This is a genomic window from Nitratireductor sp. J20-h4 (genome assembly GCF_056780505.1).
Map to the genome: position 1 here is coordinate 3,432,027 of NZ_CM165557.1, position 54,327 is coordinate 3,486,353.

Annotated in this window: 53 protein-coding genes and 4 pseudogenes (2 of these 57 running past the window's edge); 20 read left to right on the forward strand and 37 right to left on the reverse strand. The window is 66.2% G+C overall.

Going from position 1 to position 54,327, the window contains the following annotated elements; all coding sequences use genetic code 11:
• The 8 genes and pseudogenes from ACT2B0_RS16430 to ACT2B0_RS16465 all read left to right on the forward strand — a co-directional run.
• Positions 1–242, forward strand: the end of a protein-coding gene (locus tag ACT2B0_RS16430) for an alpha-hydroxy acid oxidase (protein WP_348393598.1). It extends 928 nt beyond the left edge of the window; 242 of the gene's 1,170 nt are visible here — the last part of the coding sequence; the start codon falls outside the window, past its left edge; its stop codon occupies positions 240–242.
• 43 nt (positions 243–285) lie between these two features.
• Positions 286–716: pseudogene (locus ACT2B0_RS16435) on the forward strand (transposase); the annotation flags it as partial.
• Between the two features lie 170 nt (positions 717–886).
• The gene (locus tag ACT2B0_RS16440) at positions 887–1,759 is read left to right on the forward strand and encodes an alpha/beta hydrolase (protein WP_348393597.1); all 873 of its coding nucleotides are present in this window, start codon (positions 887–889) and stop codon (positions 1,757–1,759) included.
• 72 nt (positions 1,760–1,831) lie between these two features.
• A complete protein-coding gene (locus ACT2B0_RS16445; protein ID WP_348393596.1) occupies positions 1,832–2,866 on the forward strand; it encodes a TRAP transporter substrate-binding protein in 1,035 nt (344 codons plus the stop codon).
• Positions 2,867–2,896: 30 nt separating this feature from the next.
• Positions 2,897–3,409, forward strand: a complete 513-nt coding sequence (locus tag ACT2B0_RS16450) for a TRAP transporter small permease (protein WP_473459290.1) — start codon at positions 2,897–2,899, stop codon at positions 3,407–3,409.
• Positions 3,402–4,688 (forward strand): TRAP transporter large permease, encoded by a 1,287-nt coding sequence (locus ACT2B0_RS16455; protein ID WP_348393594.1) that lies wholly within the window; start codon positions 3,402–3,404, stop codon positions 4,686–4,688. The genes ACT2B0_RS16450 and ACT2B0_RS16455 overlap by 8 nt, the downstream gene beginning before the upstream one ends.
• Positions 4,689–4,717: 29 nt before the next feature.
• Positions 4,718–6,433, forward strand: a complete 1,716-nt coding sequence (locus ACT2B0_RS16460; RefSeq protein ID WP_348452508.1) for a thiamine pyrophosphate-requiring protein — start codon at positions 4,718–4,720, stop codon at positions 6,431–6,433.
• Positions 6,434–6,452: 19 nt separating this feature from the next.
• On the forward strand, positions 6,453–7,895 hold the full coding sequence (locus ACT2B0_RS16465) for an aldehyde dehydrogenase family protein (RefSeq protein ID WP_473459293.1): 1,443 nt from the start codon (positions 6,453–6,455) through the stop codon (positions 7,893–7,895).
• A 34-nt stretch (positions 7,896–7,929) separates the two neighbouring features.
• Here the strand turns inward: ACT2B0_RS16465 and ACT2B0_RS16470 are convergent, their stop codons facing one another.
• The 4 genes and pseudogenes from ACT2B0_RS16470 to ACT2B0_RS16485 form a co-directional block, all read right to left on the reverse strand.
• Positions 7,930–8,610 (reverse strand): helix-turn-helix domain-containing protein, encoded by a 681-nt coding sequence (locus ACT2B0_RS16470; RefSeq protein ID WP_348394023.1) that lies wholly within the window; start codon positions 8,608–8,610, stop codon positions 7,930–7,932.
• 137 nt (positions 8,611–8,747) lie between these two features.
• Positions 8,748–8,896 (reverse strand): annotated as a pseudogene (locus ACT2B0_RS16475) (IS3 family transposase); the annotation flags it as partial.
• 13 nt (positions 8,897–8,909) lie between these two features.
• Positions 8,910–9,101 (reverse strand): annotated as a pseudogene (locus ACT2B0_RS16480) (transposase); the annotation flags it as partial.
• Between the two features lie 472 nt (positions 9,102–9,573).
• A complete protein-coding gene (locus ACT2B0_RS16485) occupies positions 9,574–11,013 on the reverse strand; it encodes a DUF6880 family protein (protein ID WP_481658415.1) in 1,440 nt (479 codons plus the stop codon).
• Positions 11,014–11,232: 219 nt separating this feature from the next.
• On the opposite strand from ACT2B0_RS16485, the gene ACT2B0_RS16490 reads away from it, so the two are divergent.
• From ACT2B0_RS16490 to ACT2B0_RS16520, 7 genes are all read left to right on the forward strand, one after another.
• Entirely contained in the window at positions 11,233–12,387 is a 1,155-nt protein-coding gene (locus ACT2B0_RS16490) for a tyrosine-type recombinase/integrase (protein WP_473459295.1), read from the forward strand.
• Positions 12,388–12,487: 100 nt separating this feature from the next.
• Positions 12,488–12,685, forward strand: coding sequence for a helix-turn-helix domain-containing protein (locus ACT2B0_RS16495; RefSeq protein ID WP_473459297.1), 198 nt, complete (start codon positions 12,488–12,490; stop codon positions 12,683–12,685).
• The gene (locus ACT2B0_RS16500) at positions 12,682–14,856 is read left to right on the forward strand and encodes a type I restriction-modification system subunit M (RefSeq protein WP_473459299.1); all 2,175 of its coding nucleotides are present in this window, start codon (positions 12,682–12,684) and stop codon (positions 14,854–14,856) included. Before ACT2B0_RS16495 ends, ACT2B0_RS16500 begins: the two co-directional genes overlap by 4 nt.
• The gene (locus tag ACT2B0_RS16505; protein WP_473459301.1) at positions 14,853–15,569 is read left to right on the forward strand and encodes a restriction endonuclease subunit S; all 717 of its coding nucleotides are present in this window, start codon (positions 14,853–14,855) and stop codon (positions 15,567–15,569) included. Before ACT2B0_RS16500 ends, ACT2B0_RS16505 begins: the two co-directional genes overlap by 4 nt.
• Position 15,570: 1 nt before the next feature.
• A complete protein-coding gene (locus ACT2B0_RS16510; protein ID WP_473459303.1) occupies positions 15,571–16,182 on the forward strand; it encodes a hypothetical protein in 612 nt (203 codons plus the stop codon).
• A 17-nt stretch (positions 16,183–16,199) separates the two neighbouring features.
• Positions 16,200–19,304, forward strand: coding sequence for a type I restriction endonuclease subunit R (locus tag ACT2B0_RS16515; RefSeq protein ID WP_473459305.1), 3,105 nt, complete (start codon positions 16,200–16,202; stop codon positions 19,302–19,304).
• Positions 19,305–19,308: 4 nt separating this feature from the next.
• Positions 19,309–20,256, forward strand: a complete 948-nt coding sequence (locus ACT2B0_RS16520; RefSeq protein WP_473459307.1) for a COG2958 family protein — start codon at positions 19,309–19,311, stop codon at positions 20,254–20,256.
• Here ACT2B0_RS16520 and ACT2B0_RS16525 read toward each other — a convergent pair.
• From ACT2B0_RS16525 to ACT2B0_RS16600, 16 genes are all read right to left on the reverse strand, one after another.
• Positions 20,248–20,517 carry a hypothetical protein gene (locus ACT2B0_RS16525; RefSeq protein ID WP_473459310.1) on the reverse strand — a complete coding sequence of 90 codons (270 nt, stop codon included), beginning with the start codon at positions 20,515–20,517 and terminating at the stop codon, positions 20,248–20,250. The genes ACT2B0_RS16520 and ACT2B0_RS16525 overlap by 9 nt on opposite strands.
• 120 nt (positions 20,518–20,637) lie before the next feature.
• A complete protein-coding gene (locus ACT2B0_RS16530) occupies positions 20,638–21,714 on the reverse strand; it encodes a DUF2793 domain-containing protein (protein ID WP_473459312.1) in 1,077 nt (358 codons plus the stop codon).
• Positions 21,715–21,723: 9 nt separating this feature from the next.
• A complete protein-coding gene (locus ACT2B0_RS16535; RefSeq protein ID WP_473459314.1) occupies positions 21,724–25,689 on the reverse strand; it encodes a baseplate multidomain protein megatron in 3,966 nt (1,321 codons plus the stop codon).
• Between the two features lie 9 nt (positions 25,690–25,698).
• A complete protein-coding gene (locus tag ACT2B0_RS16540; protein WP_473459316.1) occupies positions 25,699–26,133 on the reverse strand; it encodes an NlpC/P60 family protein in 435 nt (144 codons plus the stop codon).
• A complete protein-coding gene (locus ACT2B0_RS16545; protein WP_473459318.1) occupies positions 26,130–27,014 on the reverse strand; it encodes a DUF2163 domain-containing protein in 885 nt (294 codons plus the stop codon). Before ACT2B0_RS16545 ends, ACT2B0_RS16540 begins: the two co-directional genes overlap by 4 nt.
• A 126-nt stretch (positions 27,015–27,140) precedes the next feature.
• A complete protein-coding gene (locus ACT2B0_RS16550; protein WP_473459320.1) occupies positions 27,141–27,371 on the reverse strand; it encodes a hypothetical protein in 231 nt (76 codons plus the stop codon).
• Positions 27,372–27,457: 86 nt separating this feature from the next.
• The gene (locus ACT2B0_RS16555) at positions 27,458–27,637 is read right to left on the reverse strand and encodes a hypothetical protein (protein WP_473459322.1); all 180 of its coding nucleotides are present in this window, start codon (positions 27,635–27,637) and stop codon (positions 27,458–27,460) included.
• Positions 27,638–27,691: 54 nt separating this feature from the next.
• A complete protein-coding gene (locus tag ACT2B0_RS16560; RefSeq protein WP_473459324.1) occupies positions 27,692–28,351 on the reverse strand; it encodes a lysozyme in 660 nt (219 codons plus the stop codon).
• 4 nt (positions 28,352–28,355) lie between these two features.
• Entirely contained in the window at positions 28,356–28,487 is a 132-nt protein-coding gene (locus ACT2B0_RS16565; protein ID WP_473459326.1) for a hypothetical protein, read from the reverse strand.
• Positions 28,480–28,830, reverse strand: coding sequence for a hypothetical protein (locus ACT2B0_RS16570; protein WP_473459328.1), 351 nt, complete (start codon positions 28,828–28,830; stop codon positions 28,480–28,482). The genes ACT2B0_RS16565 and ACT2B0_RS16570 overlap by 8 nt, the downstream gene beginning before the upstream one ends.
• Positions 28,827–29,453 (reverse strand): phage distal tail protein, Rcc01695 family, encoded by a 627-nt coding sequence (locus tag ACT2B0_RS16575; protein WP_473459330.1) that lies wholly within the window; start codon positions 29,451–29,453, stop codon positions 28,827–28,829. The genes ACT2B0_RS16570 and ACT2B0_RS16575 overlap by 4 nt, the downstream gene beginning before the upstream one ends.
• On the reverse strand, positions 29,453–31,870 hold the full coding sequence (locus tag ACT2B0_RS16580; protein WP_473459332.1) for a phage tail tape measure C-terminal domain-containing protein: 2,418 nt from the start codon (positions 31,868–31,870) through the stop codon (positions 29,453–29,455). Before ACT2B0_RS16580 ends, ACT2B0_RS16575 begins: the two co-directional genes overlap by 1 nt.
• Positions 31,863–32,021 carry a DUF7697 family protein gene (locus ACT2B0_RS16585; protein WP_473459334.1) on the reverse strand — a complete coding sequence of 53 codons (159 nt, stop codon included), beginning with the start codon at positions 32,019–32,021 and terminating at the stop codon, positions 31,863–31,865. Before ACT2B0_RS16585 ends, ACT2B0_RS16580 begins: the two co-directional genes overlap by 8 nt.
• 68 nt (positions 32,022–32,089) lie before the next feature.
• Positions 32,090–32,527 carry a hypothetical protein gene (locus ACT2B0_RS16590; RefSeq protein WP_473459336.1) on the reverse strand — a complete coding sequence of 146 codons (438 nt, stop codon included), beginning with the start codon at positions 32,525–32,527 and terminating at the stop codon, positions 32,090–32,092.
• Between the two features lie 2 nt (positions 32,528–32,529).
• A complete protein-coding gene (locus ACT2B0_RS16595) occupies positions 32,530–33,471 on the reverse strand; it encodes a phage tail tube protein (RefSeq protein WP_473459338.1) in 942 nt (313 codons plus the stop codon).
• A gap of 24 nt (positions 33,472–33,495) precedes the next feature.
• Positions 33,496–33,915: a hypothetical protein gene (locus ACT2B0_RS16600; protein ID WP_473459340.1), complete on the reverse strand. Its 420-nt coding sequence runs from the start codon at positions 33,913–33,915 to the stop codon at positions 33,496–33,498.
• Positions 33,916–33,985: 70 nt separating this feature from the next.
• Here ACT2B0_RS16600 and ACT2B0_RS16605 point away from each other — a divergent pair, with 70 nt between their 5' ends.
• Positions 33,986–34,912, forward strand: coding sequence for a hypothetical protein (locus tag ACT2B0_RS16605; protein ID WP_473459342.1), 927 nt, complete (start codon positions 33,986–33,988; stop codon positions 34,910–34,912).
• Between the two features lie 26 nt (positions 34,913–34,938).
• Here ACT2B0_RS16605 and ACT2B0_RS16610 read toward each other — a convergent pair whose 3' ends face one another.
• The 7 genes from ACT2B0_RS16610 to ACT2B0_RS16640 all read right to left on the reverse strand — a co-directional run bounded on the left by ACT2B0_RS16610 (position 34,939) and on the right by ACT2B0_RS16640 (position 42,654).
• The gene (locus ACT2B0_RS16610) at positions 34,939–35,880 is read right to left on the reverse strand and encodes a head-tail joining protein (protein WP_481658416.1); all 942 of its coding nucleotides are present in this window, start codon (positions 35,878–35,880) and stop codon (positions 34,939–34,941) included.
• Complete coding sequence (locus ACT2B0_RS16615) at positions 35,880–36,215, reverse strand: DUF2190 family protein (RefSeq protein ID WP_473459348.1); 336 nt, start codon at positions 36,213–36,215, stop codon at positions 35,880–35,882. Before ACT2B0_RS16615 ends, ACT2B0_RS16610 begins: the two co-directional genes overlap by 1 nt.
• A gap of 81 nt (positions 36,216–36,296) precedes the next feature.
• Positions 36,297–38,360: a prohead protease/major capsid protein fusion protein gene (locus ACT2B0_RS16620; protein WP_473459350.1), complete on the reverse strand. Its 2,064-nt coding sequence runs from the start codon at positions 38,358–38,360 to the stop codon at positions 36,297–36,299.
• A gap of 5 nt (positions 38,361–38,365) precedes the next feature.
• Positions 38,366–39,895, reverse strand: a complete 1,530-nt coding sequence (locus ACT2B0_RS16625; protein WP_473459352.1) for a phage portal protein — start codon at positions 39,893–39,895, stop codon at positions 38,366–38,368.
• Positions 39,895–40,104, reverse strand: a complete 210-nt coding sequence (locus tag ACT2B0_RS16630) for a phage head-tail joining protein (RefSeq protein ID WP_028030714.1) — start codon at positions 40,102–40,104, stop codon at positions 39,895–39,897. Before ACT2B0_RS16630 ends, ACT2B0_RS16625 begins: the two co-directional genes overlap by 1 nt.
• Entirely contained in the window at positions 40,104–42,110 is a 2,007-nt protein-coding gene (locus ACT2B0_RS16635; protein ID WP_473459355.1) for a phage terminase large subunit family protein, read from the reverse strand. Before ACT2B0_RS16635 ends, ACT2B0_RS16630 begins: the two co-directional genes overlap by 1 nt.
• Positions 42,058–42,654 (reverse strand): hypothetical protein, encoded by a 597-nt coding sequence (locus tag ACT2B0_RS16640; protein WP_473459357.1) that lies wholly within the window; start codon positions 42,652–42,654, stop codon positions 42,058–42,060. The genes ACT2B0_RS16635 and ACT2B0_RS16640 overlap by 53 nt, the downstream gene beginning before the upstream one ends.
• 111 nt (positions 42,655–42,765) lie before the next feature.
• On the opposite strand from ACT2B0_RS16640, the gene ACT2B0_RS16645 reads away from it, so the two are divergent.
• The 3 genes from ACT2B0_RS16645 (at position 42,766) to ACT2B0_RS16655 (ending at position 44,539) form a co-directional block, all read left to right on the forward strand.
• Positions 42,766–43,038 carry a hypothetical protein gene (locus tag ACT2B0_RS16645; protein ID WP_473459359.1) on the forward strand — a complete coding sequence of 91 codons (273 nt, stop codon included), beginning with the start codon at positions 42,766–42,768 and terminating at the stop codon, positions 43,036–43,038.
• A 92-nt stretch (positions 43,039–43,130) separates the two neighbouring features.
• Positions 43,131–43,643, forward strand: coding sequence for a DUF3489 domain-containing protein (locus tag ACT2B0_RS16650; RefSeq protein WP_473459361.1), 513 nt, complete (start codon positions 43,131–43,133; stop codon positions 43,641–43,643).
• A 50-nt stretch (positions 43,644–43,693) separates the two neighbouring features.
• Positions 43,694–44,539, forward strand: coding sequence for a DUF429 domain-containing protein (locus ACT2B0_RS16655; RefSeq protein WP_473459363.1), 846 nt, complete (start codon positions 43,694–43,696; stop codon positions 44,537–44,539).
• On the opposite strand, the gene ACT2B0_RS16660 is transcribed toward ACT2B0_RS16655, so the two are convergent.
• From ACT2B0_RS16660 to ACT2B0_RS16675, 4 genes and pseudogenes are all read right to left on the reverse strand, one after another.
• The gene (locus ACT2B0_RS16660; RefSeq protein ID WP_473459365.1) at positions 44,536–44,754 is read right to left on the reverse strand and encodes a DUF7220 family protein; all 219 of its coding nucleotides are present in this window, start codon (positions 44,752–44,754) and stop codon (positions 44,536–44,538) included. The genes ACT2B0_RS16655 and ACT2B0_RS16660 overlap by 4 nt on opposite strands.
• On the reverse strand, positions 44,751–45,233 hold the full coding sequence (locus ACT2B0_RS16665; RefSeq protein ID WP_473466224.1) for a hypothetical protein: 483 nt from the start codon (positions 45,231–45,233) through the stop codon (positions 44,751–44,753). Before ACT2B0_RS16665 ends, ACT2B0_RS16660 begins: the two co-directional genes overlap by 4 nt.
• 202 nt (positions 45,234–45,435) lie before the next feature.
• A pseudogene (locus ACT2B0_RS16670) lies at positions 45,436–46,023 on the reverse strand (DNA cytosine methyltransferase); the annotation flags it as partial.
• Entirely contained in the window at positions 45,947–47,323 is a 1,377-nt protein-coding gene (locus ACT2B0_RS16675; RefSeq protein ID WP_473459367.1) for a site-specific DNA-methyltransferase, read from the reverse strand. The pseudogene ACT2B0_RS16670 and the gene ACT2B0_RS16675, both read right to left, overlap by 77 nt.
• 334 nt (positions 47,324–47,657) lie before the next feature.
• On the opposite strand from ACT2B0_RS16675, the gene ACT2B0_RS16680 reads away from it, so the two are divergent.
• Complete coding sequence (locus ACT2B0_RS16680) at positions 47,658–48,791, forward strand: IS110 family RNA-guided transposase (protein ID WP_473459369.1); 1,134 nt, start codon at positions 47,658–47,660, stop codon at positions 48,789–48,791.
• Positions 48,792–49,325: 534 nt separating this feature from the next.
• On the opposite strand, the gene ACT2B0_RS16685 is transcribed toward ACT2B0_RS16680, so the two are convergent.
• The 6 genes from ACT2B0_RS16685 to ACT2B0_RS16710 form a co-directional block, all read right to left on the reverse strand.
• Entirely contained in the window at positions 49,326–49,754 is a 429-nt protein-coding gene (locus ACT2B0_RS16685; RefSeq protein WP_036717942.1) for a DUF6362 family protein, read from the reverse strand.
• Positions 49,747–49,947, reverse strand: coding sequence for a hypothetical protein (locus ACT2B0_RS16690; RefSeq protein ID WP_473459371.1), 201 nt, complete (start codon positions 49,945–49,947; stop codon positions 49,747–49,749). Before ACT2B0_RS16690 ends, ACT2B0_RS16685 begins: the two co-directional genes overlap by 8 nt.
• Positions 49,944–50,465, reverse strand: a complete 522-nt coding sequence (locus tag ACT2B0_RS16695; RefSeq protein WP_473466054.1) for a crossover junction endodeoxyribonuclease RuvC — start codon at positions 50,463–50,465, stop codon at positions 49,944–49,946. The genes ACT2B0_RS16690 and ACT2B0_RS16695 overlap by 4 nt, the downstream gene beginning before the upstream one ends.
• Before the next feature lie 392 nt (positions 50,466–50,857).
• Positions 50,858–53,143 carry a PriCT-2 domain-containing protein gene (locus ACT2B0_RS16700; RefSeq protein WP_473459373.1) on the reverse strand — a complete coding sequence of 762 codons (2,286 nt, stop codon included), beginning with the start codon at positions 53,141–53,143 and terminating at the stop codon, positions 50,858–50,860.
• Positions 53,143–53,367, reverse strand: coding sequence for a DUF6511 domain-containing protein (locus ACT2B0_RS16705; RefSeq protein WP_473459375.1), 225 nt, complete (start codon positions 53,365–53,367; stop codon positions 53,143–53,145). Before ACT2B0_RS16705 ends, ACT2B0_RS16700 begins: the two co-directional genes overlap by 1 nt.
• Positions 53,364–54,327, reverse strand: partial view of a DEAD/DEAH box helicase gene (locus ACT2B0_RS16710; protein WP_473459377.1) — the 3' portion only. 776 nt of this gene lie beyond the right edge of the window; only the last 964 of its 1,740 coding nucleotides appear in the window; the start codon falls outside the window, past its right edge — the gene reads right to left on this strand; its stop codon occupies positions 53,364–53,366. The genes ACT2B0_RS16705 and ACT2B0_RS16710 overlap by 4 nt, the downstream gene beginning before the upstream one ends.

Consider the following 54,327-nt stretch of genomic DNA (forward strand, 5'->3'; position numbering starts at 1 on the left):
TCGATAGCGGATTCCGGCGCGGCAGCGACGTTGTCAAAGCGCTGGCCCTGGGTGCTGATTTCGTCCTGCTGGGTCGCCCCTTTGCTTGGGCCGTTGCTGCCGCGGGCGAACAGGGCGTCTCGCATATGTTTGCGCTCTTGGCAAAAGAGATCGAAATCACCCTGAACCTCGCTGGTCTGTCTTCGCTCGACGAGATGCGGGATGCAAACGGCGAGATGCCGCAGATAGTCACAATGATTTAGTCAGCCAGCCGCGCGGTGCATATTGCTCAGCATCGCGGCGAAGGCGGATGTGACCTCCATCCCGATGCGGCGCGGCTTTCTCTATCTTGTCGCCATCATGGACGGGTTCAGCCGCAAGGTGCTGGCCTGGCGGCTGTCGAACACGATGGAGGCCGATTTCGGCGTCGCTGCTCTGGAAGAGGCGATCGCCCGGCACCGCAGGCCGGACAACGTCAACACCGACCGGGGAAGCCGGTTCACCTGCTTCGCCTTCACGGCGACGCTGAAGGCGGCCGGCATCCGCATCTCCATGGACGGCCGCGGCCGCTGGATGGACAATGTATTCATCGAGCGGCTGTGGCGCAGCCTCAAACATGAGTGCGTCTTCCTCAACGCCTTCGAGACCGGAAGCGACGCCCGCACTCGACCTTTGGCGGCAGGACGCCCGACGAGGTCTATGCCGCGGCGGAAATGACGGAGCAATTGGCGGCATAGAAACGAACCCGATCCCCCTTAGCCAAGCCGCCAAACTGTCTCACCAGGCGCGACCACCTCTATTTGCGGGCAGAGCACCGACCTGAAAGCCCACCTGATCCCCAGGGATGATTTACCCCCCGGCTGGCGGCGCGCATAACCTGCCATAACCGTAGCAGCTGGAGAAAATAGTGGCTGAAGCAGGGATCGCACGTGGCGGGGAACACGTCTATTCGGGCACCGAGGAGGCGATGGCCTATGATCGTGCCGCGCGTGCTTTGTCCGATAGATCGAAGCTAAAGCCGGTGGCGGTGCTCGGCTATGGCAAAGACCCTGCGCAGAAAACCGAGATCTATCGCCCACATGCTGTCGAACCTACGGAACCGCTACCTGTTCTAGTCTTCCTTCATGGCGGCGCATGGATCGCCGGCGGCTTCCAATGGCTACGTTTCATGGCTGAGGCCGTGGTCGCGCAGCCCGCCATATTCGCGGCCGTTACCTATCGTCTGGCCCCCAATCACAAATGGCCCAGCCAGCTGGAAGACGGTATCGGCGCATTGCGGTTGATCCAGGCGCGGATCTCCGACTATGGCGGCGATCCTGATCGCATCGTGCTGGGGGGGCATTCGGCGGGCGGCCAGATCGCTGCCATGACCGTTCTGTCCCGGCAGGCGGCGCCGGTCCACGCGTGCATGCCGGTCAGCGCTCCGATGGACCTGCGCTACGGCGGGGTCGCGTCCGACACCGGCAAGGGGCGGGTGTACCGCTTTCTGTTCCGCGCGGCGCAAGACGATGCCGGCGCGAGCCCGATATGCGCGCTCGCCGGCAACCGGACGCCGTTCCACCTCATGTGGGGCGCGTGCGATTTCGACCATATCCGCGATTCAAGCGCGCGGATGTGCGACGCCCTGCGCGATGCCGGCCAGCCCGTCACCAGCACCATCGAGCCGGGCGCCGGCCACTTCGACACGCATTTGCGGCTGAACAGCCCCAATGACGACTGGTACCGGGCATTTCGGGGTCTTGCCGGTCGGCCCGGCAGGTCCGTCGGCGCGTGCGCATAGAGACGAAACAACGCAAGGGCAAACCGCGGATCACGGTTGCCTTGCGCGATCCAATCATAAAGGAGGAAGACCATGAAATCTTTGTTTGAGAGCATTTCGGTTGCCGCAGCGACCGCTTTCCTGACGGTCTGCGTCTCCGGTTCGGCCGCCGCCCAGACGGTGCTGACCGTGTCGGGCTGGACGCCGCCCAAGCATCACTTCACGCAGCTCTTGCAGAACGACTGGGCCGAGATGGTCGAGCGCGAATCCGGCGGCCTGCTGAAGATCCGTTATCTGCCCAAGGCGCCCATGGGCGCCGCCCAGACGTTCGACGGCGTGCGCGACGGCCTGGTCGACATCAGCTTCATCTCCCACGGCAACAATGCCGGCCGTTTCCGCCTGACCAAGATCGCCGAGTTCCCGCTTCTCGCGAACGATGCCGAGACGCTTTCGGTGGCCTATCAGCGTGTCTTCGAGCGCAGCCTGGCTGACGCCAACGAACATGACGGTGTCGTGCCGCTTGCGATGTTCACGCCGGGGCCGGGCCACCTGATGTCGCCGAAGAACGCCTATCTGGAGAAGGCCTCGCTGCAGGGCCAGAAGCTGCGCGCTCCCGGCGGCATGGCGTTCGAGCTCGCCACCGTCCTCGGCGCGGCTCCGGTGTCCCGTCCGGCCTCGGAACTCTACGAGCTGCTGAACGGCGGGATCGTCGATGGTGCCTTCATGCCCGCCGACGTCTTCGGCGGCTGGCGGCTGGAGGACCTGATCCAGCACGTCGTTTCGGCTCCCGGCGGCTTCTACAACGCCAGCTTCGCCCTGGTCATGAACGAGGACAAGTACAACTCCCTCACCGACGGGGAACGGGCGGCCCTGGCCAAGGTGACCGGCGAGACCTTCTCGCGGATCGCCGGCCGTGCATCCGACGAGGCCGATGCCCGTGGCTGGAAGATCTACCAGGAGAAGGGCGGTGAGGTGCATCAGGCCCCGGACGCGTTCGTGGAGGAAATCCGGGCCTCGATCAGCCCGCTCGAGTCGGATTGGGCAAACTCAGTCGAAGATACCAAGATCGACGCCGCCGCCGCCCTGGCCGACCTCCGCGCCGAGATCGAGAAGATGAGCGCCGAATAGGGGCTCATCGCGATGGCAGGGCGACCCAGCATGGCTTCAACGAAGCAATCCGGCCGGATGCGGCTGGTATGGCGACGTGCCGTGCAGGCACTCGAATATGCGGCGGCGCTCATCCTCGCTGGGATCATGCTGCTGACCGTCGTCGATGTCGGGGCACGGTACGCCTTCCAGCGGCCGATCGCCGCCGGCTTCGAGGTCACCGAGATGGCCATGCAGGTGATGATCTATCTCTGCATAGCGGTCGCCGTTGCCAGCAACGATCACATAAGGGTCACCCTTATCGACCCGGTCCTGAAGCAGGTGTCGTGGCTCAAGCGAACGATCGACGGTGTGTCGGGCGTGGCGATCGCGATGGCACTCGCTGGGATGGGGATCGCCATGATCGGGCTGGCCGCCGGCAAATCCGGTGAGGTCACGCTCGTGCTGGGACTACCGGTCGCGGCCGTGGCCTGGACGATCGCCCTGACCCTGATCCTTTCGGCGGCCCTGGCGGCCTATGCTGTCGTGGCCGGCCCTACCGACGACGAGGCCGAGGATGACTGAGTTCGTCATCGGCCTCGTTGCCCTTGTCGCCTTCATCCTGATCCGGATCCCTGTCGCGCTGGCGATGGGGATCATCGGGTTTGTCGGCTACGCCTACTACATGGGCTTCTCCGTCTCGAGCAAGATGGTGGCGGGTTCGGCTTTCGAGCTCGGCAGCTACATGCTGACCGTCATTCCGCTCTTCGTGCTGATGGGCAATTTCGTTGCCTCCAGCGGGCTCGGCCGCGACCTGTTCCGTGCGGCCTATGCCTTCATCGGCAGAATGCCCGGCGGGCTGGCGATCTCGGCCATTCTCGCCTCGGGTGGATTTGCGGCGATTTCCGGGTCCAGCGTGGCGTCCGCCGCCACGATGGCGAAGGTATCCTATCCGCCGATGCGCTCGTTCGGCTATTCGGATTCCTTCTCGCTGGCCACCATCGCCGCCGGCGGCACCCTGGGAATCCTCATTCCCCCGAGCGTCGTGCTCATCATCTACGGGATCCTGGCGGAGCAGAATATCGCCAAGCTCTTCCTGGCCGGCATCGTGCCCGGTCTGCTGGGCGTGGTCCTCTACACCTTGGCGGTGAGCTTCGTCGTCGCGCGCGACCGGGATGCGGGGCCGCGCGGCGAGTACGTTCCCTGGTCCGAGAAGTGGCGTGCCCTGCGCGAAGTCTGGGGCGTGATCGCCCTGTTCGTGCTGGTCATGGGCGGGCTCTACGGCGGCGTTTTCACGGCCACGGAAGGCGCGGGCATCGGGGCGTCCGGAGCACTGCTTCTCACATGGATCCGGGGGGCGATGACCCTGGCGGTGTTGCGGGATGCGTTCCTCGGCGCCGTGCGCACGACCGGCGCCCTGTTCCCCATCCTGCTCGGTTCGACGATCCTGGGGAATTTCATCGCCATGACCGGCGCGCCCGAAACGCTCGCCGACTGGATCGGCGACATCGACCCGCATCCGGCGATGCTGCTGTTCATTGTCGTGCTGCTCTACCTTTTCCTCGGTTTCTTCTTCGAGAGCTTCTCGACGCTGTTCATCACCATGCCGATCATTCTGCCGCTGATCGATGCGGCGGGTTTCGATCTGATCTGGTTCGGCATCATCGTCGTGGTGACCATCGAGATCGGTCTGCTGACCCCGCCCTTCGGTATGAACGTCTTCGTATTGACGTCGGTGTTCCGGAACATCGCCCCCGGACCCGTCTTCAGGGCGCTGATCCCTTTCATCATCGCCGACTTCATTCGAGTCGCGCTGCTGGCGCTGTTTCCGGCGCTCGTCCTTTTCCTGCCGTCCCAGATGTGACGCTCACGAACCGCGTCCAGGAGTTTTCCATGTCCGAAGTCATCCGTTCCGTCGAAACCGTGGGCGAGGCCATCCTCGATCTGCTGCAACTTCGCGGTGTGGACACCGTGATCGGCGGCGCGCCGACCTCGATGATCGAGGCGTTCGCGAAGTACGGGTCGCAGGGAAAGCCGGCGCCGCGGGCCATTCTCACGCCGCATGAACAGACCGCCGTGGCCATGGCGCACGGCTATTTCGCGGCGACCGGTCGCCCCCAGGCGGTCTATCTCTATTCCACGGTCGGCACCGCAAACGGCGTCGGCGGCATCATAAACGCGGCGCGGGCGCGCGTTCCCATGGTCATTCTGGCGGCCCGGTCACCGATCGCCGAGCAGAGGGACGTCGCCGGCGCGCGCGACATCCACGTGCAGTGGTCGCAGGAAAGCTACGACCAGGCCGCGATGGTGCGCGAGTACGTGAAGTGGGATTACGAGATCCGCCGGCCGGACCAGGTCGCCGACGTGATCGATCGCGCGTTCGAGGTCGCGATGGCCGAGCCCCAGGGGCCCGTCTACATCTCGATCCCGCGCGACGTGCAGGCGGCGGCCTTGGACGAGATCCGCGCGAGCGCGGCATCGCGGCGGATCACCGATGCGCGGCTGATGCCCGACCCGGCCCGTCTCGACGAGGCGGCGGACCTGCTCGCGTCGGCCGAAAATCCCGTCATCGTGACGTCCGAGCTCGGCAAGAGCGCCGCCGGCCGTGCGGCGCTGGCGCGTCTCTGCGATGTCGGCGGGTTCGGTGTCCTGGAGGCCAGCCCGGTCTACAGCAATCTCGATCCCGAGCATCCCTGCCACCTGGGCTATATCTTCGCGTCCCAGGTCAGCCCCGACCTCGAAAAGGCGGATGTCATCTTCGTCATCGAGTCCGATGTGCCGTGGTTCACCGCCCGCGTCACCGTTCCCGACAGCGCGAAGGTCATCCAGCTCGGCATCGATCCGTTCTACCAGCGCCTGCCGATGCGCGGGTTTCCGTGCGACGTGCCCCTGATCGGACATGCGGAGCCCGCGCTGGAAGGGCTGATCGAGAGGCTGGAAAGCCGCATTCCGGCCGACCTGCGAGGCCGCCGGATCGCCGCCCACCGCAGCCGCCGCCAGGACCAGCAGGCGCAGCTACGGGACGCGATCGCGCGCGAGGCGCAACTGTCCGAAATCACGCCGCTTTGGGCCAACCATTGCATCTCGCGGCTTCTCGACGACGACACCATCGTCGTGAACGAATATCCGATCGACCTGCGCGTCGTGCAGCCTGGCGCAGCCGGCAGCTATTTCGGTCCCTCCCATGCCGGCGGGCTGGGCTGGGGCTTCGGTGCGGCGCTCGGCGTCAAGGCCGCGCGGCCGGACAAGACGGTCATCTGCACGCTGGGCGACGGGTCGTATTATTACTGCGTGCCCGCCTCTTGCCATCAGATCGCGGCGGCGGAAGACCTGCCGATGCTGATCGTCGTCTTCAACAATGGCGGCTGGAACGAGGTCCGCAAGAGCGTCGTCAGCACCCACCCGCAGGGATGGGCGTCAAAGGCGAACGAGGTTCCCCTGACGCGGTTCGCAGTCCGGGCCGGTTTCGAGAACATCGCCGAGGCCTTCGGCGGTTATGGCGCTATGGTCGAGGATCCGGCCGAGCTTCTTCCCACACTCGAGGCGGCGTTGCGCGCGGTCAAGGACGAAGGGCGGCACGCCCTCGTCAACATCATCGTCAGCGTCTGACGCCGTGAAGGGACATAAGATGAGCGCCATCATCGAAGACATTCTGGCCGAGCAGCGCGCGGCTTTCCGGGCAGAGGGTTTTGCCCCGGTCGGGACGCGGCGGGACCGGCTGGTCCGCCTTGCAAGGGTGGTGCTGTCCCACGAGCGGGCGTTCGTGGAGGGGCTTCAGGAGGATTTCGGCAACCGCTCGCCTTTTGCCACGCGGGCCGGCGACATTCTGGGCAGCGTTGCGGCGATCGAATACCACCTTGCCCATTTCGAGAGCTGGATGCAGCCCGAGCGGGTGGCGCTGCCTCCTGAGGTGGAGGCGCACGGCACCTTTGCCGAAGTGCACTACCAGCCGCTCGGTGTGCTGGGAGCGATCGTTCCGTGGAACGGACCTGTGCTGATGGCCTGTCTCGCGGCCATGGGCGGTCTGGCGGCAGGCAACCGTGTGATGCTGAAAATGTCGGAGCTGGCGCCGGCGACAGGCGCCGCCTTCGAGGCCGCGATTGCCTTGTATTTCGACCGCAGCGAGCTTGCTGTCGTGAATGGCGATGCAAGCGTGGCCGCGACCTTCGCCAGCCTCCCGTTCGACCATCTGCTGTTCACTGGCTCAACCGCGACAGGCCGCAAAGTGGCACTTGCCGCCGCGGCAAATCTCGTTCCCGTGACGCTCGAGCTTGGCGGCAAGAGCCCGGTCATCGTCGGGGATACCGCCGACCTGAAGACCGTTGCCAACAGGCTGGTGGCCGGCAAGCTGGCTTCCGCCGGTCAGGTCTGCGTTTCGCCGGACTATGTGCTCGCGCCCGAAAGCAAGGTCGATGCGCTGGTTGAGCAGTGCCGGCACGCCGCTGCCGACATCTTTCCGCAGATGATGCGGGATATCGATTATACGAGCCTCATCGACCACCGCGCTAATGAGCGCATGAAGGCCCTGCTTGCCGACGCTTCGGGAAAGGGCGCGCGTGTCGACTTCGTTCCCGGCGACACCACCCTTGAAAACCTGCCTGCCAGCGGGCGTTTTCCCTTTGCGATCATCACCAATGTAACGGATGACATGGAAGTGATGCAGGAGGAAATCTTCGGTCCTCTGCTGCCCATCATTGGCGTTTCCGGCGTCAGCGAGGCGCTGGACAGGGTGTCGGATGGTGAGCATCCGCTGTCGGCTTACTATTTCGGCGACGATGAGCAGGAGGCCGCGCGTGTCGCGCGCGCGTTCCAAACCGGAAGCGTTGTCATCAACGACGTCAGGTGCCAGCTCACCTACGAGGCGCTGCCCTTCGGCGGCGTCGGCAAGAGCGGCATGGGCCGCTATCGTGGTCGGGCCGGGTTCGTGACCTTCAGCAACCGCAAGACGGTCCTGCACCAGAAGACGCCAGAGGCGGTGCTGGCGCGCGGCCGGCCGCCCTATTCTCAACAGGCCCATGATCTGATCGCGCAGGCGATTGCACTCAAGAAGACGCAATACCAGGTGGATTGAGACGGAGCCGATGTCGCGGCGCGGCTGAAGGATTTCAGTGCGGCGCGCGCAGTACATGCCCTGCGCGATAGAGCGCTGCCAGAAGCTCTGCTCGGTTGGCATAGCCGGTCTTGGCGAGGATCGCCTTGACGTGGTTCTTGACGGTGGGCAGGGCAATGGAGAGCAAACGTGAAATATCCTGATTGGGATAGCCGGACAGAAGAAGATCGAAGACCTCTCGTTCGCGTTCGGTCAGGCCCGAGAATATCTGTGCTTCCATGTTGTGGACGAGCGCCGTGCACCATAGATTTGCAAACAGCGGCTGCATTCTCGACAGCTTGATCATTTCCTCAGTAGTGAATTCACGCTCACCTTCGAGCCGCGCATAGCGCAGGCCGGCGCGTATGCCGCCTTCGGCATCGCGCAGGAACATCTCGGCCTTGTGCCTGATGCCGAGAACCTTGCGGAAGCCCTCCACATAATCCGCGTTCTCAAGGTCGGGGCCGTAGCCGGGAGCGGTGCCGAACACGTTCCGGTTCATCTTCGCAAAGCAACGGGGATGGTAAGGGTCCAGCGTGACGAATTTCCGGTAAAGCCCGCCCCAGTTTTCATTCGTGCTGCTGATGTGACCGTAAGGCTGAAACCTGCCATCGACCTCGTAGAACAGCACTCTGGTGGCCGGCACAATCAGGCGGGCTGTATCAAGAATGTAGTTCCTTGCGGCAAGGATATTCATTGGTCAAAGTTGTTCCCTGCCATGCGCGAGAGCATCATTCCAAAATTTGTAATGCCAGTTTCGCGCTGTGCCGTCTGCCTGTCAATCTACAACCAACCCGAACCGCCCGGGGCTTGCCGGAGGCCGTTTTGATTGAGTCACGCCGCCATGTCTGGCTGCTCCAGCATGGCGTAGTAGCGTTCCTCGGCTTCGGCCGGCGGGATATTGCCGATGGCTCCAGCTGCCGGCGATTGTTGAACCAGTCGACCCAGGTCAGCGTGGCGAATTCGACCGCCTCGAAGCTTCGCATGGTCCGCGGCGCCGGCTCTCTTGCCGGCATCGACCTCGGCCTTCTTCGCCCACGCGTTCAGCGTCTGGCCCGGGCAGCCGATCTTGGCTGAGATCGACATGATCGCTGCCCAGCGAGAGGAATGTTCATGCTCGTGATCCAAAACCAGCCGCACTGCACGCTGGCGCACTTCCGGAGAGAATTTGTTCGTTGTCTTGCTCATGATGGCTCCACCTTCCCAGGAGTTGGAGCCTCCGGCAAACCCGGGGCGGTTCAGATTCGAAGGCCAGCCATTCGACCGGAGCCAACCCCATCGGACCGCTTTCAGGACGAACATGGCCGACAGGTGTTGAAGGTTATTGAGAAGGGTTGGGAGACACTGCCCCTAAACTGCCCCCAGAACGCAAAATCGCCCCGGAGGAGATCCGGGGCGATTTTATAAGAAGCTGATCTATTTGGTATTTTTGGTTGCGGGGGCAGGATTTGAACCTGCGACCTTCAGGTTATGAGTCGTGTCGAACGAACCATGAACAATCACTCGGAACCGCGAGTTCTTGCGCAATTTCCGCCACTTGGCGATCCCGGAGACGCGGACCGGCTTCGCGCGATCTGTCAGGATTGCGCAGCGTTTTTCGGCCGCGTGCTTCCATAATGCTTCCAACGGGCCGAGACCTGATTTTCCGGTAGCACGACCATCAGGCGGCGGTGAGCGACCAGAACCCGAACTTCCTGCCATGTGCCTCCTTCAGCCGAGCGACGTAGGCGTCGTGCGTCTCGAACGCGCCGAAGTCCGGGATGTCCCGCGCGAGCCGGGCGCAGGAGACCAGGTGCTCGGCGGCATAGCGATACCGCTTCGCCCGGGATCTGGTGAGCGTGAAGTCGATCATCGCGCGGAGCACCAGCGTCGCGGCCAGCGGATGACGCTCTGACAGGGCCTCCGCCGCGGGGGCGAGATACTCGTAGTGATCCCCGTCGATCTCATCGTGCCGGGCCTCCAGGAGGTCTGCGGCGCGATCCAGCGCCGGCCAGTCGAGGAAGAACTGCAGGGCGTGGAGAAGACTTGGATAAGCTAAGGCGTGCGCCATCGCCCGCTCTTCGGCCTCGATGTCGTCGAAGTCGGGAAGCCGCTTGAGATACACCCGCAGGTAACTGTCGGAGAGCATGCACTCGAAGCAGTCCCATCGGAACGCCTGCGCCTCCTCACCGCGACCCAGCGCCTCCAGCGTCTGCAGGCGAATGTCCTGCCAGGCCAGCGGAACCCGCAAGCCGTCGCCGAGCTCCGCGCGCTCGAGGAACCCCAGCGCCTCGCCCGCCCTGTCGGCCGCGAGCAGGCGCTGCGCGATTTCGGCCGCGACCTGCGGCACCTTGCGCGTCTTCGCATCGTACTGGGCGATGAAACCGTCGACGTCGCCCTGCGCGTCGGCGATGGCCTTGAGCGCCATGGTGACCGTGCTCGCGCGCTCACGCGCCCGCATCTCGTGCTCGTAGCTCGTGCCGCCCGGGCCCCAGCCCACCGCCTTCCATTGGTCCTTCGGCGGAACCGGCAGAGGCGAGCGACCGAGTTCTTCGGCCATCGATTTCAGGGCCGCCAACCCCTCGTCGCCGAGCGCCGGCGCCATGATGCCGATCAGGCCGTCATACTGGCCATAGCCGTTGTCCTGCAGCGCATCGAGGACAGTGCCGGCGAGCGCCTGCGGATCCGGCCGGACCTTCTCGGCGAGCTGACCCAGATCGGCGCAGGCCTGGTGGAAGATGCCGATGACGGTCCCGCTGGAGTCGTCGCAGCGCTCGAAGACGGGCGTGGCGAGCGCCATGAACCGCCACATCAGCGCCAGCGCCTCGTCCGGATCGGCCGGCGCGATCTGCTCGACGATGGCGCGCCGCTGGGTTTCGAGATCGGTGACCAGCGCCTTGCGGTTCTTCCAGGTGATGAAGCTGCGGGCGCGGGCGATGCTTGTCAGCCGCTTGGTGATCTCCCGCGCGGCCTCTCTCGGGCTCTGAGCCCCCGCCAGCGCGAGACGCAGCTTGCGCTTGGCGGCCGCATTGCCGGTGCTGACCTCGATCAGCAATTGCGCCAGGCGCTCTGCGCCCAGCGCTTCGAGGTTCTTCGCATTGAGGGTGGTCTTCGACGCCATCGGATCGCCAGTTTCTTTTCTCCGAGCCTAACAGCAGCCCGCGGGCACCGGAACCTGCGTTCTGATTCGCTGGGCTCGTCGATTTCCCGCGCCAGTGCGCCAAAACGCCCTGCGCAGAAATGCGAGCCACTTCCTTTTTCTTCGCGATTTCAATGTGTTCGTTGACTGTCGCCCGCGCTTCAGCACTGTGGAACGGCAAAAGAACCACCGAAGAGCGCCATGCCCAGGATCACCAAACGCCTCGTCGACGCCGCAGAAGCCCGCTCCGCCGAATACTTCGTCTGGGACAGTGAGATCCCCGGCTTCGGGCTGCGGGTGCTGCCGAGCGGGCGCAAGGGCTACGTGGTCCAGTACCGCGCCGGACGCCGGTCCCGGCGGATCAGCCTCGGGCCCAGCACGGTGCTGACCTGCGAGCAGGCGCGCAACCGCGCCATCTCCATCGTCGCCGCCGCGCGCAACGGCGCGGACCCCGCCGCCGAGCGGGACGCGGGGCGCAAGGCGATCACGGTGAAGGAGCTGGCCGAGCGGTTCGACAGGGAACACATCGCGATCCGCGTGAAGGCCAGCACAGCCAAGGAATATCGCCGGAACCTCGAACGCTTCATCCTGCCCGCGCTCGGGCAGCTGACGGTCACGGGCATCACCCGGGCGGACGTGGCGAAGTTCCACCACGACCTCCGCCACATCCCCTATCAGGCGAACCGCTGCCTCGAAGTGGTCTCGAAGATGTTCAGCCTCGCCGAGATGTGGGGCCTGCGTCCGGACGGCACCAACCCGCGAAAGCACATCCGGAAATACCCCGAGGAGAAGCGCGAGCGCTTTCTCAGCGCGACTGAACTCCGCCGGATCGGCGAGGTCCTGCGCGAGATGGAGGTGGAGGGGATCGAACTGCCCTCGGCCATCCTCGCCGCGCGCTTGCTGATCCTGACTGGGTGTCGGCTGAACGAGATCATGACGCTGAAATGGGAATATGTCGATCTGGCCGAGCGCGTCCTGCGCCTGCCGGATTCCAAGTCCGGCGCCAAGGTCGTCCATCTCGGCCAGCCCGTCGTCGATCTGCTCCGCGACGCTCAGCGCATCGACGAGAACCCGTGGGTCATCACCGGCACCCTGCCGGGCAAGCGCCTGAGCGATCTCCAGCCCTTCTGGCAGCGCCTTCGCGCCCGCTCCGGGGTGAAGGACGTCCGCATACACGACCTGCGCCACACCTTCGCGTCGACCGCAGTCGCCTCGGGTCAGGGCCTACCGATGATCGGCAAGCTTCTCGGCCACACGCAGGTACAGACCACGGCGCGCTACGCCCACCTCGCCGCCGAGCCCGTGAAACTTGCCGCAAACGACGTGTCCGGAACCCTCTCAGCTTACCTGAACTGATCCGGCAGCTCGCCCCTGGCCAATCCGCGAGAAGAACGCTTGTTGCTTCCGCAATTTTCCACTATTTTCTCAGCATCGCTCCCGAGGGGCCGTGCCGCCAATGAGCATCGAAATTCTAACGATCCGAGAGGTCGCCGAGTATCTCAAGATCAATGAGAAGACGGCCTATCGCCTCGCGGCAGAGGGCAAACTTCCCGGCTTCAAGGTCGGTGGCGCATGGCGCTTTCGGAAGGACGAAATAGAGAAGCTGACCAAGAGCAGCACAACTCAGAACCAAGACGGGAAAGACACCGAATGAAAGCCACCCAGCAAGATCTCATCAACTTCATATTTGGGATCGCAAACAAGCTGCGTGGACCTTACCGGCCGCCGCAGTATCGACGCGTCATGTTGCCGATGACCGTACTGCGGCGCCTCGACTGCGTTCTTGAGACCACCAAGGACGCCGTGCTCAAAGAGTATGAGAAGCTGAAGGCGCAGGGCCTGCCGGACCGTGCCATCCACGGCAAGCTGGCGAAGATCGCCGCGAAAGACCGGAGCCAACCACTCTATAACGTCAGCCCCTTCACCTTCGCCAAGCTGCTCGGGGACCCCGACAACATCGGGCGCAACCTCGTCGCCTACATCAAGAGCTTTTCGCCCAAGGCGCAGGAGATCTTCGACAAGTTCGAGTTCGAGAAAGAAATCGAAAAGCTCGATAACGCGAACCGCCTGTTCCTGATTGTCAGGGAGTTCGCCGGGGTCGATCTGCACCCCAAGCGCGTCGATAACATGCAGATGGGCTACGTCTTCGAAGAGCTCGTCCGGAAGTTCAACGAACAAGCCAACGAGGAGGCCGGGGACCACTTCACCCCGCGCGAGGTCATCCGTCTCATGGCACATCTCCTCTACACAGAGGACGAGGACGTCTACACGCCGAACATCGTGCGTACGATCTACGACCCGACCTGCGGCACCGGCGGCATGCTTTCGGTATCGGAAGAGTACATCACTCGGGACGGGCACAACCCCGATGCTCACCTCGAGCTCTTCGGCCAGGAGTACAACGAGGAGTCATGGGCGATCTGCTGTTCGGACATGCTGATCAAGGACGAGCCCGTCGACAACATTGCCTTTGGCGACACGCTGGGCGACGGCAAGACCTTCGACGGCCATCCGGACAAGAAGTTCCACTACATGCTGGCGAACCCGCCCTTCGGCGTGGAATGGAAGCCGGAGAAGGATGAGGTCGAGGAGGAGTACAATAGCCTCGGCTTCAAGGGCCGCTTCGGCCCCGGGCTGCCCCGCATCAGCGATGGCGCGCTGCTGTTCCTCCTGCACATGATTTCGAAGATGCACCCGTCTCCCGAAAAGGGCGGCGAGGGGTCGAAGATCGCGATCGTGTTCAATGGTTCGCCCCTCTTCGCGGGGGAACCGGGCCCGAGCGAAAGCAACATCCGTCGCTGGATCATCGAGAATGACTGGCTCGACGCCATCGTCGCCTTGCCAGATCAGCTGTTCTACAACACCGGCATCTTTACCTACATCTGGCTGGTCTCGAACCGGAAGCCGGCGGCGCGCAAGGGGAAGGTCCATCTCATCGATGCGACCAGGCACTTCCGCAAGATGACCAAGAGCCTCGGCAACAAGCGCAACGAACTCAGCGACGACCACATCTCCGAGATCACGCGCCTCTACGCCAACTTCGTGAATGGCGAGACGTCGAAGGTCCAGGTCAACGGCGCGGCGGAAGAGCGCGTCTGCAGCAAGGTCTTCGACAACCGCGAGTTCGGTTTCCTCAAGCTCACCGTCGAACGCCCGCTGCGGCTGAACTTCCAGGCATCGCCCGACCGCATCGAGCGCCTAAAGGGCGAGACCGCGTTCAGGCAGCTGGCCGAGAGCAAGAAGCGCAAGGACGAAAAGGCGCGCGCAGCCGAGATCGCCGCGGGTGAAGCCGTGCAGGCGGCGATACTCGAGGTCCTCGGCAAGCTGGATCCGGAGCCGCTCTACAAGGACCGGGAGGAGTTCACCGAGGTCGTCAATGACGCCTTCAAGAAGCCCGGCGTCAAGATCACGGCGCCGATCCGCAAGGCCATCCTCACCGCCCTGTCCGAGCGCGACCCGACCGCCAATCCCTGCCTCAACGCCAGCGGCGATCCGGAGCCCGATCCGCAGTTGAGGGACACGGAAATTGTGCCGCTGCCGGCGGACGCGCCTATGCCGCTGCCCATCGGCTACGACAAGGACGCGGACAACCGAGAGCTCGTGGCGCTCTTCCGTGACCACTGCGAAGACTACCTGGCGCGGGAGGTGCTGCCGCACTGGGACGACGCCTGGATCGACTATTCGAAGACGAAGGTCGGTTACGAGATCCCGATCAACAGGAACTTCTACACCTACGAGCCACCAGAGCCACTCGAGAAGATCGAAGATGCAATCAAGACCATGGAAGCAGACATTTTCTCGAAGCTGAAGGAGGCCGTAGCGTGAGCGTGTCGCCGTATAAAGAGTACAAGCCTGCAGGCACTCAATGGATCAATTCTGTTCCGTCGCACTGGCGGGTCGAGAGGCTAAAATTTGTCGCATCAAATAATTCAAGCAATGTAGACAAGCACTCATTCGAGGACGAAATACCCGTACGCCTCTGCAATTACACTGATGTTTATTATAATGAATTCATAACCGACGACCTCGACTTCATGGAGGCGACGGCAACAGAACAGGAAATAGAACGCTTCAGGCTGGTTCCTGGCGATGTCATAATTACGAAAGATTCTGAGTCTTGGGATGATATTGCCATCCCAGCGCTCGTTAGCGAGCCGCTAAATAATGTTTTGTGCGGCTACCATCTTTCGCACATTAGGCCCAATGAGGAACATATTGTTGGTCGTTATCTTTACTGGCTGCTTTGCTCTGAAACGATCAACCGGCAATTTCAAGTGTCAGCAAATGGCGTCACTCGATTTGGCCTCCCCAAATACCATATCGATAACGCAATCCTTTTAGTTCCACCCATCGAAGAACAACATGCAATTGCGGATTTTCTGGAAGAAAAGACAAAAGACTTTGATTCTACCGTGATGCGAATTGGAGGTGCGAAAGCGCTGGACGTTGCGAGTGAAGATAGTTGGATCGGGTTGATCCGAAAGTACAAGAGCGCCTTGGTGACAGCCGCAACGACGGGTCAGATTAGAGTGGCCTAGTATGACCATTAATGCCCGCGGCTACCTCGACCACCTGAAGGTCTACCTGAACACGGCTTGTTACGGTAAGACCTGCCTTGCCAATGAGGCCCGCGGGATTGGGGGAAACCAGCTCGTACTATCCGAGAAAGTCGAAGGGACCCGCCGACGCCGCAAGGTGACGCTCGAGTTCGACGACGACGCCTTTGCCATCAAGCTGGATCAGGGCAACGATCCGCTGTTTCACTTCCTGACGAACGGCGATGGCCACCTCTGGTCCCGCCGCTGCGACTTCGTCGTCTTTGAGCGTCGGGGCGAGCGGCTGCACGCCCACTGCATCGAGTTCAAGGAAGCCTCCACCCGGATCCCGGTCGACAACATCTTCCTGCAGCTCAGGGCCGCAGAGGCCTGGTGCCGCAGCCTGCACAAGATCCTTGGCGTCTATGTCGACGAAGCGAAGAAGATCAACCTGTCGTGCTATGTCTTCACCGGGTGCCAGAACCCCGCCCCGGACCTGGACGATACCGGAAAGTATTTGAGGAAGCACCCGTCGATCCGACACTATCTCTTCGACGAAGTGGACGCGATGAATTTGAAGGACCTGGAGAATTCTACCGTGAAGGTCATTCAGTAAAGCGTGGGAGGGCCGCCATGAACGTGCACAAGGAAATCCGGTTCGAGGAGGCGATCGAGGTCGCGCTCACCACCGAGGGCGGATTTCAGAAAGGCGCTCCCGGATCGTTCGATGCGGAGCGCGCCCTCTTCCCCGACGACGTGATCGGGTTCATCCAGGACTCGCAGCCCTCTCGCTGGCAAACGCTGGTTGATTTCCACGGCGCAGGTGCAGCCGATGCCCTACTGACCTCCCTCACAAAGGAGCTGGCCTCCAAGGGCGTTCTGAACGTCCTGCGCCACGGGTTCAAGTGCTTCGGCAAGACCTTCCGCCTTGCCTACTTCGCCCCCAACACGGGCATGAACCCCGAGGCGACCGCGGATTTCGGGAAGAACCGTCTGCGCGTCTATCGCCAGGTGCACTTCAGCGAGAAGCGGCCCGAGCTCTCCCTCGATGTGGTGCTCGCTGTGAATGGCCTGCCGGTCGTCACGATGGAGCTGAAAAACCCGATGACGGGGCAGACGGTGGAGCATGCCAAGCGGCAGTACCGCTTCGACCGAGACCCGAGGGAGCCGATCTTCGCATTCAAGCAACGGGCGCTGGTCCATTTCGCGGTCGATCCGGACCTCGTGTTCATGACGACGAAACTGGCTGGCAAGGAAACCGTGTTCCTGCCCTTCAACCGTGGGGACAACCACGCGGCCGGCAATCCGCCCGCCCGGCCGGGAAAGTACAAGACATCCTACCTGTGGGATGAGGTTCTGACGCGCGACAGCTTGATGGACACCCTGGCGCGCTTCCTTCACCTCCAAGTCGAGGAGCGGCAGGTGGTGACGGAAAAAGGGATCAAGCGCCACGTCAAGGAGACGATGATCTTCCCGCGTTACCACCAGATCGACGCAGTGAGGCGGCTTGTTCAGGACGCCAAGGCCAAGGGCTCGGGCCACAACTACCTGATCCAGCATTCCGCGGGCTCGGGCAAGTCGAACTCCATCGCCTGGCTCGCGCACCGGCTAGCGAGCCTGCACGACGACAACGACCAGAAAGTCTTCGACACGATCGTGGTCATCACCGACCGGCGCGTCCTGGATCAGCAGCTGCAGGACACGATCTATCAGTTCGAGCACAAGCAGGGCGTCGTACAGAAGATCGACGAGAACACGCAGCAGCTTGCGAAGGCGCTGTCCGGAGGCGTGCCGATCGTCATTTCGACGATCCAGAAGTTCCCGTTCATCACGCAGGCGCTGGAGACTCTGGCTAAGAACGGTGAGAGCGTTGAGGTCAGCACCGAAGGGAAGCGCTTCGCCGTCATCGTGGACGAGGCCCACAGCTCGCAGAGCGGCGAAACGGCGATGGAGCTCCGCAAGATCCTCAACAAGGAGGGCATCGAAGCTGCCATGGCAGCGCAGCTTCTCGACCTCGAGGAGGACGATTTATCCGACGAGGCGAAGCAAGAGCTCCTCCGGGAGATGCTGAAGCGCCCGTCGCAGCCCAACATCAGCTTCTTTGCCTTCACAGCGACGCCCAAGTTCAAGACGCTGGCGGTCTTCAACGAACCGGGTCCAGCCGGAAGACCGCCCTTCCACCACTACAGCATGAGGCAGGCGATCGACGAGGGCTTCATCATGGACGTCCTCGCTCACTACACGACCTACAAGACCTACTACGGCCTCATCAAATCCGTCGAGGATGACCCGGACGTCCCCCAGCGGAAGGCTGCGAAGGCCCTCGCTCGCTTCATGAGCCTGCATCCGCATAACGTCGCACAGAAGGTCGAGGTGATCGTTGAGCACTTCCGCCAGTTCACCAAGCACAAGATTGGTGGACGAGCCAAGGCAATGGTGGTGACGGGCTCACGCTTACACGCGGTGCGCTATAAGCTCGCCTTCGACAAGTACATCCGCGACAAGGGTTATACCGATATCCGATCCCTCGTCGCATTCTCGGGAACTGTGATCGATCCGGACATCCCGGACTCGCATTACACCGAAGTCGGTATGAACTGTGGCATCAAGGAGAGCGAACTCCCCGATAAATTCGCGTCGGAGGAATTCCAGGTGCTTCTTGTAGCAGAGAAATACCAGACCGGCTTCGATCAACCTCTGCTGCACACCATGTACGTCGATAAGCGCCTTGCTGGTGTGCAAGCGGTTCAGACGCTTTCCCGACTAAACCGGGTGACAACAGGTAAGGAGGATACCTTCGTGCTCGACTTCGTGAATGAGCGCGACGAGATATTCAACGCCTTCAAGCCCTACTACGAGGTCACGCCCACCGGTGAAGCCAACGATCCACACCAGCTTTACGATCTGAAAAACCGGTTGGAGGAGTGGCGTGTTTTTGAAGATCACGAAATTAACGCCTTCTGCGACATCTGGTTCCGAAACCGCAGGGAACCCACTCCGGGTGATCATCAGAAACTGAACGCCATTTTGGATGAGGCCGTTCAGAGATACGTGGAACTGAGCGAAGACGATCAGGGTCAATTCAAGGGGCAGCTGTCGAGCTTCCGAAAGCTTTATGCCTTCCTGTCGCAAATCATCCCGTATCAGGACTCTGATCTGGAGAAGCTCTATACTTATAGCCGCTTCTTGTTGACCAAGTTACCGCTCACCCCAGACGACAGAGACTATCAGGTAGAAGACGATGTTGCGCTGAAGTTTTATCGCCTTCAGAAGATCAGCGAAGGAGCGATCGATCTCAAGGCAGGTGAACCCGACCCGTTGAAGGGGCCGACCGAAGTCGGGACAGGAAAGAGCCACGACGAAGATGTCTTGCTGTCCTCACTCATCATCAAGCTGAATGAGCGGTTCGGGACTCAATTCACGCCAGCAGATCAGTTGTTTTTCGACCAGGTGACCGAAACCGCCGCCGCGAATGAGAAGCTTAAGGAGGCAGCACGCGTAAACACGTTGGAGAACTTCTCTTTCGTGTTCAATAAGATGCTTGAAGGCCTGTTTATTGAACGGATGGAGGGAAACGAGGAGATTTTTGCTCGGCTGATGAACGACGATTCCTTCCGGGGCATTGCGACCGAGCACCTCGTCCGGGAGGTCTACGAGAAGATTCGCGGAGGCATTGAACAGGGTGGGAATCCCGCCGGTCGAGCTACCTCGCCGCAACGCACGCGCGAAGGGGGGTGATCCGATGGGTCTCAATCTTGCGAAAACCGTTGTTGATTTCCTCGCCGGCCGCTCCGAACAGAAATTCACGGCACGCCAGATTGCCGAATGGGTTTTCGAGAATTACCCAGCAGAATGCCAAGACAAAAAAGCCAAGAGCACCTTCATTCAGAGCGACGCCGACCTCGTTCAACAGCTCGTCGCGGAGATAGGATCGCAGAGGCCGGCACTACAGAAGCGAAACCCACAGATAAAGACAACTGAAGGTCGGCCTCGCCAATACTACTGGACTGCTAAGACGGATCAAGCAGAAGTTGACGAGGTGGAAACAGAGGGGACTGATGCAACTCTTGTATCAGGCGCGACATCGCTCAAGGAAAGCGACCTTTATCCTATCGTCTCAGAATATCTTTGGTCAGAGCTTGGTGTTTATTCTAAGCGCATTGATGAGAAGAAATCTTCAAATAAGCAGGGGCCAAGGGGCAACAAGTGGCTATATCCTGACCTCGTCGGGATGGAGGATTTAACCGCTGATTGGCACCAAGAGATCAAGGGTGCAGTCAAGGAGTATGCGGACAAGAAAACGAAGCTGTGGTCTCTTGAGGTTAAGCTTCTTTTAAACAGATCGAATCTGCGCGAGGCTTTCTTCCAAGCTGTTTCGAATTCCTCTTGGGCCAACTTTGGATACCTCGTAGCTGCGGAGGTAGAGGGAGCCGATACCATGAAGGAACTCAGGATGCTCTTCTCGCTGCATGGGATCGGCTTGATCCAGATTGATCCAGAGAATCCCGCCGAGAGCCAGATTCTTATTCCGGCGAGGGAGCGCCTCGAAGTTGATTGGGCGACCTGCAATCGACTGACTCGTGAAAACAAAGATTTCTTACAGTTTATCAAGCTTGTTCGCCAGTTTCACCAAACGGGAGACCCTCGTCCGAAAGATTGGGATATTTCGGAAGGTGAGCAGCTAGGCTGAAATTGAAAGGCAGACGAAGAGCCTGCGATCCTTGTCGCGAAAATCAGCCGTCCAGAGGTTTGGGCTGGTAGTCGAACCTCGCGCCACGGTAAGCTCAAAATCGGATAGCGCATGAAAGCGCCGGGAGCGAAAATCGGACAACAGGAATGTCGCAGAGCGCGCTAATGTTGGTGCGATTTTTTCGACGGCGTAAGCTGCGACATCCAGAAGTCGCTCGATTTCGGCGGGCGAAACCCCCTCCGAAACGATATCTTCAATCACCTTCTTCGAATTTCTAGAGCTCATTGAATCTACTCTCTTGGCGCACTCAACACACGCTCTCTTTCGGGGATATATCAAGTTCAGATCGCACCTCTGCGAGCTGGGACGCGTAACCTTGACTCAGCCAATCTTGCAGCCCCAGAACGACGTGTGGTCCGCGGCGAAGTAGCCGTCCGCGACCCGGAAATACCCCTGCAGCTCGACGGTATCGCCCGCGGTCAGCGGCACCATGGTCTGCAGCCAGATCGCGGTGGCGAGCGAGACATGGGTGGCTGAGATTTCGCCGAGGGAGCCGCGGATTTCCGTGGCGCCGTTCAGCACGAGCCGTCCGCGCATGCGGGCCGTGGCGCTTGCGTTGATCTTGTAGAGCAGCGTTGCGCCGAACAGGTAAGTGCCGTCCACCGGCGCCACGAAGTGGTTGTTCGCGGCGTCGAAGGCGCCCTGATCGTTGTAGTCGGTGTTGTTGAGGCCGATCTTCGTCCAGGTGCCGACGCCGACATAGTTGTCGTAGTTCGTGTACGCCTTGAACCGCGGGAGCCGGGGCTGGTCGACGATGCCGGTGGCGTTGTCGACGCTGAGCCCGTCGAAGAAGGTGCTGCCGTCGGCCGAGACCGCAAGCCGGAACCTGTCCGAGCCGAACAGCCCGACCAGCGCCTTGGTCACGAAGCCGGTCTGGAGCGTCAGACCGAGATCGTCGCCCGCAGCCTCCTTGTTCATCGTGTAGAACAGATCGCCGGTGCCGCCCTCGGCGACGGTCTTCGCGGTCCAGAGTGCGGCGTTCAGCTTTGCCGAGAACGGGTTCGACGCATCCGCAGTCGTGCCGAGCCCAAGCAGAGCGAGGCTCTGCAGCGCCGCAGGCGTGGTGCTGACCCAGCCGGACCCGTCGTAGACCAGCAGCAGAGCCTCGTCCTCGACCCACGCCCGCCAGCCGGTCCGAGGCGGCAGGCGGAGCCAGGCGCCATCGGTCCAGAGTGCGACGTTCAGGTCCCAGCCCGCCCAGTCGCCCGTCGCGCCCGAGGCGACGATGTAGCGGTCGCCGTCGGCGAGGCCTCCAGGCGGCCCGGTCAGGTCCCGGTCGAGGACGGAGAGCTGGACGAGCCCGTCGAGGATCCGCAGCGCCTCGTTGTGGGTGACATGCTTCTGGGCCTGCGCCGCCAGGATGTAGGGCAGCAGGAGGTGGGTCGTGGCGTCGGACATGGAATGGCCTCAGAATGTCAGCGTGACGGATTTCGGCGCGCCCCGCCCGACGAGGGCGGAGAGCTGGAAGATGCGGATCGTGAGGCTTTCGCCAGGGCCGAGCGGCGCGCCCCAGTCGGCGGTCTGTTGAGCGGCGGTGTAGACCGCGCTGGTGGCGGTCGAAGACAGCACCCGCTTCACGGTGGCGCCGTCGAGGATCTCCACCTCGTAGGCTTCCAGTTCCTCAGCCAGCGGAACCTCGAGCCCGCCCCAGCTGTCGGCCGCGAGCGCACGGGACCGGCGCGTCCAGCGGATCGTCAGATCTCCGGGACTGCGCGGCGTGCGCCATGGCTGCTCGACATGGGCGACCGAGAAGGGTCGCAGCCCGACGCCCTCGGGCGCAAAGGACTGCGCGATGTAGGTCTCGTCGCTGACCGGGCGGCTCGCCGGGCCGATGCGCCAGTTCCACGGGATCCCGAGATCGGCCTCCGCGATCGGCAGCGGTGCGAGCGCGGTGTCCAGCACGACGACCCGCGCGCCAGCGGGCGCCGGGTTGCCCATCCCACCTTCGGTGCCGCGCTGGCCGCGCAGCAAGCGGGTCAGCCGGTACCGGCTGGGTGCCAGCAGCTCGGCCGCGCCCGCCTGGACGATCTCCCAGACGCCGGGCGCGCTCTCGATGGCCAGCGCGTTCGCCCCGCCGAACAGCGTCAGGTCCGTGACGCTTTCCAGCGTGCCGGTCAGCAGATCGACGACCAGCGCATTGCCGAGATCGAAGCGCGAGGTTGGCCCCGAGTAGAGGTCGGAGACCAGCGTGCCGATCCCGGCGCGGCTGCCGAACGTCGTCAGCAACTCGAAGCCATCGGTCGAAGGGCTGCGAAACACCGCCATCTCGCCGGGCCAGGGAACCGCGTGCACGGCGACAAAAAGTCGATGCGCGGGTTGCTCCTCGGTCAGCTGCGGCAGGTCCATCAGCACCGCGTCCGGCGCGCCGAACACCACGGCGCGCGTCAACGACGCCGCGCGAGGGTCTCCGGGCGGCAGGTCGTAGGTCGCGCGGTCCTGGCGGACCGCCTCGATGCCGCGCGCCTCGGCGTCGGCGATGGACACCAGCCGCAGATCGACCAGCCGCCCGTCATGCTCCAGCCGGATCGCATCGGCCGGATCGAGCGCGAGCCGCGAGGGCGGCAGACGGAACGCCGCCGTCTCCCGGCCCACCCACGCCTCCATCAATGCGCGGCGGCAGCGGCGCTCGGCCTCTTCGGGCGGCACCGCCATCGGGAAGGACTCGGACGCGATCCGCGTCGTGTCCACGGTGATGCGCCGCGCCTCGACGAGGGCGGCGTCGTAATCCTCGTCGGCACGAGCGACCTGCCATTTTAAGGCCTGCGGCAGTTCGGTCTCCTGGCCGCGCGTGAACTCGAGGATGTCACCCTCGCGGGCGGCCACCAAGTCGTCGGCCAAGAGGGTGGCGACGGGGGCCCGCCCGCGCATGATGAACCGGATCACGCCCTCGGTCTCCACGGCGTCGAACCCGAAATGCCGCGACAGCGCGGTGATCGAGGCGCGCGGGCTTTCCAGCGCCGTGATGGCGTAGCCTTCGACCGCGCCCCAGAGGCCGGAAACGTCGATAAGGGACTCTTGCAGCCCGGCGCGCAGGCATAGGTGGCGGACGAGCGCCGCCAGCGACACCGCCCCGAGCCGCCCCGTCAGCCAGTGGCCGAGCCGCCAGTTCGCGCCGTCCGTCCAGACGTCGGTCAGCGCCGGAAAGAACGGATAGGGCCGCGCGTCCCAGGTCCAGGCGGCGCATTCGGGGACGTGGACCATCCGGCCGCCATAGACCGACGACAGCGGGTTGTTCGCGGCCTCGCCCCACCAGAGATACGTCGCCTCGAGATAGGCGCGCTGGATGGCGTCATCGCGCCAGCCCCGCGAGAAATGCGGCGTGAAACTCTCGGACGACTTCGGATCGAAGAAAACGTTCGGCTGATTGGTGCCGCGGTCTATGGCCGGGCAGCCGAGCTCGGTGAACCAGATCGGCTTGGACTCGGGCACCCATGCCGTCGGCGTTCCGCTCTCGACCCCACCCGGGCGATTATAGTGCGGGTTCGACCACCAGGCGCGCAGATCCTTGTAGCGGAACACCCACGGCTTGCTGGCGGCGCCGTCGGTGATCGCGGTCCGGATCTGCGCTGTGCGGTCGGCGGCCGAGGCATAGAACCAGTCGTAGCCTTCGCCGCCCGCGATGTTCCCCTGCAGGTAGGCCCGGTCGTAGATCGCGGGCCAGCCCTCGGCCGCGTCGAGATGCTCGAACCCGTCGCGCCAATCGGAGAGTGGCATGTAGTTGTCGATCCCGACGAAGTCGATGTCCGGATCGGCCCAGAGCAGATCGAGGTGGAAGAACACGTCGCCACTTCCGTCGCCCGGCTGGTGCCCGAAATACTCGCTCCAGTCCGCCGCATAGCCGAACTTGGTCCCGGACCCGAGGATGGACCGCACATCCGCGAGCAGATCCCGATAGGCCTGCACGGCGGGATAGGTGCTGGCGCCCGAGCGGATCGTCGTCAGCCCCGGCATCTCGGTCCCGATGAGGAAGGCATCGACCCCGCCCGCCGCCGCGCAGAGATGGGCGTAGTGCAGCACCATGCGGCGCAGGCCCCAGTCGCCGGATGGCCCGGTCCAGCTGACGCTCTCACCCGAGACGCTGAAGCTGGCGGGCGTGGCCGCGCCGAACAGCGCCGCCACCTGCGTGGCGGCCGTCGCCGTCTTGTCGACCGATCCAGCATATCCCGCCGCTGGTGAACAGGTGATCCGCCCCCGCCAGGGGAACGCGGGCTGGCCGGTCCCGGCGGCGTTGTCGGAATAGGGGTTCGGCAGGCTGTTGCCGGGAGGCACATCCATCAGGATGAACGGATAGAAGGTGACCCGCAGCCCGCGCGCCTTCATCTCCTGGATCGCCTGCACCACCGCGAAATCGGACGGCGTGCCGCCATAGACGGGACGATCCTGGTCGTCGCGGCTGACGAGGAATGCATTGGCGCGGCTGACGCCGTTCACCGACCAGCTGGCGGGCGTGGTTGACTTGGCCGACACCTCGACACCAGGCCGCACCTTGCAGGATCCCGCACGCAGATCGTCGCCGAACCACGCGACGACGAGGCTGACGCTCTCGACCGCCGGGGCCATCGCCTGCAGCCGGTCGAGCGCTTCGACCATGTCGGTGGAGTCGGCCAGCGCGTTCAGGTTCTCGGGCACCGTCGCGCCGCCATCGGTCTTGCGGATCGCCTGCGTGGCATAGGTGAACTCGCCCGAGGCCGGGATCATCGTCACGGCTTGCACCAGTCCCTCGGCGGTGTCGGGGTCGGCCAGCGGGCGGAAGACCTCGAAGGAAAGCTGCGGCAGGCGGTTACCGTAGGTGGAGAGCGCCAGCTCCTCGAAGACCACGTAAGCCGTGCCGCGATAGGCGGGCGTGCTGGCCGCGCCCATCCTCGAGGCGATGAACGGGTCCGCCGTCTGCGCCTGGTCGCCCGGATACCAGCGCCAGGTGACGCCGGAGAGGTCCATGGGCTTGCCGTCGGCCCAGATGCGGCCGATGCCGGTGATCGGGCCCTCGCAGAGCGCCACGGCGAAGGAGGCGTAGTACAGATACTCGGTCGTCCTGACCTTACCGCCCCCGCCGCCCTTGCCGCCGCCCTGCGTGGTGGTCCTCGTCTCCTCGCGGAAATCCGTCGCCCAGATGATGTTGCCGCCCATGCGCATCCTACCGTAGAGCCGCGGGATGACCGCGCCCTCGGTGGCGGAGGTGATGCGCAGCGTGTCGAGCCGCGCGCCCTCGATGCGCTGCGTCGGCGCCAGCGACGAGATGATCCAGCTGTCGACGACCGAGCCGATGGTGGAGCCGATGAAGCCGCCGATGGTCGCGGCGCTGACACCGAGGATCGCGCCGCCGATCGACCCGCCGATGGCGGCGCCAGCGGCACCGAGTACGAGGGTGGCCATGGTCGGATCTCAGCGTTGCGGGAAGAGGAAGGCGAAAGCGATGCGCCGCCGCCAGGATGGGGTGAGCGGTTCCTCGATCACGCCGAGCCGCTCGTAAGCATGCAGAAAGGTGTCAGGCCCGGTGAGGATCCCGACATGCTTGGCGATGGCGCGCGGCTTCATGCGGAACAGCACCAGCGCGCCGGAGCCTGCCTCGGCGGGCGACACCTCGATCATCATCCGCCGTGCGCCCTCGGCCAGAACCTCGCGCGGGCCCGTCTCGCCCCAGTCGCGGCTATAGGGCGGGATCGGGAACGGCTCGGGGCCGACGACCTCTCGCCAGACGCCCCGGGCCAGCCCGAGGCAATCGCAGCCGACGCCGCGTAGGCTCGCCTGGTCGTGGTACGGTGTGCCGAGCCATGACCGCGCGATGCCGATGACGCGGGTGGGATCGGCGGAGGTCACAGCACCGACCCCTCGTGCCCACCGTCCTTGGTGGCATAGCGCAGCACCGCGTCCTGGCCGGGAATGTGCGGGAAACCACGGAAGTTGGCTGTGTTCGCGAACTTCGCCCCGCAGGTCTCCATGCGCTTGTCGCAGCCAGCGCGAATGGTGAAGGCATCGCTTTCGGCAATGGACCGCACTGGCGCCTCAAGCAGGGTCAGTATTGCCACGCCGTCCGTCACGTCATGGCCCAGCACTTCGGTGCGCCGTCCCGTGTTCGCGCCGCTCGTCCAGTCCAGCGTGCCGAAGGCGAACCAGCCTGAGGTGAAGCCGCTAAGCCCGGAGGCGGTGAAGGCGCGATCCCGCAGCAGATCGATCACCGCACCCGCGCCCTTGTAGGCCGGGTCCTCGAGATCGACGCCGCAGCGCGCATCCCCCAGCGCGGCGTCACAGGTCGCCTGAAACGTCCGCCCCACCGTCTGGCCGAGGACGTGGGCGAGCGAGCGGACCTCGGCGACGAAGGCCAGCCGGCCGCGCCTGATCTGGCCGATGGCGCCGCGTCGCATGAGGACGCGCTGGCTCGTATCGGCCCAATTCACCCGCCAGACCTCGACCTCGGCGTTGTCCCAGCGCCCGTCGAGGATGTCGGTCTCGGTGATCCGGTCGGAGGTCAGCACGCCCTCGGCGTCCTGCGCGTCGACCGACAGATCCGAACCCGAGCGCACCTCGGAGGCGGTCAGCCCGCTCTCGGGCTCGAAGTCGGTGCCGTCGAAGGCGAGCGTCCGGTCGTGGTCGGTGAAGCCGAAGGTGACGCCGTCGGCGCGGGCGATCCGCCAGCACCAGGCGAGCGTCGTCGTGCCCTCGTCGAGATGGGCCTGCAGGGCTGGCGAGAGGGATTTCATCGGCAGGTTCCCGTCATGCGGTCGTCGAGATCGGCGATCCAGTTCGCCCAGTCCGGCGGAACCTCCGCGACGGTCTCGGCATCTGGCCGGGCGAGCCGCGCCTCGGCATAGGAGGCACAGCCTGCATCACCAGCGCCCGTCGTTACGGCGCAGCCGGTCAGCGGGATCGCCAGCGCCGCGGCCGTCACGAACCGCGTCGCGACCCCTCTCGACGCGCTTGTTCTTGTCTTCGATCGCATCTTGTTCCGCCTCCCGTTTGCCTTCGCGCTTCCCTTCCACGCGGCCCCAGACCCGGCCGAGGACGACGCCCCCGACGGCGCCCAGAGCCGCGATCACCCAGATCAGGAGATCAGCCATCGTCCCGCTCCCCGCGCGCGGCGGCGACGCAGAGGGCTGCGACGAAGACTCCGAGGCAGCCGCCCACGACCAGGCCGGCGATGAACTCAAGCATCGCCGCGGAAACCGCGCTCGATCCGGTCGCGCAGGCCTATGAGGCCGAGCCCGAGGAACATCAGCCCCGCGGGCGAGGCATCGCCAGAGCCGGCGAGCAGCGCGACGAGCCGGGACAGTTCCCCGAGCGGCTCAGTGGCGGGCAGCGCGAGGGAGGCGATGCCGGTGAGCATGGCGAGAAGTCCCGCCCACCAGGTGAGCGAGTTGGGTCGGACGTAGCGCATGAGTCAGGCCCTCCGGATCAGGGTGGAGAAGAAGCCGGCAAGCCGGGCGAGCCAGCCGTTCGGCACGTCGGGCGCAGGATCGAGGGCCGGTGGCCTCGGCAGCGGCGACGGCCGCAGCAGCGCCAGAGCCTCATCCTCGGTCAGGCGACGGATCGGCCGCGAAAAGTCCACGCGGCCCGTGCGGTCCACGGACCAGACCGGGATCGTGCCGCCGGGATAGCGGCCATGCCGGAACAGGTCGCGCTCGGCTTCGCGGCGCGGAATGATCGAGGCAGGACGCCGCCAGTTCAGAAACGCGTCGGCGGCTGCAACGCGATTGCCGGCATTGAGGTGGCGGGTCAGCGCAGCCTTGGCGATGCCGCCGGTGTTGTAGTGAAAGCTGACCAGCGCATCGAACTCGTGCGGCGTCAGCGGTACCTTCACGGCACGCAGGACGGCTGTCTCGTAACGCGCGAGGTCGGCCCGGAAGACCCGGAACGCCTCGCGGATCCCGGCATCGAGATCGCCGGGCATGCCGCGCGGCATGGTGGCCGGATCGGGAGGTCCGGCCGCGGCCGTATGGCCGATGCCGAAGGTCCAGACCTGTTTCACATCGAGATAGGGTCCGGGCACGAGTCCTTCGTGCCGGACGAGGGCCAGCAGGCCCCGGTCGGTCATGTGCATGGGATTACCGGAGGAGCGAGAGGATCAGGATCAGAGCCGCGACGGCGAGGCCGATGCGCAGGCGATGAGCAAAGGCCTGCCGGGGGTCGGCAGGGTCGCAGCGAAGGGAGCGCGCGAGGCGGATGAGATCATTCATCGCCGTCGCCCTGCTTGGCGCGGCGGAGGCGGGCCAGCAGCATCTCGATGAAGGCCGGGCCGAAGACCCCGACAAGATAGGCGGCCGAGCCAGCCGCCCCGCCCGCGGGGATCGCTTCGGGCGGAAGGCTGAGCCAGGCGGTGATCACGGCCATGGAGAGGCTGCCCATCCCGGCCGCGATCAGCCCGCCGAGCAGGATATGCCGCAGCGCATCGCGCAGCCGCATCTTCGTGGTCAGTGCGTTCGTCGCGCCGCCGAGTGCGCCCCAGGCGGCGAGGATCACGGCGGTCGAGGCCGCAAGTTCGCGCAGCACGGCCGCAACGAAGCTGCCGGTGTCGTTCATCGCCGGATCTCCAGAAGCGGAATGGAGGTGATCGAGCCGAGCCGCTCGAGGTCGAGCGTCACGTCGAGCGCGTCGGTGTCGAAACGGACGGGCACCTCGAACTCGAAGCCCGCTGTGACGGCGACGCCAGCGCCCGGCGCGGCGCTGAAGGTGACGACACCGGTGGTGGTGTCGACCGACCAGCCGGAGGGCTGCTCGACGCCCGACAGCGCGATGCGCACGCTGCCCGCCACCGGCTTCGCGATGGCGCGCGTCCAGGACTGCGCGCCCGAGGCGTAGCGCTTCACCAGCTGGAAGGCGGTCGTCGCGCCATCGCCGGTGCCGATCGCTTGGTCGGTGGGCGATGGCGTCCCAGAGGGCAGGCAGGACTTGTGGTCGGCCCAGTCCTTGAAGCGGAAACCGTGGAGCCGACCGTTGCGCGCCTCGAAGAAGGCAATCACCGCCGCCAGATCGTCGGCGCGGCGAATGCCATAGGCGACGTCGTAGCGGCGACGCGAATTGGCCCAGCTGGCGTTCCTCTCCTCGTCGCCCGAGGCGAGCTCGACGATCTGCGTGCGCCGCTCCGGCCCGCCCCGCGCGCCGCGACTGATATTGTCGGGAAACCGGACCTCATGAAACGCCATCACATGCCCCTCCGCCCGAGCGAGACCGCACGGGCGATGTCCGCGGCGACCTGCGTGCGGGACTGCCGGAAGCTCTCGGCGTCACGCGCCATGATGGTCACGTTGACCCCGCCGCCACCGCCGTAGGTCTGCGCCTCCCGCCGCGACAGCACGCGCTCGCCGCGTTGCAGGATCGCGGGCACCTCGTCATGGCGAAGCCCCGCCATGCCACCGCCATGCATCCGTGGGGCGGCGGCGAAGGCCATGGCCGGGACCAAGCGCGAGGGCCCGGCCGATCCGACCATCCCGCCCGTATGCAGGACATTGGCGAAGATGCCGCCCGCGCCGGCGAAGACGCCGGAAAGCGCATTCGCAATCGGCCCGAGGATGAACCGCCGCGCTGCGAGCTGGGCGAGATCGGCCAGCAGCGAGGTGACCAGGTCGCGGAAGTTCAGCTTGCCGGTCTTCACGAACTGGCCCACCGCGTTCTCGGCCGACTGGAAGGCGCCAACGAGGCTCTGGCCGATATCGCCACCGATCTCGCGGGCCTTGCTGGCGTAGTCGGACAGCGCGGCGGTGACGGCCTGCCAGCCGGTGACGGCGGCATCGGTCGCGGGCTCCGCCGCAGCGGCGGCAGCTCCGGCCGCCGCGCCTGCACCCGTGGCGGCGCGCCCGGCATCGCCGAGCGCCGTCTCCAGCCGCTCGGCCGCGCCGGTGGCCTCGGTCAGCGCAACGGCACTGGCCTCGTCGGTACCGCGCACGGCATCGCGTAGGGCCTGCCAGCTTTCAAGCGGCGCACGGGCACCCTCAGCCAGATCGCGCGCGGCGCCGCGATAGACGTTCGCGGACTCGAGCGCGCGGGCGGCTGCCTCAGTCAGTCCGAGATCGGGCGCGCTAAGCGGGTTGTCCTCGAAGGCCCGGTCGAAGGCCGCCTGCGCCGCTGTCGTGGCGGCACTGGCCGCGCCCTCAAAACGGTTCTCGATCTCGCCGAGGTCGAGGTCGGGCACCAGCGAGATGCGGCGTTCAGACCCGAGCGCTTCCAGCCCCTGGTTGATGCCGCCAATGAAGCCGTTGATGCGCGAGACCACGCCGTTCAGCATTGCCTCGACGCCATCGACCAGGCTGTTGGCCGCCTGGAACGCCAGATCGCCGATGGCGGCGGGCAGCAAACCCCAGATCGCCTTGATCGCCTCGTAGGCGCCCTCGAAGGTGTTCGCCGCCGTGTTCCCGAAACTGACGACGCTCTCGATGGCGCTCTGCATGCCCGAGGCGGCGTCGGCCTTCAGGTCGAAGAACATCGCCGTGGCGGCCGCGCCCGCCGCGGCCGCACCCATCCTGATCCGCTCCCAGACCTCGACCGCGAGATCCTTCAGAAGCGACATGGCTTCGCCGAAGCCGCCCGCACCGGAGACGAGGCGGGTGAACTGGTAGACGAGCTCGCCCGCGCCGACGATCAGCGCCCCGATGCCGGTGCGGATCAGCGCGCCACGCAGGAGGACCAGCGCCGTGGCGAGGCCCCGGACGGAGAGCGCAGCAGCGGCCATTCCAGCGACCCAGCGTCCCGCGAGGAATGCAGCGAAGGTGGCGGCATAGGTGGCCAGGCGGCCGATGTTGTCGAAGAGGCCGCGGATCGCGATGCCGAGCGGCCCGGCGCGGCTCGCGACCGCGGCCATGGCGTTGGCGACGGCTTCCAGCGCGGGGGCTGCGGCGACGGCTAGCTGGTTGGAGAGCCCGCGCCAGATCAGCCCGAGCCGGGAAATCGCATCATTGGTTCGCTCGATCTGCTCGGCATCCTGCTCGGAGACGACGACTCCGAAAGCGAGGACGTCCTCCGTCGCCTGGCGCAGCGTCGCGGTGTCGATCCGCGACATGGCGATCGAGCCTTCCTCGCCGAACAGCTGGCCCGCGACCGCCGCGCGCTCGGCGGCGGGCACGAAGTTCTCTATGGCGGCGTTGATCGCACCCACGCGCTGATCCAGCGGCAGGGCGATCAGTTCGCTGGCCGACAGCCCGAGCCGGTCGAGCGCATCGGCGGCGGGACCGGTCCCGGCCGCCGCCTGGCTGAGACGACGCGTCAGGTCCTTGGTCGCCTGCTCGATGCCGGACATGGAAACGCCCGCCAGCTCGCCCGCGCGCTCCAGCGTCTGGATCGAGGCGACGGTGGTGCCGAGCGACTGCGCGAGCTTGGCCTGCGCATCGACCGTCTGCAGCCCGGAGCGGATCATCGCCACGCCAGCGGCGGCCGCAGCCGCCACGGCGGCAGCGGCGGCCACGCGCACCCGGCGCGAGAAAGCCGCGAGCCGGGCGTTCGCCGCCTCCATCTCGCGGCTCAGCCGTCCGAAGCCGCGCGATCCGGCTTCGCCGACGCCTTCCAGTTCGGCGCGCACCTGCCTCCCGCCCACGGCCGCGAGGCGGACGCTGACCCTCTTCTCAGCCATGGGAATGATCCATCTGTTCGTTGAGCTTGGCCACCATCACCGCCTCGATCACGGGCAACAGTTCGGCCATAGCGGGGGGCGGGACCCCGAGCGCGTCACCGAGAGCCAGCGCCGCCGACATGTCCCAGCCGATCACCGCGCCGGGCAGCACCCGGAGCTGGCCGCCGAGGCGGCCGACCAGGTCCCAGACCTGCCAGCCCTCCGGTGTTTCCGGACGGTTCAGCCGCGCCGGGCAGTCCGGGCAGGCTTGCGCGCAGGCATCGCAGTATCGCTCGCCCCCGCCGAAGGACCATTCGGCGAGAGCGCGGAGGCGTTTTTTTCCTGTTCCAGCAGCAGACCCTTCGAGACGTAGGTCAGCTGGAAGGCCTCGAAGATCGGCCAGATGTCGAGCAGCGCGTCGATGGCCTCGGGGCTGGGGTCGATGGGGTTGCCGTCGGCGTCGCCGATGCCGTCCCAGGCGAGCACGGCCCGTCGCGCCAGCGCCTTGGCGAAGGCGACCGCGCGTTCCTCGTCCGAGGCCTCCTCGGACACCGCTTCTACGGCGGGATCGTTGCGGGTCGCCACCATCAGGGCGGTGGTCAGCGGGCGCAGTTGCACCCGGACGCCAGGGGCGAGGTCATGCCAGCGCGGCGCGTTGGTCAGGTCGAGCGTCAGCATTCTCAGTACACCTCGATATCGTTGATCAGGGTGGCTGTGCACATCCGGCCGACCAAGCTGTCGCGGGCGGCCTGCCAGTCGAAGGTCGCCTGCACGCCCTGCGGCCCGGAAATCTCGATGCGCGGGCGCGGCAGGTAGACGGCGTGCACGGTGAAGGTGAAGCTCTCGCCCGTGGGCAGGACGTAGGCGAATTCCATCTCGCAGGCCTCGCCGCCCACCGCCTGCGTCACCAGCGTCTGGTCGGCGAAGCGCACCTCGATCCGGCCGGTCAGCGCGGCGATGGACGGGTCCGCGCCGTCGATGCGCCCGTCCGAGCGGATGGTCTCGATGCGGTCGAGGTTGTTGGCATAGGTGATCTCGGCCGAGACCACGTTGCCGAGTGCGGTGCCATTTCGGGTGATCGCCCCGTTGAAGTGGCCGAAGCGCTTGAGCTCCAACGCCGCCGGTGTTCCGGCGCTCGTCGTGGTTCCGACCGTCTCGCCCTGCGCCACCAGCCGCGCGGTGGCAGTCAGAAGGCCCGAGCGCTGCATCTGCCAGGTGATCTGGTCGAGCACGCAGCCCGAGTACATCGCATAGCGGGGCGCCTCCGGCATGCCGGTCTCGATCGACATCGAGGGCAGCGTCCACGACCCCGACTGGAACTCGTGGGTGTAAGGCGCTTCCACGCCCGTGGTCGTCGGCGCACCGAAGGCCGCCTTCAGCCAGAAGCCGAAGGCCTCCGCGTCGAGCGGCACGACGACATCGCCATCGGCGGTCACCGCGTCCTTGATCGGCGCCAGCGGATCGCGGCCGTAGCCGAGCAGTTCCGAGTTCAGCAACGGCTGCTCCGCGCCGAGCGAGGTGCTGGCGAAGGGCATGCGGGTGAAGCCGCTGGCGGGCGGCGTTCCATAGGTCGTCTCGAACGCAAGCGCCATCAGCGCCCGCGCCCCCTGGGCTCGTGCCATCGTGTTCTCCTCGGGTTGTCGGGATCAGCCGAGCGGATCGGCCGTGGAATAGTGCAGCACCATCGGGATCACGGCGGCCTTCAGGCTGGCCGCGCCCTCGACCGGCAGATCGACGGGCCGCGGCGCTTCCGCCTCGACCCAGTCGCAGAGCCCGCCCAGTGTGCGGTCGGCGGCGAGCGCTGCGCCGATGGTGGCGGTTAGCGTATCGAAGGCGGCGTCACGGTCGGCGCCCTGAACGACAGCCTCGATCTCGGCGCGGTGCTCGTAGTGATAGGCCAACGGCGAGAGCGTCACCTCGGGCTCCCCCGGCTCGCCGTCGCGCAGGATCAGCAGGCCCTCGGCCGGCACGCGCTCGGGCAGCACCTCGCCGCGAAGGGCGGTAGCGGGCAGCGCCGAAAGCCGCGCGTGCAGCGCGGAGAGGATGGTTTCGCGTGGAGTGGGCACAGCGCGACCTTAGGTTGGAGACGTACTTGCAGAATTGCCAAGCTGCCAATTTCCGATCAGGCTCAGGAGTATGCGTGTATCCGACATGATGAAACCCGAGGGGCGAGTGTTCCTGAAGAGCGAATGGGCTCAGATCAGTGACGAGTGGCCCTGTGTGTCCTTCACCAAGCGGTCAGTTGGCGATCGCCTCAGGCGCGAGTTCGTGGCAGGTCGGGACGTTCTCGTTTACGTCGGAACGACCAGCACCGAAATGACGCGCCTGCCGGAACACCGAAGCCGCCTGATTTCGGCAGTGACCATCGAGCCCAACCAGATCCTCGAGACGCGCAATATCGTACCTCCGGAGGTCTGGGCGAACTCAAATGCGCAGTGGGGCGACCGCTGGCCCCACTCGATGGCGGTGCTGGCAGCAGCCAACATGGTCGGGCCGCCATATCCCTCCGCGCACGACACGATCCCCATTGCATACCGATCCTTCGCCGAGATCGCCAATAGGGGCGCTGTTGTCGAGGCGACGGGCGCCGAGCGAGAGGCCGTCATGGCGCTCGAAATCGAGCCCATCAGCCTGAACCTTCGCGAAGACGTTGCCACCTACCTCGAACTGCGCAGCAGTGTGTCGGCAGAGGTCGAACCATCGGTCAAGCAAGAAGCCTATCGGATGGCGATGCTGATCATCGATCGCGTCAAACGCGGCGGTGAAACCGGTGTGAAGGTCAATCCGCTGCGATCAGCGCCGAACCTCTCCGACCTCAATGCCCTCCTTGTCCGCAAATGGGGCGAACAAGGAGGACGATGCGCCCTGTGTGGTGGCGCGCTGGTCGCCGGTGGAGGCAACAAGATGCTCCAGCCGTCCGCGGATCGAGCTGACAGCGCCAACGGCAGCTACGACGATGCAAACGTCGCGATCACGCATCTCGCGTGCAATCTGGCCAAGAACAAATACGGTCTGGATGAGTTCGAGGACTGGCTGTCGATACTCAGGGGCGTCGGTCTCTGATCTTGTGGCGCACTAAGTCAGGGTCGCTATCGGATTCTTCCATCTACCCAGTTCGCCACGATCAACCCCGGCACGCCGTCCAATGCCCGGTCCGCGTCCCGCGCGAGGTCGAGCCGCTTCGGCAGCTTGACCTGCGGCACCAGCAGGAAGATCGGCGCGGTGACCTTGCCGCGTCCGGTCTTCGAGCGAGACACCACCGCCTGGCCCTTCGTGTTCAGCCGTCCCTCCGCGACCAGCAGGCTCGGTCCGGTGCGGCGATAGACGAAGCGCAGGCGGAGCCCACGACGCCGCTCCCATTCACCGGGCGTGATCCGGCCACCGCGCAGGGATTTGCCTGCGGCAGGGAGCGGGATCGCCAGCCAGAACCCGTTCTTCGAGCGGATCAGCGGCCCGGTGTCGTGTGCGCCCACGATGACCGGCGCCTTCGACCAGACCAGTGCTGCCGCGTCCAGGCTCTCGCCCGACCTCGGGAAGTTCTGGCTCCGGATCGAGTTGGCCAGCCGCGTGCCGAGCCCCGCGCCAGTGATCTGCAATCGCCACGCCGACTTCAACCCGGTTCCAGCCTCGCGCATGGCCGCGGTCACGGCGCGCTCCCCGGCCGCCACCTCGGCCGCCATTATCGCGACGATATCGGGATCGATGTCGAGCTTCAGTTTCACGCGGGCCTCAGATTCTACGGTCCAAACCAGCCGCTCGCGGTCGCGGACGGGCTCGCCCTGGATGAGGAAGGCGTCGCCGTCGATCTCGATCCGGTCGCCGGGACGCGGGTTCGCCACCTCGGCCACGCGCAGGTCGATCCGCGTGGTCTCGGACCAGAGGCGCGCATCGCCGAAGTCGCTGATCGCGTCCGCACGCCGGGCGACGACCCGCACCAGCACGGGCGCGCCGCCGTCGGCGATGTAGACCGCGTCCCGGCCGATGTTCGGATCGGCGAAGAGTGCGCCGACGGCGGCGGCGAAGGCGCTCATCAGAAGGCCGCGTTCAGGCGCACCCGACCGATAGTGTCGCCCGCGCCGCTCGCCACCGCCTCGACGGCCACGCCGATCAGCGTGTTGTCGGTAGCGACCGTGGTACAGCGCTTGTTGGTGTCGTCCCAATAGACCTTGGCGCCGACGGTCCACGCCTGCGAGCCGACCTTGGTGATGTCGAAGACGCCGACGAGCGCGGTCTCGACGAGCTCGCCGAGGGCGGCGGCGCCTGCGGCCACGCCGAAGATGGAGCCGACGAGCAGGCCATCGCCGGAGGCGACGCCATAGGGTGCGGTCAGGGTGATGGTGTTGCCGGGCTGGACGTAGTTTTTCATGATGGGGATCCTCGTGGAATGACGAAGGGCGGCCCGATTGGACCGCCCGCATGTCGGGGTTCAGCGTGTTTGGGGTGCTGGTTACGCGCCCGGGTTCTTGTAGAGGCCGCGCCAGTCGATGGCCTTGGCGCCGAAGTCGAGGCGGCACTTGATCTCGACCCCGTCGACGTCGAAGCCGTTGCGGGTCTCGATGTAGGCGCCCTGCTGGCCCTCGAGATAGGCGTACTCGATGGTGTCGATCTGGTTCGGGCTGGCCGCCAGGTACCAGGCGGTTTCGCTCACGGCATCAAGCCGGGGCTCGCTGATCGGTGCGAGCGTGCGGATCGACTGCGGCACGACGCTGGAGGTCGCTGCGGGCACGAGGTTCTGAGCGACCAGCTGCTCGGCCTTCAGTTCCAGCGAGGCGGGCACGATCAGGAAGGCGGGGCGGACGTTCAGCACCGTCTTCTTGTCGAGGCCGGTCTGCTTGGCCATCGCCGCGCGGGCGGCACCCACCGCCTCGACGGCCAGCGCCGCGCCGGTGCCCGCCAGGTTCTTGTGGGTGGTGTGAAACAGCGCGTTGCCGTCGGCCATCGCCGGGTTGGCGGTGATGATGCCCCAGACCACGTCCGACTCGAGCTGGGCGATGGAGTTGCCGTACATCGCCGGGATCCGGGTGAAGGCGTCGAGATCGTCGTTGATCAGCGTCTGGCGGGTGATCGCGACCACCCGGCCATAGGTCTTGACCTTGTAGCTCTCCTTGCTCTCGCCCAGCGTCCCGCGCTTGAACTCGCCGCTCTCGCCGACCTCGAGCAGCTGCGGCGCTTCCCCGAGCTGGACGCGGTGCATAGCCTTGAAGTCGGTGGCCAGCACCTGGCGGCAGAACAGCATGAAGGTGCGGGGATAGGCCTCGTAGGCTTGCCGCAGGGTCTTGTTGGTGACGGCCGACAGGATCTCGGGGAAGTCCGAGGTCGAATGCAGCGCGCGGGTCGCCACCTCGTCGCGCGACAGCCCCCGCGTGTTGACCCCGGCATTGCCGAGGCTTTCGCGGGCGAGTTCCAGCAGGGTCATGCCGCGATACTGGCGCGCGGCGTCCTCCAGCTGGAACAGCGTCGGGCTGTATCGGTGCAGCAGCGCGTTCGCCACGGCGTCGCGGCGGGTGATGCGTTCGTCCCGGCCACCCAGCGGGACCGAGACATGGCTGAAGGTCCGGGTCTCGTCGGACTTGGCGGCGACCTGATCGAGGATCAGGCGGCGAGATTCGTCGACGCTGACGCCGCGCTTGACCAGATCCTCGGCGAAGCCCCGCTCGAGGTTCAGCCGGCCGGCCAGGTCGTAGATGGTGGAGACGCGGTCGCGCTCGGCCTCGCGGGCGCGCGATGCGACCGCTTCGGTGTCGGGCGCCGCGGGGGCATCGGTTTTCGGAAGCTTCGGCTGCGTCCGGGCTTCAACGTCGCCACGCTGCGGCTCGGTCGTGGTGGCCTTCGGCTCGGTCATGGTGGTGTCCTCGGTTGCGACCGGCTCGGTCGGCTGGGTGGTGGCGGGGGTTGCGGCGTCGCTCGCCGCGGGCTGGGTCTTGTCCGTCATCGGGGATGCTCCTTGCGGTGTGGGGGCGTCCCGGCGGTGGAGGACGCAGTCGTGAAGGGGATGCTGGGCGCGGAAGCCTGCGGCAGGATCGGCGCCGACCGCGACGGCGGAGACCTCGAACGGGGTCCAGTCCACCGCGCGCCAAAGCTCGCGCGCGGCTTCGGGTTTGGAGACCTCGAAGCGGTGGACCTGATAGCCGATGGAGACCGCGCGGATGTGCCCGGCCTGGATATCGCGCCAGATCGGCTCGACATCGGCGCGCTCGCTGATCCGCACCAGCGCGATGCCGCGCCCGTTCTCGATCCGCGCCGAACCCGGCACGACCGAGCCGATCACCGAATCGAGCGTGTCGAGTTCGTGCACCTTCAGGAAGGGCGCGCCCGCGTTCAGCCGGTCGAGGCGGACATGGGCCGGGTCGAGGCTGAGTTCCTCGTCATAGGGCTCGCCGAAGAAGGTGGCGCGGCGGACGCGGGCCCCGGCCGACCAGACCACCTCGACGGTGCGGCTGTCGGCATCGGCCGTGTTCGGCGAAAGCTCCGCCGACCGGCGCATGGCCGGCAGTTCGATCATCGTGTCCATGAATGTCAGTCCTGTTGGTCGGCCTGCGCCGGGTCGGTTTCATCCGCTTCGGCGGAGGGGTCGTCGGCCGGATCGCTGGTCTGAGCGCTGCCGGTCTTGGTGACGCGTCGCGGATCGCTGTCGAGCACCAGGCCCAAGGCGTCGAGCTTGGCATTGGTCGCGGCGATTTCCGCCAGCACCGCATCCGGGTTGCGGCCCTGCTTCGCGATCACCTCGGCCAGCGTCATGGTGCCGGAGCGGATCGACAGCAGGTTCGCCAACGCATCCTTCTGTGGATCGACCGCCTCGAACTTCGGCGGCGACCATTCGACCGGCACGATGGGCGATGGGATATGCCCCGCTGCCCACGCAGCCTCGGTGAACCAGCGCCAGACTGGCGCGCAGAACATCGGGATGAACAGCTGCCACTGCACGGCGTCGATCTGGCGGCGGAACTCCACGAGCCCCGCCCGGATCGAGGAATAGTTCACCTGGGAGAGGTCCCCGGTGAGCAACTCGTAGGGCACCCGGAACCCGGCCGAGATCGTGTGCAGGCTCGCGCGCTTGTATTCGCCGTAGCCGCCGGTGGCGGCGGGCTGGTTGAAGCGGATGTCCTTGCCGCCGCGCGCATAGGCGATCAGCCCCGGCTCGAACTGCTCGACCCGGTTGCCGTCGGCGTCGACCACGGAGGGCGCGATACCCTGCTGCGCTTCGTCGTCGCCGAAGACGATGGCGGTGACGCAGGCTTCGGTCTTCTTGCGGACCAGTTCGGCCACCTCGTAATCGTCGAGATCGCGCAAGCTGCGGATCACCGGCGCGCCCCAGGGGACGCCGCGGGCCTGTGTGCGCTGCTTCTCGTAGACATGGGCGATCTCGGTCGCCGGGACCGGGCGGCTCTGCAACCCGTTCTGCAGCGCCCCGTAGGCATCGCCCGGGTGCTCCGCGTGCAGCCAATAGGCCCGGCGCTTTCCGACCGGGTCGAACTCGATCCCCTGGACCAGCCGCCCGGCGCCGATGGCGCCGGACTTGGTGGCGTCGAGAAAGTCGGCCTCCAGCACCTGCAACTGCAGCGGCACCGGGAGCCCGTCCGAGGATCGCCGCAGGCGGCGGCGCACCAGGACTTCGCCCGCCTCGACCATCTCGCGGCAGATCAGCGTCTGCAGGCCGTAGAAGTCGAGCTGGCCGTCGGCGTCGCACTCCGCCGTCCAGCGCTCGAAGAGCGCGTCGACCTTCCGGTCCAGCTTGTCGTCGCCGCTGGCGGCGCGCGGCATGATGCCAGCGCCGATGATGTTGTTGACCAGCACCGCCACGGCCTTGGCCGCGTGCGGGTTGTTGCGCACCAGATCGCGCATGCGGTCGCGCAAGAGCGCCCCGGCCACGCCGATCTCGGTGTCGGCCGAGGATCCCGGCGCACGCCAGCCCTCGGTGCGACGCCCGCGCGCGGCCCCGTCGTAACCGCGCGTCAGGGTCTCGAAGGCCTGACGCGCCATCACGCGGCGCGCGGCCATGCGCGGCGCCACCGTGGCGATGGCGTGGTCGAACCAGGTCGCCGACATCAGCGATCCCCGCGGCTGAAGCCAGCCAGCCCCGCCACCGGCAGCGGCCGTGTGGTGCCCGCGATGGCGCGCTCGATGGTGCGGATGCGGGCGAGCAGATCCTCGGCCGAGCCGTAGTCCACCGACTTGCCGTCATAGCTGACCCGGGTGGTTCCGCTGGCATAGGCCCGGCGCAGCGCCGAAAGCTCGGTTTCCGTCCAGTCGGTCATCAGAACCATCCTCCGCGCCGCCCGAGCCAGTCGGAGCGGCGCTTGCCCTGCGGGGCCTGTCCCGGCCGGTTGATCTGCCCGGCGGGATCGCTGTCGGTGGGCGCGGCCCCGAGCTGATCCTCGAGGTCGCGCCATTTCTCGTCGGGCCAGCGATCCGCGCCCGCGATCCAGGCGGCGGCGCGGGCATAGACCCGGCAGTCCAGCGCCTCGTTGCGCTCGCGCAGCTTCTGCCATTCCAGCCGCGCGAAGCCGCGCTTGGTGCGCACCGTCACCAGTTGCTCGGCCACGAACTGCTTCAGCCATTCGTTCTCGATCCAGTGCGGCAGATGCACCGAGCCGGGCGGGAATGCCGCCCCGTCGGCCATGTCCTCATCGGTCGGCCGCGCCAGCCGCAGGAAGCGGTAGGTCTCGGCCTTGAAGGTCGAGACCGCCACGGTCCAGAGCCGCGCGCCGCGCCGCAGGCGTTTGCCGCCCTCGGTCGCGTCGACGAAGGTCGGACCCGACACCGGGCTCGAGCGATTGAACCCCTCGACGCCCTTCACCGGCGATACCTGTCCAAACCCCTGCGCCCGCGACCAGGAATAGACCGCCGGGGCCTCGTAGCCTGTGTCGATGGCGAGCCGCGCGATCCGAAGATGCGCGCCGCGCTCGTGCGGCCAGCTTCGATCCAGCAGCGCCGTCAGTTCCGACCAGGCGTCGTGCCGGTCGGGCCCACCCTCGATGACGACGTGATCGACGAGCCACGACTCAAGTCCGCGACCCCAGGCCCAGACATCGACCTCGATCCGGTCCTTCTGCACATCGGCCCCGGCCGTCAGGAACAACCCGCCCGCTGGCACCGTGCCGGATGTCCAGCGCTCGCGCCGGTCATAGAGACGCTGCCAGTCGGGGGCTTCCCCGGTCTCGACCCAGGTCTCTCCGAGGATGGTGTTGCGGAACGCCTTGATCGCCTCGTCCGACCCTTGGCACCCGTCCCAAGCCCGCACGATTCGCTCCCAGCTCAGCCAGCCGATCGGCGAATAGAGCGCGGAGAGGTGATAACCGACCGTGGTCGGATCGGCGGCGGTGGCGGTCGCCCGCCATTCGCCGCCCTCCAGCATCGCCGTCTTGTGATGCTCCGCGATGGGCGTCTCGCAGCCCTCGCAGTGATACTCCGCCGTCTCCGGGCGGCCCTTCTGCCAGCGCAGCCGGTCGAATTTCAGCCACTGCATCGCGCCGCAATGCGGACACGGCACGAAGTACCGCCGCTGGTCGGACGCCTCGAACTCGCGCTCGATCCGCGACAGCCCCCGGATGGTGGGCGTCGACACCAGCAGCACCTTGCGCCGATGGGCGAAGGTCAGCGACCGCGCCTCGGCCAGCGTGACCGGGTCGCCTTCCTCGTCAGCGGACGCCGGATAGGCGTCGACCTCGTCGAGGAAGATGTAGCGCGCCGGGGTGGAGCGCAGCCCGACCGCCGAGTTCGCGCCGGTCATGATCAGGATGCCGCCCGCGAACTCCTTCGACAGCATCGTGTTGCCCGCGTCGCGCGAGCGCGCGGGCTTCACCCGCTCCCGCAGCTCGGGGCTTTCGTCGATCAGCGGGTCGATCCGCTGGCGCGAGTTGCGCTTGGCCAGTTCCACCGTCGGCTGGACCGCGAGCATCGGGCCCGGCGCCTGGTGGATGGCGAACCCGATCCAGTTGTTGCCCGCCTCGGTCGCGCCGACCTGTGCGGCCTTCATGAACACGATCCGCTGCGTGGGATCGCCGGGCGACAGCCGGTCCATGATCTCGCGCATGTAGGGCGTGCGCATCGTGCGATACCGCCCGGGCTCGGCCGAGGCACGGCCGGAGAGCATCCGGTGCCGGTCTGCCCATTCCGAGACGGTCAGGTCGGGGTCGGGCCGCAGCCCGTTGCCCCAGGCGCGCAGGATCTCGCCCGCGCCGTCGAAGTCCGTCAGGCCATCGCCATGCTCATCGGAAGTCGGGCCGGACCTCGGCGAGTTCGTCGAGGTGGGCGCGTACATGTTTCTCCAGCACCTTCTGCATCGCGGCTGGCTCCACGGTGATCTGCTGGCCCGTCGCGTCGCTGGATGAGCCCGAGAGCTCGGCCGCCATCAGCGCGGCGGCGCGCGCGGGCCAGTTCACCCACGCGTCCCGTTCCTCCCGCGCCAGGCGGAACACCAGCGCCAGCGCGCGGGCCCGCTCGATCAACTCCCCCTTCAGCTTCTGCAGACGGATGCGCCGCTCCTGCGCCTTCAGCACCTCGTTCGCGGTCTTGGCCTGCAGGAAGGTCGTGCCGCCGCCGACGGCTGGAACCGCCAGCCCCTGTTCGCGCAGCGTGTCGCCGACAGCGGCGACCGCCGCCTCGGGGACGGGCTTCAGCTTCGGCGCGGGCGGCTTCCTCGTCTTCGACGGGTCCGTTGTCTCTGCCCGCCGCGCGTCGCTGGCGACCGCGTTGATGCTGCCGTCGGGATAGAGGACCAGCCGTTCGGCGGTCTTCGCCTTCTGGATCGCACCGCGCGACAGCCCGACATGGGCGGCGTACTGGCGCTCGCTCATGCCCTGCATCGACGGCTCCGATTATCATTAAGATTCAGGTGCTTATTGAGTTGATAAGCATCGCGGACAGAGGGAACGTCCGTTCAGAAGGACGATGCAACTCACCAAGGAGCCACTCCGATGACCACCCGCCTGAACCCGATCACCACCCCGCGCCACGAACTCCGCGCCGAGAAGGCGCGCCGGAACAGGGAAGCCGCGCTCGCGGCCTTCATCGGCAAGAAGGCGGAGATCGACGAGATGCTCGCCCGACTGCAGGCGCTCAGCGACGACCACTTCAACGCCCATCCGGACGAGGTGAACTGGGGCCATGTCGGCACTCTCGAACACTACGCCAGCCTCCTGAAGCGCATCACCGACAGCGCCTTCGGCGAGGGCGAACACGCCCGCTGATCTCCGGCACTGCGAACTCCCGCCGCGCGCCCTGCGCGGCTCGGGGTCGTAGAAGGCGCCGCATGACGCGGGCCCAATACGGAGACGACCCCATGACCCAGATTCAGCTTTCCGACGCCCAAGCCGTCATCCTGTCCACCGCCTGCGCGCGCGAGGACGGAGGGGTCTTTCCCGTCACCGCCAGCCTCAAGGGCGGCGCGGTCGGCAACGTCTGCAAGAGCCTCCTGAAGCAGGGCCTGATCGAGGAAATCGGCGCCACGGATCTCAACACGGTCTGGCGGCACGACGAAGAGCGCGGCCCCATCACGCTGCGCGCCACCCCGCTGGCCTACAGCACCCTCGGGATCACGGACCAGCAGGACGAGACGCCGGTCGAAACGCCGACCGCCCCGGTCCAGCGCCGGAAGGGCACCAAGCAGGAGACCCTGATCGAGATGCTGCGCGCCGAGGGCGGCGCGACCATCGACGAGATCGTCGAAGCTACGGGATGGCAAGCTCACACAGTGAGAGGCGCCATGTCCGGCGCGCTCAAGAAGAAGCTCGGCCTGACGATCACCTCCGAGAAAATCGAGGGGCGCGGCAGGGTGTACAAACTGAACAACTAAGCGCCTGCATTCCCTGCATGCTTTGACTATGCTGCTTTGCGGAGGACCCCATGGATCTCGTGAACCCGCAAAGCAGCACGGTCATTTTCGGTTTCGACTCTGCGTGGACGGATGCCCCTAAGGCACCCGGCGCAATCTGCGCAGTCGCGTTTGATGAACGGGGTCGTGTCCAGTTCCACGAACCTCGGCTCGTCTCGTTCACGGAGGCTCATAGGTTCATCGATGGGCTTCGCAAGGATTTCTTCGTTAGCCTCGTTGCGCTCGATCAGCCCACAGTCGTGCCCAATGCCGCAGGCAGCCGCCCGGTGGACAAAGTCGCTGCGTCCCTCGTTTCTTTTGTCGGCGGTGGCGTTCAGCCGGCCAACCGCAGCAAGATCGGCATGTTCTGCGACGCCTCGCCGATTTGGTCTTTCATTTACGGTCTCGATGCGACGGAGGATCCTATTCAGGCGCGCACTGCGTCTGCTGGCCACTTCCTTATCGAAGTATTCCCTGCGCTGGCTCTGCCCGCGCTCGACGACGGCTTTTCTCAGCGGCTCTGCGCTCCGAAGTACAATCCCCAGAACCGGAAGAAATTCCGCTTGGAGGACTGGCAGGCGGTGGCGCGCGTGGTCGAGCGTTCAGCTGAGCGGTTCAATGTGCCGGGCCTTGCCGAATGGGCGCATCAGATGCGGAACGCCGCTCAACCTCGGAAGTCCGATCAGGACAAGCTTGATGCTGCCATCTGCGCGCTGATTGGTCTCTACTGGCGAGCGGGCCCCACTGCTCATTCGGCATTTCTGGGCGACGTTGTTCACGGGTACATGGTCACGCCGATCTCAGACGCGACGTGGCCCCGACTCCAGCAGGCAGCAATCCGGCGCGGCGTGCCGACGTCGCAGGATGTTGGTTCCTAGTTTCTCACCCGGATCGCCTCGAACAGCCGCCGCAGCGCGAAAGACCGCGCGATGCTCACCACCGTGAACACCGCGCCCATCTTCAGGTTCTGCGCCAGCGTCGTGTGCAGCCCGAAGACCGGGAAGATCAGGATCTGCGTGACGACCGCGACGCCGTAGCCGACGATCACGTTGGCGACGGACTCGACCAGCGACATGAGGCGGGATTGCTTCATGTCGCTGCCTCATCCATCGGCCAGCAATTCAGCTGCGAGAGTTCGTAGCGCATGCGCTGCAACCAGCGGGACCACTCCGTTGCCACAGAGGCGAAGCCGGTCCACCCGGTGGGCCAGCCCATCAGCGCCTCGACGAACAGCGGGTTCAAGGTCCGGCGCGGCTCGGAGGTATCGCTCCCAGCCATCGGCGTCACCAGGACCTGGCGGCCAAGCAGGCCGTTCACCGGCGTGTTCGCGAGTGTCGTCGCCCCATCCTTGTGATCCCGCGCTGTCGGCGTCATCCACATCCCCGCCGCATGGGTCAGGTCGGCCGTCCGCCGGTTGCCCGCGCTCGGCTTGCAGCCATCGTTCGCCATCGGCGTCGGCCAGTCGCGCGCCATCCGGTCCAGGCCCTTCTCGTCGCGCCTCTCGCCACCTCGGCTGCGAAAGCTGTCGGTCTGTGGCGTCGGCCAGAGCGCGGCTGTCGTCGCGAGGTTCATGCCGTGCTGGCCCGCTGCCTGCGAGGGCGTCAGCTTCGTCTGCCGGTTCTCGTTGGCGCTGGCGCGGGGCGTCGGCCAGAGCCGGAGCAGTTCCGTCCGGTTCCCGCCACTCGACCGGGTGCCAGAGCAGGCGCGCGGGGTCGGCCAACTCGTCCCCTTCGCGGATGGCGAGGATGAAGAGCCGCTCGCGCTTGTGGGGCGCGCCGACCTCCGCCGCCGTGAAGAGGCCTGCCGCAAGGCGGTAGCCCATGCCGACCAGTCCGCAGGCGACTTCGGGGAAGCCGAGGCGGAGATGATGGGCGACATTCTCGAGAAACACGAAGGGCGGCTCGATCTCGCCGACGATCCGGGCGACATGGGGCCAGAGGTGGCGCGGGTCGTCCGCGCCCCGGCGCTTGCCCGCGACCGAGAACGGCTGGCACGGATAGCCCGCAGTGACGATGTCCACCGCGCCGCGCCACGGGCGGCCGTCGAAGGTGGCAACATCGTCCCAGACAACAGCCTGATCCAGGGACGCATCTTCCATCCGCGCCACGAGAGTGGCTGCGGCGTAGGTTTCCCGTTCGACATGGCCCACAGCACGATATCCGGGGAGTGCGATGGCGAGCCCGAGATCGAGCCCGCCCGCGCCGGAGCAGAGAGAGAGGCCGAAGAGGCATGCGTCTCCGGCTCCGGAAGCGCGTCCGGTGGAAGGTAAAGCCAGGTCATGCATGTCACGCGGCGGTCTTGCGCTTTCGCGCGGGTTCTGGGGCGGCGTCCGGGTCCGGCGTATCGGCCCGGGCCTCGGCATCGTCGCCCAGCCGCTCGGTCCTCACCTGCGCGAAGGTCCGACCGTCGCCGTCGAGGATCGCGTCGCGGCCGGTCTCGGCCTGCCAGCGTTCCACGGCGACATCGACATAGGCCGAGCTGATCTCCATCGCGAAGACGCGGCGGCCGTTGGCCTCGCCCGCCATGATCTGCGAGCCGGAGCCGGAGAATGGCTCGTAGCAGAGCCCGCCCCGCGCCACATGCTGGCGCATCGGGATCCCGAAGGCGTCGAGAGGTTTCGGCGTCGGATGGTCGGGGCGCTCGTCCTTGGCGAAGGACGGCATCTCCCAGGTTGAGGGCAGCGTTTGCTCCGCGACCTTCGGCGGGCGGTTGGGGCGGCGCCAGCCCATGAAGCAGGGCTCATGTTTCCACAGGTAATGCGACCGGGTCAGGACGCCGCGGTCCTTCACCCAGATGATCTGCTGGTGGACGAAGGCGCCCGCCTTTTCCCAGCAGGCTTCGAGCATCGCCTGGCGGCGGGAGGCGTGCCAGCAGTACCAGGCGGCGTCCTCGGTGATGGCCTCCGCCACCGCCGCCGCGATGAAGCCATCGTAGAGCTCGGCGCCCTGGCTGCTGTCGTCCCAGGTGACGCCGTAGGACTGGCTCCAGTCCTTGTTGCGGGTCGGATGGTTCGAGCCATCGTAGTCCACCAGATAGGGCGGGTCGGTGGCGAACAGCACCGCGCGCTCACCGTTCATCAGGCGGCGCACATCGGCCGCGCTGGTGCTGTCGCCGCAGAGCAGGCGATGGTCACCGAGGATCCACAGATCCCCGGTTCGTGATGCTGGATTGCGCGGTGGCTCGGGGATGGTCACCGGCGGCACGGAGCCCCCGGCGCCACCTTCTTCACCGTCGTCTTCCGCGACGTAGGCCAGCAGCTTGTCCAACTCGCCGTCGGAAAAGCCGACCAGCGACAGATCGAAATCCTCAGCCAGCAGGTCGTTCAGTTCGGCAGACAGCAGCGCCTCGTCCCAGGTGCCGAGTTCGGTCAGCTTGTTGTCCGCGATCCGGTAGGCCCGCCGCTGCGCCTCGGTCAGGTGCCCGAGCACGATGACCGGCGCCTCGGTCAGGCCGAGCTGCGTCGCGGCGAGCACGCGGCCATGGCCGGCGATCAGTTCGCCGTCCTCAGCGACGAGGCATGGCACGGTCCAGCCAAACTCGGCCATGCTGGCGGCGATCTTCGCCACCTGGTCCGCGCCATGCGCCTTCGCGTTCTTCGCGTAGGGCTGGAGCTTGGCCAGCGGCCACGTCTCGATCGCGTCCGGGGCGAAGCTCAGCGTCATGGTGGGCAAGGTTCCTCGGTCGGGTGGATGCCGGTGGCTTCCGGACTCCGGATGCCGCGCTGGACTCCAAGCGGGGTCCAGCGGCTACCAGCGGTGTTCGGTCGGAAGGCCAGCGTTCATTGGTGTTTGCGCGGCGCGCGCGTGGCTCCGGCTTCCGGGTGGCTTCCCAAAAATCCGGCCCTGTCGCTGGCGATGTCCCGCGCTTCGCCCGCCAGCATACGAATGTCGCCAGGAAGGACCCAATGTTCGTTTCGGGGTGGCCCGTCTCCGTCGTGTTATGCCGGGGATTGCCCGTACGGCACGGAGCAGAGCCCCATACACGAGGAGACGAACCATGGGAGAGGATACAGCATTCGTCGGTCTGGACGTGCACAAAGAGACGATCGCCGTGGCGATCGCCGAGGACCGTCGCGGCGGAGAGGTGCGCTATCTCGGCGAGATCGAGAACACGCGCGAGTCGATCCGCAAGCTGGTGAAGAAGCTGGGCAAGGCGCACGACGCACTGCATTTCTGTTACGAGGCCGGCCCCTGCGGCTATGGCATCCATCGTCAGCTGACCGAGATGGGCCACGACTGCGAACTGGTCGCGCCGTCGAAGACGCCCTCGCGGCCCGGCGATCGGGTCAAGACCGACCGGCGCGACGCCGTGCTGCTGGCGCGGCTGCACCGTGCGGGCGAGTTGACGCCGGTCTGGGTGCCGGACGAGGGCCACGAGGCGATGCGCGATCTGGTCCGCGCGCGCACCGCCGCGATGGAGAGCCTGCGCCGCGCGCGCCAGCAGCTCTCGGGCTTCCTGCTGCGCCACGACCGGGTGTTCCGCACCGGATGCAACTGGACGAAGAAGCACCGCCTCTGGCTCTCGGGCCTGCGCTTCCAGCACCCCGCCCACCAGATCGTGCTGCAGGAATACATCCACGCGGTCGACGACGCCGCAGCCCGGCTCGCCCGGATCGAGGAGCAGATCCGCACGCTTCTCCCGATCTGGTCGCTGGCGCCCGTGGTCGAGGCCATCCAGGCGATGCGCGGCGTCAGCTTCATCTCCGCCGTCACCGTGATGGCCGAGACCGGGGACCTCGGCCGCTTCGACAATCCCCGCCAGTTGATGAGCTGGCTCGGGCTCGTGCCGTCGGAATACTCGAGCGGCCCAAGGACGGCGCGGGGCGGCATCACCAAGGCCGGCTCGAAGGACGCGCGGCGCATGCTGATCGAAGGCGCCTGGACCTATCGCTGCCACGCGGCCGTCGGAAAGGTGCACATGGCGCGGCTCGAGGGCCTGCCGCAGGAGATCCGCGACATCGCCTGGAAGGCCCAGATCCGGCTCTGCGCCCGGTATCGCCGGCTCAGTGTGCGCGGCAAGCCCGCCACACTCGTCGTCACCGCCATCGCCCGCGAACTGGCGGCCTTCATCTGGGCTATCGCCCGCATCGTCACCCCGAACGCCCGGCCCGCAGCGGCGGCAGCTTGCTGAGAAAAGAAGGGAGCTGACACCACCCGACATCCCCGGCGCGTGTCACTGGGGGCAGAGCCATCCGGGAATCCACGAGGTTCCTTTGTGGCCGGCGATCCATTCCGGATCCCCGACGCCCGCAGGAAGACAGTCGGCAAGCCCAAGACGGATCAACGGTCATGCGGTACCCAACCCGCGCATCAGAGTGTGATCTACCGTCGTCTGAAGGCTCTGCCCCCAGCCATGCGCGCCCACAGCACGGAAACCCCGTCGTCGGAAACGGCGCCGGGCCATCGCCTCGCGCGAAAAACTTGACAAACGAACATGAGAGGAACCGCGAACTCAGCTGAGGGGACTTGGCGAGGGCGGGCAGCGGCCCGCAAGGAAAGGATCAGCGCCTTTCCTTTTTCAACGGGCGTGCCAACGAAAGGATGGTTTCGCTCGGAACCGCGCCGCGCGCGCCTCTCCCGAGCTTATCCCGAACCTAGCCCGCGAGCCGGTTTTCTGTCCCGTCGAAAACTGTCCGCCGCACACCTTCCCCTCTGGCGCGCAGGACTACGCGCCACCGGCCAGCTCGATTACCTTCCGCTTCGACAGGTTGCGGTTGAACCGACGCCGGTTGAGCCTCAGCGAGATGACGCAGAGCCCGTAGAGCCAGTGCTGGTTGGCGGCCGAGCGTTGCAGACCGACTGTCCAGCAGATGGTCTTCCACCGCTCGCCATGGGCGCGCATCCAGACGATCTTGCCATCGACCGGGTCGAGGCACGCGGTCCAGGTCAGCGTCTCCTCCATCCGGCTGATCGCCTGCGGCGAGGGCAGCACGCGCATGGGCTTCGGCTCCTGGCCTACCTTGTCGGCGAAGGAGTGGACGATCTCGGGCCATGTGCTGAAGTAGCCCTGCCGTCGCGGCTCGGGCAGGCGTTTGAGCACGAAGGCCGCCTCAGCGAGACGGGCCTCGACGAGGGACGGGGTCCACTTATCCATGGCGCCCTCCCTCGTCGGAGGGGCGCGGCCCGTAGAGCTTTTCACCCAGCTGTCGGACGAGTTCCCGCTCCGGCCAGGTCAGACGCGCGTCCTCGAGCGAGACGGCGAGCAGACCCTGCTCATGCCAGCCCTCACGCTTCACCTGGTCCGGATCCCGGCGATGGCCGCCGTAGCCCTTGGGGTGCCACCTCATGCGACACCCCCATTCGTCTCGATCGCCCAGAGCAGGAGCGCGATGGCGTCGGCCTCATTGTCGTCGGCAGGGCTGAAGCCTCGGGCGCGGGCCGCCGCGATCATCGCCTCCTTCGGCGCGTTGCCCTTTCCGCTGGCGTAACGCTTGATCGTGCCGACCGGAACGCCGGCATACGGCACGCCGCGCAGTTCGGCCCAAGCTGTCAGCGTGGCCATGAGCCCGCCATAGACATGGGCCGCATCGGTTCCGGCGTGGCGGCGCACCTCCTCGAACCAGATCGCGGCGACCGGCCCCGACAGGCGGTCGATCTCGGTCAGCCAGTTGGTGAAGCGCAGATAGCGCATGCCGCCACCGTCATAGCGGCCGGGGCGGAAGCTCGCGGTCCCGCTGATGATCAGCCCTTCGGCCGAGCGCAACGCCCAGCCGGTACTGGTGCCGAGATCCAGCGCGAGAATGCAGCGGTCGAGACTGCCGACAGCCGTGAGAGGCGCCGGGGCGATGTGTGGGGAGCGGTCCATGACGACCTCCTCTTCGATTGAGAGGCCGCGGCGGCACAGCTGCCTGGTGAGGGCAGCACGCGCGCCAGGGCCAAGATCGCGAGGTCTGATCACGGTCAGGTTGTCGATGCCGGGGGCGCCCGGCGCTTCCTTCAATGGCTTCACCCCGTTCGCTTGAAGGAAGTGGGGACGCAAGCCATTGGCAGAATGAGGATAAATCTCTTCTTTCAATATTTCAGTTATTTCATGGGGTATATGTGTGGCGTCGCTCCCCATGCACGCGCGCGAGGGTCTCTGCGTGAAGTATTGAAAGAAGTCCGCCGCGCCGGATTTCCGTTCCAGGACCGAGGCCTGCGTGGAAACTTCTTTCAAATGAAGGATGGGGGCCGTTGAAGGAAGCATCGTCCCGGCCCTCACCGCAGCGCCCGGAAGCGCATCGCCTTCCGACCCCCGGTCTCCTGCTCCACCGTGACGATGTCACCGCTCTCGACCAGCGTGAGCAGGATGTCATCGCGGTCGCGCGCCCGAAGCCATTGCGAGGCGCGGGTCAGCTCGGACTTGGTGACGCCTGCCGACCCGGCCTTGCGGATGATCTCGCGCACCCGCTTCAGATGCGCCTCTGTCTCGGTGTCGGCGACGTGGCGCTCGACGGCGTCGATGGTGCGCCTGGCGAAATGGCGCACGAAATCGATCGCCCAGACAGCATCCTCGAGCCGGATGACGGGATGGACCGCATCCCGCCCCACGGCCAGGACGAGCGCGACCTTGGCCGCGTTTTCCGCGATCCGGGCGAGGATCGGCGTGTGGAACGTGCCGGCCGCGGCTCTGAGCTCGGCGGTGATCTCGTCGCGGAGCGCGTCGAAGCGAAGCTGCGCCTCGTCGTCCATCGGCACGGTCATCGGATCGACCGCGGTCTCTGGTCCGGATGTCCGGCCGGCGAGGTTGCCGCTGGCCTGGCCGCCGCCTTCGGCGAGCCGCTGCAGCCCCTCGATCAGCGGCCGGGGCGATCTCCGGAGCCCGGCGCTACGGTTCTCGTCCGGATAGTCCTCCTCACTCGGCAGGATGATGAGCCGGGCGAGCGAGCCGTCCACCACGTTGGCGCCCTGCAGCGCCCCCCAGAAATGCAGTGGCGTCGTCGTGCCGTAGACGCAGAGGCAGGGCTGTACGATGTCGCGCCGCTCGTTCGAGCCGTCCCGGTTGGCGTATTCCGCGCCGAGGAAGATGCCACTGGCCGCAGTGTAGAGCTCGGTCATGTTGTCGAGGATCTCGGTGATGTGGCGCGGGCTGCGCTTGCGATCGGCCGCCGCCGAGAGGAACATCCCGAACTCGTCGATCTGAAACAGGATCGCGGGCTGACGGTGGAGCGCGGTCAGGAGCCCCGCGCCCGAGGCGATCTTGTTGCCGCCGAGGTGTTGCGCCAGCCCCGCCGCGAAGAACAGCTCGTTGACGACCTCGCGGGCGTGGTTCTTGCCCGACCCGCTGTCCGCGATGCCGACGATGTAGAGGTTCGTGCGCAGGTCGGTCGCCGTGCGGTAGCGCCGTCCCATCAGCGCGCCGAGGGCGCAGAGGCTGGCGCCCACCGCGAGAAGCGGCTGCGGTCTACGCGCCGTGTCGATCATGTAGCGCGCGAGATCGCCCACGAGCCCGCCCGGGATCGTCAGCGTGAATGACGGCACAGGCGCGAGGATCGGCATCGGGGCATCGGGCTGGGCGAGCCGTGCGAGGAGGCCCGCCGCGGGATGCTCGTCGCCCGCGCAGACCTTCTGACTGCCGTCGAGCAGCAGGTCGGGATCGGGGCGCCAGCCCTTCTCCATGGCGAGGTGATAGATCGTGCCGGCGCCGATGCGCGCGGGCTTGAAGCTCGCCCATGCCTTCGACGTCTCGGCCGGGTCGTTCTTGGCCGCCTGCGCCGACCAGTCGGCGAAGAGCGTCGCGCCCTCCTCGCCCAGCGCGCCCTTCAGCGCCATGCCGATGCGCATCCAGCTGTCGTAGTCGAGCTCGGCGTTCGGCAGCCAGGCGAGCGCGCTCCGGATCGCGGCCAGCGTGCCAGCCTGTGCATGCGCCGGCAGACACGGGTGCCCGGCCCCGTTTGCGCCCTTCGCACCGAGGCTCTTCGGGCGCATCTCGGGCGGGATCAGCGCCAGCGCCTCGTCGAGAAAAGCCGCAGCCCGGTCGGCGTCGATTTCGGGCAGGCTCTCGATGTCGAGATCCGCGAGCCCCTCGTCCGGCCAGGCATAGGGCTGGCCGGTGTCGGGATGCTCGGCATAGGCCACGAACTGCTGTCCGAGGCACAGAACCTCGAGCGGCGCGCGCCGGATCCCGGCGAAGGGCTCTCGCGTGCGATAGACCAGCAGCCGCTTCGGTGCCTTGCCGATCCTGAGCGCGGGCGTGTCGCCCAGCCGCTCGCGGGCCAGCCGCTCGATGTGCAGCGCCAGTTCGCCATCCTCGGCAATATCGATGTCGAGCGCGGCGACCGCGCCGCCGACGATCCCGACCCCGCAGTCCGGCCAGCTGGACCAGGTCGCGACCTCGAGCTCGGTCGTGGCGCGGCTCGCATGCCGGTTCCACTGCGGGTAGTCGTGCCAGCCCGCGCGGGCGAACTGGCCAGGCTTCTTGGTGCCGGGCGCGATCGGCAGGATCGCGTAGCCGTTGGTCACGAGACGCGCCCCGACGCGCGCCATCCACGAGGTATCCGCCATCAGAAGGGCACCTCCGGGATCATGCCGTCGAGCCGGGCGCGGTCCTTCGCCGCCAGGTCGCGAAGGTGGTCGCAGTACCCGGTGACGATCACCTCGACGAAGGTGTCCCACTCCTCCTCGCTGAGTTGGGCGAGATCGGTCCGGCCAAGGCTGTCGAGATAGGCGCCGGCGGCCTTGCCGCCCTCGACCATGGCCGCCGTCTCATTGGGGGTCGGATCGATCATGCCCGACCTCCGCTGGCAGATGTCCTGGCAAACCCGGCTGCAGAGGTCTTTGCGGCTCGTGTCGCGCCGCGGGTCGGAGACGCGGAAGCGCGCGTCGAACCAGCCCCAGCCGCGGGGTTCTCGATGGCAGACGGCGCAGAGCCCGGAACGGCTGTAAGGCATGGGGCGAACCTGTAGGCGGTGATTTCGGTGAAGCGGCCCGCGGGGCGGACGGCGATCTCGGTGGGACGACGCAGCCGATCCGCCAGCAGAAGCGCCTCATCGACGGACTCGGGCACCTCCAGCTCGGGCGCCCGTTCGCGCCACCAGCTCGCGGCCTTCCGGCGCGGATAGCCCTCGTGCTCGAAGCAGACCCATTCCGTGTGGAAGGCGAGACCGCAGCGGTAGGTGACCTTGAGCGAGACCCGCCCGCCGCGCTTCTCGTGGCGGCTGTAGGTCACGTCGGTGATGCCGACCCATTGCGGCTTGCCGGTCGACAGCACCTCCAGCGTCGAGGCGGTCGGCTCGAGCTTCACCTCGCGGCCGGGGAACTCGAAACCGCAGTCGGGGCATTCGAGCGCTGCGATGGCCACGATGGTCCCGCATTTCGGGCAGATCTTGGTCGGCGGCGGCCCGTCGCCCGGACCGCCCGGCCGTTTCGGCCGCACGAGATCGATGGGGCCATGCCGGCGGACATTCCCCGCGAAATCGAGAACGAGGCAGTTCTCCTTGCCCTCGGCGAGGCGCGTGCCCCGTCCTGCCATCTGGACATAGAGCCCGGCCGACTTGGTGGGCCGCAGCATGGCGATCAGATCCACGGCCGGCGCGTTGAAGCCCGTCGTCAGCACGCCCATGGAGGCAAGCGCCCTGATCTCGCCGCGCTTGAACGAAGCGGTGATCGCGTCGCGCTCGTCCTTCGGCGTCTTCCCGAAGATGGTGGCGCAGCTCACCCCGCGGCGGCGGAACTCCTCGGCGACATGG

What these genes read in the sequence shown, in the direction of transcription:
- ACT2B0_RS16590 (WP_473459336.1), bottom strand. Translation starts at nt 32,527, where the DNA reads ATGCTGACGCTCGACCTGACCAACGCGCCGCGCTGGCATGACCTCGCC.
- ACT2B0_RS16485 (WP_481658415.1), bottom strand. Translation starts at nt 11,013, where the DNA reads ATGGCGTCGAAGACCACCCTCAATGCGAAGAACCTCGAAGCGCTGGGC.
- ACT2B0_RS16535 (WP_473459314.1), bottom strand. Translation starts at nt 25,689, where the DNA reads ATGGCCACCCTCGTACTCGGTGCCGCTGGCGCCGCCATCGGCGGGTCG.
- ACT2B0_RS16635 (WP_473459355.1), bottom strand. Translation starts at nt 42,110, where the DNA reads ATGTACGCGCCCACCTCGACGAACTCGCCGAGGTCCGGCCCGACTTCC.
- ACT2B0_RS16650 (WP_473459361.1), top strand. Translation starts at nt 43,131, where the DNA reads ATGACCCAGATTCAGCTTTCCGACGCCCAAGCCGTCATCCTGTCCACC.
- ACT2B0_RS16470 (WP_348394023.1), bottom strand. Translation starts at nt 8,610, where the DNA reads ATGAATATCCTTGCCGCAAGGAACTACATTCTTGATACAGCCCGCCTG.
- ACT2B0_RS16450 (WP_473459290.1), top strand. Translation starts at nt 2,897, where the DNA reads ATGGCTTCAACGAAGCAATCCGGCCGGATGCGGCTGGTATGGCGACGT.
- ACT2B0_RS16605 (WP_473459342.1), top strand. Translation starts at nt 33,986, where the DNA reads ATGCGTGTATCCGACATGATGAAACCCGAGGGGCGAGTGTTCCTGAAG.
- ACT2B0_RS16640 (WP_473459357.1), bottom strand. Translation starts at nt 42,654, where the DNA reads ATGCAGGGCATGAGCGAGCGCCAGTACGCCGCCCATGTCGGGCTGTCG.
- ACT2B0_RS16705 (WP_473459375.1), bottom strand. Translation starts at nt 53,367, where the DNA reads ATGATCGATCCGACCCCCAATGAGACGGCGGCCATGGTCGAGGGCGGC.
- ACT2B0_RS16490 (WP_473459295.1), top strand. Translation starts at nt 11,233, where the DNA reads ATGCCCAGGATCACCAAACGCCTCGTCGACGCCGCAGAAGCCCGCTCC.
- ACT2B0_RS16675 (WP_473459367.1), bottom strand. Translation starts at nt 47,323, where the DNA reads ATGACGCTGAGCTTCGCCCCGGACGCGATCGAGACGTGGCCGCTGGCC.
- ACT2B0_RS16665 (WP_473466224.1), bottom strand. Translation starts at nt 45,233, where the DNA reads ATGAACCTCGCGACGACAGCCGCGCTCTGGCCGACGCCACAGACCGAC.
- ACT2B0_RS16655 (WP_473459363.1), top strand. Translation starts at nt 43,694, where the DNA reads ATGGATCTCGTGAACCCGCAAAGCAGCACGGTCATTTTCGGTTTCGAC.
- ACT2B0_RS16575 (WP_473459330.1), bottom strand. Translation starts at nt 29,453, where the DNA reads ATGGCGTTTCATGAGGTCCGGTTTCCCGACAATATCAGTCGCGGCGCG.
- ACT2B0_RS16580 (WP_473459332.1), bottom strand. Translation starts at nt 31,870, where the DNA reads ATGGCTGAGAAGAGGGTCAGCGTCCGCCTCGCGGCCGTGGGCGGGAGG.
- ACT2B0_RS16660 (WP_473459365.1), bottom strand. Translation starts at nt 44,754, where the DNA reads ATGAAGCAATCCCGCCTCATGTCGCTGGTCGAGTCCGTCGCCAACGTG.
- ACT2B0_RS16570 (WP_473459328.1), bottom strand. Translation starts at nt 28,830, where the DNA reads ATGAACGACACCGGCAGCTTCGTTGCGGCCGTGCTGCGCGAACTTGCG.
- ACT2B0_RS16695 (WP_473466054.1), bottom strand. Translation starts at nt 50,465, where the DNA reads ATGGACCGCTCCCCACACATCGCCCCGGCGCCTCTCACGGCTGTCGGC.
- ACT2B0_RS16500 (WP_473459299.1), top strand. Translation starts at nt 12,682, where the DNA reads ATGAAAGCCACCCAGCAAGATCTCATCAACTTCATATTTGGGATCGCA.
- ACT2B0_RS16690 (WP_473459371.1), bottom strand. Translation starts at nt 49,947, where the DNA reads ATGAGGTGGCACCCCAAGGGCTACGGCGGCCATCGCCGGGATCCGGAC.
- ACT2B0_RS16610 (WP_481658416.1), bottom strand. Translation starts at nt 35,880, where the DNA reads ATGAGCGCCTTCGCCGCCGCCGTCGGCGCACTCTTCGCCGATCCGAAC.
- ACT2B0_RS16465 (WP_473459293.1), top strand. Translation starts at nt 6,453, where the DNA reads ATGAGCGCCATCATCGAAGACATTCTGGCCGAGCAGCGCGCGGCTTTC.
- ACT2B0_RS16530 (WP_473459312.1), bottom strand. Translation starts at nt 21,714, where the DNA reads ATGTCCGACGCCACGACCCACCTCCTGCTGCCCTACATCCTGGCGGCG.
- ACT2B0_RS16700 (WP_473459373.1), bottom strand. Translation starts at nt 53,143, where the DNA reads ATGGCGGATACCTCGTGGATGGCGCGCGTCGGGGCGCGTCTCGTGACC.
- ACT2B0_RS16595 (WP_473459338.1), bottom strand. Translation starts at nt 33,471, where the DNA reads ATGGCACGAGCCCAGGGGGCGCGGGCGCTGATGGCGCTTGCGTTCGAG.
- ACT2B0_RS16680 (WP_473459369.1), top strand. Translation starts at nt 47,658, where the DNA reads ATGGGAGAGGATACAGCATTCGTCGGTCTGGACGTGCACAAAGAGACG.
- ACT2B0_RS16555 (WP_473459322.1), bottom strand. Translation starts at nt 27,637, where the DNA reads ATGCTCACCGGCATCGCCTCCCTCGCGCTGCCCGCCACTGAGCCGCTC.
- ACT2B0_RS16685 (WP_036717942.1), bottom strand. Translation starts at nt 49,754, where the DNA reads ATGGATAAGTGGACCCCGTCCCTCGTCGAGGCCCGTCTCGCTGAGGCG.
- ACT2B0_RS16630 (WP_028030714.1), bottom strand. Translation starts at nt 40,104, where the DNA reads ATGACCGACTGGACGGAAACCGAGCTTTCGGCGCTGCGCCGGGCCTAT.
- ACT2B0_RS16460 (WP_348452508.1), top strand. Translation starts at nt 4,718, where the DNA reads ATGTCCGAAGTCATCCGTTCCGTCGAAACCGTGGGCGAGGCCATCCTC.
- ACT2B0_RS16545 (WP_473459318.1), bottom strand. Translation starts at nt 27,014, where the DNA reads ATGAAATCCCTCTCGCCAGCCCTGCAGGCCCATCTCGACGAGGGCACG.
- ACT2B0_RS16455 (WP_348393594.1), top strand. Translation starts at nt 3,402, where the DNA reads ATGACTGAGTTCGTCATCGGCCTCGTTGCCCTTGTCGCCTTCATCCTG.
- ACT2B0_RS16495 (WP_473459297.1), top strand. Translation starts at nt 12,488, where the DNA reads ATGAGCATCGAAATTCTAACGATCCGAGAGGTCGCCGAGTATCTCAAG.
- ACT2B0_RS16645 (WP_473459359.1), top strand. Translation starts at nt 42,766, where the DNA reads ATGACCACCCGCCTGAACCCGATCACCACCCCGCGCCACGAACTCCGC.
- ACT2B0_RS16515 (WP_473459305.1), top strand. Translation starts at nt 16,200, where the DNA reads ATGAACGTGCACAAGGAAATCCGGTTCGAGGAGGCGATCGAGGTCGCG.
- ACT2B0_RS16625 (WP_473459352.1), bottom strand. Translation starts at nt 39,895, where the DNA reads ATGTCGGCGACCTGGTTCGACCACGCCATCGCCACGGTGGCGCCGCGC.
- ACT2B0_RS16565 (WP_473459326.1), bottom strand. Translation starts at nt 28,487, where the DNA reads ATGAATGATCTCATCCGCCTCGCGCGCTCCCTTCGCTGCGACCCTGCC.
- ACT2B0_RS16620 (WP_473459350.1), bottom strand. Translation starts at nt 38,360, where the DNA reads ATGGACACGATGATCGAACTGCCGGCCATGCGCCGGTCGGCGGAGCTT.
- ACT2B0_RS16615 (WP_473459348.1), bottom strand. Translation starts at nt 36,215, where the DNA reads ATGAAAAACTACGTCCAGCCCGGCAACACCATCACCCTGACCGCACCC.
- ACT2B0_RS16520 (WP_473459307.1), top strand. Translation starts at nt 19,309, where the DNA reads ATGGGTCTCAATCTTGCGAAAACCGTTGTTGATTTCCTCGCCGGCCGC.
- ACT2B0_RS16560 (WP_473459324.1), bottom strand. Translation starts at nt 28,351, where the DNA reads ATGCACATGACCGACCGGGGCCTGCTGGCCCTCGTCCGGCACGAAGGA.
- ACT2B0_RS16510 (WP_473459303.1), top strand. Translation starts at nt 15,571, where the DNA reads ATGACCATTAATGCCCGCGGCTACCTCGACCACCTGAAGGTCTACCTG.
- ACT2B0_RS16445 (WP_348393596.1), top strand. Translation starts at nt 1,832, where the DNA reads ATGAAATCTTTGTTTGAGAGCATTTCGGTTGCCGCAGCGACCGCTTTC.
- ACT2B0_RS16550 (WP_473459320.1), bottom strand. Translation starts at nt 27,371, where the DNA reads ATGGCTGATCTCCTGATCTGGGTGATCGCGGCTCTGGGCGCCGTCGGG.